General features: G+C 35.5%; 68 protein-coding genes, 1 tRNA gene and 2 other annotated features (2 of these 71 cut by a window edge). Of the genes, 9 read left to right on the top strand and 60 right to left on the bottom strand.

The annotated features are described in order from the left end of the window. From N0K73_RS04720 to N0K73_RS04655, 14 genes are all read right to left on the bottom strand, one after another. Positions 1-76 carry the 5' portion of an arginine repressor gene (locus N0K73_RS04720; protein ID WP_057973436.1) on the bottom strand. The gene continues 380 nt to the left of window position 1, outside the view, so the window shows 76 of its 456 coding nt (coding positions 1-76); it begins with the start codon at positions 74-76; its stop codon lies beyond the left edge, outside the window. Positions 77-162: 86 nt separating this feature from the next. Then, positions 163-987, bottom strand: coding sequence for a TlyA family RNA methyltransferase (locus N0K73_RS04715; protein WP_112249695.1), 825 nt, complete (start codon positions 985-987; stop codon positions 163-165). A gap of 8 nt (positions 988-995) precedes the next feature. After that, a complete protein-coding gene (locus tag N0K73_RS04710) occupies positions 996-1883 on the bottom strand; it encodes a polyprenyl synthetase family protein (RefSeq protein ID WP_112249693.1) in 888 nt (295 codons plus the stop codon). Beyond that, the gene (locus N0K73_RS04705; RefSeq protein ID WP_057973433.1) at positions 1876-2109 is read right to left on the bottom strand and encodes an exodeoxyribonuclease VII small subunit; all 234 of its coding nucleotides are present in this window, start codon (positions 2107-2109) and stop codon (positions 1876-1878) included. Before N0K73_RS04705 ends, N0K73_RS04710 begins: the two co-directional genes overlap by 8 nt. Then, a complete protein-coding gene (gene xseA / locus N0K73_RS04700; RefSeq protein ID WP_112249691.1) occupies positions 2110-3453 on the bottom strand; it encodes an exodeoxyribonuclease VII large subunit in 1344 nt (447 codons plus the stop codon). Continuing rightward, positions 3446-4297: a bifunctional methylenetetrahydrofolate dehydrogenase/methenyltetrahydrofolate cyclohydrolase FolD gene (folD, locus tag N0K73_RS04695; protein ID WP_112249689.1), complete on the bottom strand. Its 852-nt coding sequence runs from the start codon at positions 4295-4297 to the stop codon at positions 3446-3448. Before folD ends, xseA begins: the two co-directional genes overlap by 8 nt. A gap of 104 nt (positions 4298-4401) precedes the next feature. Further along, positions 4402-4848 (bottom strand): transcription antitermination factor NusB, encoded by a 447-nt coding sequence (gene nusB / locus N0K73_RS04690; protein WP_112249687.1) that lies wholly within the window; start codon positions 4846-4848, stop codon positions 4402-4404. Beyond that, positions 4848-5279 (bottom strand): Asp23/Gls24 family envelope stress response protein, encoded by a 432-nt coding sequence (locus N0K73_RS04685; protein ID WP_112249685.1) that lies wholly within the window; start codon positions 5277-5279, stop codon positions 4848-4850. The genes nusB and N0K73_RS04685 overlap by 1 nt, the downstream gene beginning before the upstream one ends. A 20-nt stretch (positions 5280-5299) precedes the next feature. After that, positions 5300-5860 (bottom strand): elongation factor P, encoded by a 561-nt coding sequence (efp, locus tag N0K73_RS04680; protein ID WP_057973428.1) that lies wholly within the window; start codon positions 5858-5860, stop codon positions 5300-5302. 80 nt (positions 5861-5940) lie between these two features. Continuing rightward, entirely contained in the window at positions 5941-7002 is a 1062-nt protein-coding gene (locus N0K73_RS04675) for a M24 family metallopeptidase (RefSeq protein WP_057973427.1), read from the bottom strand. A 72-nt stretch (positions 7003-7074) separates the two neighbouring features. Beyond that, positions 7075-7362 (bottom strand): 50S ribosomal protein L27, encoded by a 288-nt coding sequence (gene rpmA, locus N0K73_RS04670; RefSeq protein WP_083478911.1) that lies wholly within the window; start codon positions 7360-7362, stop codon positions 7075-7077. A gap of 22 nt (positions 7363-7384) precedes the next feature. Further along, complete coding sequence (locus N0K73_RS04665) at positions 7385-7714, bottom strand: ribosomal-processing cysteine protease Prp (protein WP_057973425.1); 330 nt, start codon at positions 7712-7714, stop codon at positions 7385-7387. Between the two features lie 21 nt (positions 7715-7735). Continuing rightward, the gene (rplU, locus tag N0K73_RS04660; RefSeq protein WP_057973424.1) at positions 7736-8044 is read right to left on the bottom strand and encodes a 50S ribosomal protein L21; all 309 of its coding nucleotides are present in this window, start codon (positions 8042-8044) and stop codon (positions 7736-7738) included. 18 nt (positions 8045-8062) lie between these two features. Next, positions 8063-8148, bottom strand: a sequence feature (ribosomal protein L21 leader region). Positions 8149-8201: 53 nt separating this feature from the next. Beyond that, positions 8202-8834, bottom strand: coding sequence for a TetR/AcrR family transcriptional regulator (locus tag N0K73_RS04655; protein WP_112249683.1), 633 nt, complete (start codon positions 8832-8834; stop codon positions 8202-8204). Positions 8835-9007: 173 nt separating this feature from the next. Here N0K73_RS04655 and N0K73_RS04650 point away from each other — a divergent pair. Then, positions 9008-9081: transfer RNA gene (locus N0K73_RS04650), tRNA-Arg, on the top strand. Between the two features lie 214 nt (positions 9082-9295). Here the strand turns inward: N0K73_RS04650 and N0K73_RS04645 are convergent. From N0K73_RS04645 to N0K73_RS04635, 3 genes are all read right to left on the bottom strand, one after another. Further along, positions 9296-10981, bottom strand: a complete 1686-nt coding sequence (locus N0K73_RS04645) for a glycoside hydrolase family 13 protein (protein WP_112249681.1) — start codon at positions 10979-10981, stop codon at positions 9296-9298. 25 nt (positions 10982-11006) lie between these two features. Next, positions 11007-12398 carry an SLC45 family MFS transporter gene (locus N0K73_RS04640; RefSeq protein WP_112249679.1) on the bottom strand — a complete coding sequence of 464 codons (1392 nt, stop codon included), beginning with the start codon at positions 12396-12398 and terminating at the stop codon, positions 11007-11009. Positions 12399-12557: 159 nt separating this feature from the next. Then, entirely contained in the window at positions 12558-13526 is a 969-nt protein-coding gene (locus N0K73_RS04635; RefSeq protein WP_112249677.1) for a LacI family DNA-binding transcriptional regulator, read from the bottom strand. 371 nt (positions 13527-13897) lie between these two features. Here N0K73_RS04635 and N0K73_RS04630 point away from each other — a divergent pair, with 371 nt between their 5' ends. From N0K73_RS04630 to N0K73_RS08310, 3 genes are read left to right on the top strand one after another with little or no spacing between them, the layout of a single operon-like run. Beyond that, positions 13898-14263 (top strand): transposase family protein, encoded by a 366-nt coding sequence (locus tag N0K73_RS04630; protein ID WP_112249675.1) that lies wholly within the window; start codon positions 13898-13900, stop codon positions 14261-14263. 53 nt (positions 14264-14316) lie between these two features. Further along, positions 14317-14910 carry a transposase gene (locus tag N0K73_RS04625; protein ID WP_415527612.1) on the top strand — a complete coding sequence of 198 codons (594 nt, stop codon included), beginning with the start codon at positions 14317-14319 and terminating at the stop codon, positions 14908-14910. A 37-nt stretch (positions 14911-14947) separates the two neighbouring features. Beyond that, positions 14948-15160: a transposase gene (locus N0K73_RS08310; protein ID WP_181647324.1), complete on the top strand. Its 213-nt coding sequence runs from the start codon at positions 14948-14950 to the stop codon at positions 15158-15160. A gap of 50 nt (positions 15161-15210) precedes the next feature. Here N0K73_RS08310 and N0K73_RS04620 read toward each other — a convergent pair whose 3' ends face one another. The 10 genes from N0K73_RS04620 to N0K73_RS04575 form a co-directional block, all read right to left on the bottom strand. Further along, a complete protein-coding gene (locus tag N0K73_RS04620; protein WP_057973422.1) occupies positions 15211-15420 on the bottom strand; it encodes a CsbD family protein in 210 nt (69 codons plus the stop codon). A 32-nt stretch (positions 15421-15452) separates the two neighbouring features. Further along, positions 15453-15650, bottom strand: a complete 198-nt coding sequence (locus N0K73_RS04615; RefSeq protein ID WP_057973421.1) for a DUF378 domain-containing protein — start codon at positions 15648-15650, stop codon at positions 15453-15455. Between the two features lie 254 nt (positions 15651-15904). Beyond that, the gene (locus N0K73_RS04610; protein ID WP_112249663.1) at positions 15905-16447 is read right to left on the bottom strand and encodes a dUTP diphosphatase; all 543 of its coding nucleotides are present in this window, start codon (positions 16445-16447) and stop codon (positions 15905-15907) included. A gap of 49 nt (positions 16448-16496) precedes the next feature. Then, positions 16497-17429, bottom strand: a complete 933-nt coding sequence (locus N0K73_RS04605; protein WP_112249661.1) for a hypothetical protein — start codon at positions 17427-17429, stop codon at positions 16497-16499. Next, positions 17429-18313, bottom strand: coding sequence for a hypothetical protein (locus tag N0K73_RS04600; RefSeq protein ID WP_057973418.1), 885 nt, complete (start codon positions 18311-18313; stop codon positions 17429-17431). Before N0K73_RS04600 ends, N0K73_RS04605 begins: the two co-directional genes overlap by 1 nt. Before the next feature lie 152 nt (positions 18314-18465). Then, positions 18466-19809 (bottom strand): type I glutamate--ammonia ligase, encoded by a 1344-nt coding sequence (gene glnA / locus N0K73_RS04595; RefSeq protein ID WP_057973417.1) that lies wholly within the window; start codon positions 19807-19809, stop codon positions 18466-18468. A 25-nt stretch (positions 19810-19834) separates the two neighbouring features. Then, positions 19835-20224 (bottom strand): MerR family transcriptional regulator, encoded by a 390-nt coding sequence (locus N0K73_RS04590; protein ID WP_057973416.1) that lies wholly within the window; start codon positions 20222-20224, stop codon positions 19835-19837. 100 nt (positions 20225-20324) lie between these two features. Continuing rightward, positions 20325-21578, bottom strand: coding sequence for a methionine gamma-lyase family protein (locus N0K73_RS04585; protein WP_112249659.1), 1254 nt, complete (start codon positions 21576-21578; stop codon positions 20325-20327). Positions 21579-21599: 21 nt separating this feature from the next. Beyond that, on the bottom strand, positions 21600-22523 hold the full coding sequence (gene miaA, locus N0K73_RS04580) for a tRNA (adenosine(37)-N6)-dimethylallyltransferase MiaA (protein ID WP_112249657.1): 924 nt from the start codon (positions 22521-22523) through the stop codon (positions 21600-21602). A gap of 2 nt (positions 22524-22525) precedes the next feature. Continuing rightward, entirely contained in the window at positions 22526-23263 is a 738-nt protein-coding gene (locus N0K73_RS04575; RefSeq protein ID WP_057973413.1) for a glycerophosphodiester phosphodiesterase, read from the bottom strand. A gap of 126 nt (positions 23264-23389) precedes the next feature. Here N0K73_RS04575 and N0K73_RS04570 point away from each other — a divergent pair, with 126 nt between their 5' ends. After that, positions 23390-23566, top strand: a complete 177-nt coding sequence (locus N0K73_RS04570; protein WP_083478910.1) for a DUF3042 family protein — start codon at positions 23390-23392, stop codon at positions 23564-23566. Positions 23567-23614: 48 nt separating this feature from the next. On the opposite strand, the gene N0K73_RS04565 is transcribed toward N0K73_RS04570, so the two are convergent. From N0K73_RS04565 to N0K73_RS04540, 6 genes are all read right to left on the bottom strand, one after another. After that, complete coding sequence (locus tag N0K73_RS04565) at positions 23615-24022, bottom strand: rhodanese-like domain-containing protein (protein WP_057973412.1); 408 nt, start codon at positions 24020-24022, stop codon at positions 23615-23617. A 20-nt stretch (positions 24023-24042) separates the two neighbouring features. Further along, a complete protein-coding gene (locus N0K73_RS04560) occupies positions 24043-25008 on the bottom strand; it encodes an ROK family glucokinase (RefSeq protein WP_057973643.1) in 966 nt (321 codons plus the stop codon). A 30-nt stretch (positions 25009-25038) separates the two neighbouring features. Further along, complete coding sequence (locus N0K73_RS04555) at positions 25039-25239, bottom strand: YqgQ family protein (protein WP_057973411.1); 201 nt, start codon at positions 25237-25239, stop codon at positions 25039-25041. A gap of 20 nt (positions 25240-25259) precedes the next feature. Next, the gene (locus N0K73_RS04550; RefSeq protein WP_112249652.1) at positions 25260-25934 is read right to left on the bottom strand and encodes a rhomboid family intramembrane serine protease; all 675 of its coding nucleotides are present in this window, start codon (positions 25932-25934) and stop codon (positions 25260-25262) included. Positions 25935-26044: 110 nt separating this feature from the next. Continuing rightward, positions 26045-26194 carry a 50S ribosomal protein L33 gene (gene rpmG / locus N0K73_RS04545; protein WP_057973409.1) on the bottom strand — a complete coding sequence of 50 codons (150 nt, stop codon included), beginning with the start codon at positions 26192-26194 and terminating at the stop codon, positions 26045-26047. Between the two features lie 154 nt (positions 26195-26348). Continuing rightward, a complete protein-coding gene (locus tag N0K73_RS04540; RefSeq protein WP_112249650.1) occupies positions 26349-28427 on the bottom strand; it encodes a peptidoglycan D,D-transpeptidase FtsI family protein in 2079 nt (692 codons plus the stop codon). A gap of 235 nt (positions 28428-28662) precedes the next feature. Between N0K73_RS04540 and N0K73_RS04535 the strand changes: the two genes are divergently transcribed. Next, the gene (locus N0K73_RS04535) at positions 28663-31299 is read left to right on the top strand and encodes a YfhO family protein (protein WP_284063893.1); all 2637 of its coding nucleotides are present in this window, start codon (positions 28663-28665) and stop codon (positions 31297-31299) included. A 49-nt stretch (positions 31300-31348) separates the two neighbouring features. Here the strand turns inward: N0K73_RS04535 and N0K73_RS04530 are convergent, their stop codons facing one another. The 8 genes from N0K73_RS04530 to N0K73_RS04495 all read right to left on the bottom strand — a co-directional run bounded on the left by N0K73_RS04530 (position 31349) and on the right by N0K73_RS04495 (position 39518). Continuing rightward, the gene (locus tag N0K73_RS04530) at positions 31349-32017 is read right to left on the bottom strand and encodes a potassium channel family protein (protein WP_112249648.1); all 669 of its coding nucleotides are present in this window, start codon (positions 32015-32017) and stop codon (positions 31349-31351) included. Positions 32018-32096: 79 nt separating this feature from the next. Further along, positions 32097-32579 (bottom strand): transcription elongation factor GreA, encoded by a 483-nt coding sequence (gene greA / locus N0K73_RS04525; RefSeq protein ID WP_057973405.1) that lies wholly within the window; start codon positions 32577-32579, stop codon positions 32097-32099. Positions 32580-32662: 83 nt separating this feature from the next. Beyond that, positions 32663-33799: an endolytic transglycosylase MltG gene (gene mltG / locus N0K73_RS04520; protein ID WP_112249646.1), complete on the bottom strand. Its 1137-nt coding sequence runs from the start codon at positions 33797-33799 to the stop codon at positions 32663-32665. 53 nt (positions 33800-33852) lie between these two features. Next, positions 33853-36273 (bottom strand): phenylalanine--tRNA ligase subunit beta, encoded by a 2421-nt coding sequence (gene pheT / locus N0K73_RS04515; RefSeq protein ID WP_112249644.1) that lies wholly within the window; start codon positions 36271-36273, stop codon positions 33853-33855. Positions 36274-36279: 6 nt separating this feature from the next. Continuing rightward, complete coding sequence (gene pheS / locus N0K73_RS04510; RefSeq protein WP_112249642.1) at positions 36280-37326, bottom strand: phenylalanine--tRNA ligase subunit alpha; 1047 nt, start codon at positions 37324-37326, stop codon at positions 36280-36282. A gap of 66 nt (positions 37327-37392) precedes the next feature. Next, positions 37393-37626: a binding site (T-box leader), on the bottom strand. A gap of 44 nt (positions 37627-37670) precedes the next feature. Next, entirely contained in the window at positions 37671-38015 is a 345-nt protein-coding gene (locus N0K73_RS04505; RefSeq protein ID WP_057973401.1) for a winged helix-turn-helix transcriptional regulator, read from the bottom strand. A gap of 118 nt (positions 38016-38133) precedes the next feature. Continuing rightward, on the bottom strand, positions 38134-38634 hold the full coding sequence (locus N0K73_RS04500; protein ID WP_057973400.1) for an HD domain-containing protein: 501 nt from the start codon (positions 38632-38634) through the stop codon (positions 38134-38136). A 119-nt stretch (positions 38635-38753) separates the two neighbouring features. Beyond that, positions 38754-39518 carry a TrmH family RNA methyltransferase gene (locus N0K73_RS04495; protein ID WP_112249640.1) on the bottom strand — a complete coding sequence of 255 codons (765 nt, stop codon included), beginning with the start codon at positions 39516-39518 and terminating at the stop codon, positions 38754-38756. Positions 39519-39651: 133 nt separating this feature from the next. Here N0K73_RS04495 and N0K73_RS04490 point away from each other — a divergent pair, with 133 nt between their 5' ends. Both N0K73_RS04490 and yidC read left to right on the top strand, forming a co-directional pair. Continuing rightward, positions 39652-39927, top strand: coding sequence for an acylphosphatase (locus N0K73_RS04490; protein ID WP_112249639.1), 276 nt, complete (start codon positions 39652-39654; stop codon positions 39925-39927). An 86-nt stretch (positions 39928-40013) separates the two neighbouring features. After that, positions 40014-40946 (top strand): membrane protein insertase YidC, encoded by a 933-nt coding sequence (yidC, locus tag N0K73_RS04485; protein WP_057973397.1) that lies wholly within the window; start codon positions 40014-40016, stop codon positions 40944-40946. A 29-nt stretch (positions 40947-40975) separates the two neighbouring features. On the opposite strand, the gene N0K73_RS04480 is transcribed toward yidC, so the two are convergent. The 3 genes from N0K73_RS04480 to gndA form a co-directional block, all read right to left on the bottom strand. Next, positions 40976-42445, bottom strand: coding sequence for a HAMP domain-containing sensor histidine kinase (locus tag N0K73_RS04480; RefSeq protein ID WP_225416469.1), 1470 nt, complete (start codon positions 42443-42445; stop codon positions 40976-40978). 38 nt (positions 42446-42483) lie between these two features. Continuing rightward, positions 42484-43170 carry a response regulator transcription factor gene (locus tag N0K73_RS04475; protein WP_057973395.1) on the bottom strand — a complete coding sequence of 229 codons (687 nt, stop codon included), beginning with the start codon at positions 43168-43170 and terminating at the stop codon, positions 42484-42486. Positions 43171-43486: 316 nt separating this feature from the next. Beyond that, positions 43487-44908: an NADP-dependent phosphogluconate dehydrogenase gene (gndA, locus tag N0K73_RS04470; protein WP_057973394.1), complete on the bottom strand. Its 1422-nt coding sequence runs from the start codon at positions 44906-44908 to the stop codon at positions 43487-43489. Between the two features lie 185 nt (positions 44909-45093). Between gndA and N0K73_RS04465 the strand changes: the two genes are divergently transcribed. Next, positions 45094-45597 (top strand): hypothetical protein, encoded by a 504-nt coding sequence (locus N0K73_RS04465; RefSeq protein ID WP_057973393.1) that lies wholly within the window; start codon positions 45094-45096, stop codon positions 45595-45597. Between the two features lie 82 nt (positions 45598-45679). On the opposite strand, the gene rpmF is transcribed toward N0K73_RS04465, so the two are convergent. The 16 genes from rpmF to dnaI all read right to left on the bottom strand — a co-directional run. After that, positions 45680-45859 (bottom strand): 50S ribosomal protein L32, encoded by a 180-nt coding sequence (gene rpmF / locus N0K73_RS04460; protein WP_057973392.1) that lies wholly within the window; start codon positions 45857-45859, stop codon positions 45680-45682. A gap of 55 nt (positions 45860-45914) precedes the next feature. Further along, positions 45915-46463: a YceD family protein gene (locus tag N0K73_RS04455; protein ID WP_112249635.1), complete on the bottom strand. Its 549-nt coding sequence runs from the start codon at positions 46461-46463 to the stop codon at positions 45915-45917. A gap of 80 nt (positions 46464-46543) precedes the next feature. After that, positions 46544-47686 (bottom strand): nucleotidyltransferase, encoded by a 1143-nt coding sequence (locus tag N0K73_RS04450; RefSeq protein ID WP_181647322.1) that lies wholly within the window; start codon positions 47684-47686, stop codon positions 46544-46546. Between the two features lie 11 nt (positions 47687-47697). Next, positions 47698-48438 (bottom strand): class I SAM-dependent methyltransferase, encoded by a 741-nt coding sequence (locus N0K73_RS04445; RefSeq protein WP_112249631.1) that lies wholly within the window; start codon positions 48436-48438, stop codon positions 47698-47700. Then, positions 48438-48794: a ribosome silencing factor gene (gene rsfS / locus N0K73_RS04440; protein WP_057973388.1), complete on the bottom strand. Its 357-nt coding sequence runs from the start codon at positions 48792-48794 to the stop codon at positions 48438-48440. Before rsfS ends, N0K73_RS04445 begins: the two co-directional genes overlap by 1 nt. Before the next feature lie 10 nt (positions 48795-48804). Then, positions 48805-49398, bottom strand: a complete 594-nt coding sequence (gene yqeK, locus N0K73_RS04435) for a bis(5'-nucleosyl)-tetraphosphatase (symmetrical) YqeK (RefSeq protein WP_112249629.1) — start codon at positions 49396-49398, stop codon at positions 48805-48807. Next, positions 49391-50038: a nicotinate-nucleotide adenylyltransferase gene (locus N0K73_RS04430; RefSeq protein WP_404825121.1), complete on the bottom strand. Its 648-nt coding sequence runs from the start codon at positions 50036-50038 to the stop codon at positions 49391-49393. The genes yqeK and N0K73_RS04430 overlap by 8 nt, the downstream gene beginning before the upstream one ends. A gap of 26 nt (positions 50039-50064) precedes the next feature. Then, positions 50065-50379, bottom strand: coding sequence for a ribosome assembly RNA-binding protein YhbY (gene yhbY / locus N0K73_RS04425; RefSeq protein WP_057973385.1), 315 nt, complete (start codon positions 50377-50379; stop codon positions 50065-50067). 17 nt (positions 50380-50396) lie between these two features. Next, the gene (yqeH, locus tag N0K73_RS04420; RefSeq protein WP_112249627.1) at positions 50397-51533 is read right to left on the bottom strand and encodes a ribosome biogenesis GTPase YqeH; all 1137 of its coding nucleotides are present in this window, start codon (positions 51531-51533) and stop codon (positions 50397-50399) included. Then, positions 51526-52059: a YqeG family HAD IIIA-type phosphatase gene (locus N0K73_RS04415; RefSeq protein ID WP_057973383.1), complete on the bottom strand. Its 534-nt coding sequence runs from the start codon at positions 52057-52059 to the stop codon at positions 51526-51528. The genes yqeH and N0K73_RS04415 overlap by 8 nt, the downstream gene beginning before the upstream one ends. 154 nt (positions 52060-52213) lie before the next feature. Then, positions 52214-52873: a thiaminase II gene (tenA, locus tag N0K73_RS04410; RefSeq protein WP_112249625.1), complete on the bottom strand. Its 660-nt coding sequence runs from the start codon at positions 52871-52873 to the stop codon at positions 52214-52216. A gap of 73 nt (positions 52874-52946) precedes the next feature. Next, positions 52947-53306, bottom strand: coding sequence for a 50S ribosomal protein L20 (rplT, locus tag N0K73_RS04405; protein WP_057973381.1), 360 nt, complete (start codon positions 53304-53306; stop codon positions 52947-52949). A gap of 57 nt (positions 53307-53363) precedes the next feature. Further along, on the bottom strand, positions 53364-53564 hold the full coding sequence (gene rpmI / locus N0K73_RS04400; RefSeq protein WP_057973380.1) for a 50S ribosomal protein L35: 201 nt from the start codon (positions 53562-53564) through the stop codon (positions 53364-53366). 26 nt (positions 53565-53590) lie between these two features. Further along, positions 53591-54091: a translation initiation factor IF-3 gene (gene infC / locus N0K73_RS04395; RefSeq protein WP_057973379.1), complete on the bottom strand. Its 501-nt coding sequence runs from the start codon at positions 54089-54091 to the stop codon at positions 53591-53593. Positions 54092-54346: 255 nt separating this feature from the next. Beyond that, a complete protein-coding gene (thrS, locus tag N0K73_RS04390; protein WP_112249623.1) occupies positions 54347-56293 on the bottom strand; it encodes a threonine--tRNA ligase in 1947 nt (648 codons plus the stop codon). A 328-nt stretch (positions 56294-56621) separates the two neighbouring features. After that, positions 56622-57482 carry the 3' portion of a primosomal protein DnaI gene (dnaI, locus tag N0K73_RS04385; RefSeq protein ID WP_112249621.1) on the bottom strand. 78 nt of this gene lie beyond the right edge of the window, so 861 of the gene's 939 nt are visible here — the last part of the coding sequence; its start codon lies beyond the right edge, outside the window; the stop codon is at positions 56622-56624.

The raw sequence follows: 57482 nt of genomic DNA, 5'->3' as shown, positions 1-57482 counted from the left end.
CAAAATCTTCTTGTTTATCAATATTATTTGCCTTCAATAATTCCCGGATATAACGTTGTCGTTCTTGCTTTTTCATTAAAGTCCCCCCAGCCCTTGACCCATTACTCATGCAGTAAGTATAACGTAATATTGATGATTATTAAAGAAATTCACTTCAAATCCTCATTTAACGGCATTCAAATTATCATATGCGTCAGCTAAGGTTGCATCAATACTAACCTTATTCATAATGACACCTTGTTCATTTGTCGCCGATTTTAAATGGATTAAAAATTCGATGTTACCTTCGCCACCCTTGATAGGCGAGTAACTTAGGTCCGCAACGTCAAACCCTGTTGTAACAGAGAATTGAACGATGTCTTCAAGAACTTTACGATGAATTTTTTCATCTCGTACAATCCCACGTTTTCCGACATTTTCTTTTCCGGCTTCAAATTGAGGTTTAATTAGTGCTACAACGTCCCCATTTTCAGTAATAATTTTCTTTAGAGCAGGTAAAATAAGATGTAATGAGATAAATGACACATCAATTGTCGCAAAATTAGGTTGTCCGGATTCAAAATCTTCTTTTTTACTATATCTAAAGTTGGTATTTTCCATAACGACAACCCTTGGATCTTGTCGTAATTTCCAAACAAGTTGGTTTGTACCAACGTCTAATGCATAACTTAATTTTGCCCTATTTTGTAAGGCGACATCAGTAAATCCACCAGTTGATGACCCAATGTCTAAGACAGTTTTATCTTGAACCGTCGCGTCAAAAACTTTAAGTGCCTTTTCTAATTTCAATCCACCACGACTCACATAAGGTAGTCTTTTACCTTTAAAATGAAGTTCCGTTTCTACAGAAATTTTAACACCTGGTTTATCCAAACGCTCTTCATTTTCACCCAATATTTCGCCGGCCATAACCGCGCGTTTAGCTTGTTCACGAGTTTCGAACAAGCCTTGTTGAACTAATAAAACATCAATACGTTCTTTTTTCATAAAGACTCCTAGTTTTTTAATTTAAAGTAGTGTAATAATTCTTCTAAGTACCCGGTTTCCAGGCCAGTTTTTTTGAGATTTTGAATGGCTACCTTGGCTTGATCAATTACATTTCTCAACGTGTCATAAGATTGATCTAATCCGATTAGTCCGGGGTAAGTATTTTTATTTTCCTGATCATCTTTATGCACGGCCTTCCCCATTTCTTCAGAAGTCCCAACAACATCCATAATATCGTCATAAATTTGGAATGCTAATCCAAATTGGCGACCATATTGAATGAGCTCCGCCTGTTGTTCAGTAGTTGCATTCCCAAGTATACCACCCGCGTAAACCGCAAACTCAATTAAATCGCCCGTTTTACGTTTATGAACTCGTTTCAATTGTGCCAGTGATAAGACTTGGTGCTCACCTTCAATATCGGCTACTTGACCACCAACCATACCTTCTGGTCCGGCCAACTGAGCCAATCGGGACATAAGGGCCACTTTTTGTGCGTTGCCCACATCAGAACGACCAATCCACTCAAACGCTAACGTATTTAAGGCGTCTCCAGCCAAAATGGCCATACTCTCACCATAAACAATATGATTTGTTGGCTTTCCACGTCTCAAATCATCATTATCCATCGCGGGTAAGTCGTCATGAATTAATGAATACGTATGAATTAACTCTAACGCACCGGCCACCGAATAAACCCCGTTATCAATTTCATGATTAAACATCTGACAAATCACAAAAATTAATAACGGCCTCATCCTTTTTCCACCGGCCTCAACTGAATAAATCATTGATTCTTTTAAAGCTTTTTCAGTATCTAAATCCTGCAGGCGGCCAACTAATTCATGATTAAATTTTGGTAAAATCTCATCAGAAAAAGTGGTTAAACTAATCATTTTTTGCATCCTGCTCAAATGGAATTTCTTCGCCAGAATCATTCATTACGCTTGTTAATGTCTTTTCTGCATTTTCTAGCGTTTTTTGTAATTTTGAACTCAGTTTAACCCCATCTTGAAATTGCGTTAATGCTTTTTCCAAAGGGACATCTCCCTGTTCTAATTCCGTAACAATTTTTTCAAGTTCCACTAAGTTATCTTCAAATGTTGCTTTTTTTTCAGCCATCTAATGAGTCTCCTTTTCAATTTTTTCAATTTTCGCTTGCGCTTGCCCATCAGCAAGATGTAAGACAACTTTATCATCGACCTTCACCGATTCAACACTTTTAATAATGTTTTCATCCATGGAAACATAACTATACCCTCGGCCCATAATTTTCAATGGACTTAATAGGTCCAATGCACTTATTTTTTCTCCAACTTGTTGTTTCTTTGTTTCAAGTAGATAAGTCATTACTTGACGAAGCTGCTTGTCTTGTTGCTGAACTTGGTCCTGTAATCGTTCCACTAGTTGTTGTGGATTTTGGTAACTCAACTGATTACGGACTTGTTCAAATTGTTGTTTTTTAACCATAATTGTTTGTTTAGTTATTTGCGTCAAACGCTGCGTTAGATTATCTAAATTTTGCAGGTAACCTTCGTATAAACGATTAGGCTGCTGAAAAACGTAAGACTGTCTAATTTTATTTAATTGTTGTCTTCTTAAGTTCAATAAATTTTGCGTTACTTGTAACAATCTAACTTTCAATTGATTAATTTTGATTAATTCATCGGCGTAAACAGGAACAGCCAATTCTGCTGCAGCTGTTGGCGTCGCTGCTCGAACATCAGCAACTAAATCGGCAATTGTTGTATCCGTTTCATGTCCAACCGAAGATATAATTGGAATCTGACTGTCAAATATTGCGCGTGCGACTAGTTCTTCATTGAAGGGCCATAAATCTTCTATTGATCCCCCGCCTCGTCCAATGATAATTGTATCAAAATTGCCCAATTTATTAATTTGTTCCAAGCGTTTTATTAAATCGCCGGCTGCTTTATCACCTTGCACAATAGCGGGAAATAAAACTAACTGAGCAATAGGGTAACGTCTGTTAACCGTTGTCATGATATCCTTGATGACTGCTCCCGATGGACTCGTTATAACCGCAATTCGTTTTGGGTACTTAACCAATGGTTGTTTTGGCGCCGAAAAAAGTCCCTCAGCTTGTAACTTATTTTTTAACTGTTCATAAGCCTGATATAAGGCCCCAACACCATCTGGCTCCATTCGATCAATATAAATCTGGTAGTTGCCAGTCGCTTCATATAAAGATATACGACCCACAACTAACACTTTCATCCCGTCCTCAGGTTGAAATTTTATTTTATCAAAAGCTGAACGAAACATGATTGCACTAATCTTAGCATGATCATCTTTTAAGCTAAAATACTGGTGCGCATTAGGTCGAGGGCGTAAGTTTGAAATTTCACCAGTTAAATAAACGGTCCCGAGATAAGGATCGGCATCAAATTTTTTCTTCAGATATGTGGTTAACGATGTAACTGATAAATAATTTTCTTTATCCAATTCCAACACTCCGTTTTGTTAATTCAATTGTTTGTTCCATCAACATTGCAATCGTCATAGGTCCAACACCTTTTGGTACCGGTGTTAAATATCCAGCAACATCAGAAACATCTTTATCAACGTCCCCCGCCAATTTGCCACTATCCAGACGGTTCATGCCAACGTCTATTACAACGGCTCCCTGTTTTACATCCGCTTTTTTTACGAAGTTCGCTTGACCAATTGCAACGACTAGTATATCGGCCTGTTTAGTTATCTCCGACAAATTTTGCGTATGACTATGCGTAACGGTTACCGTAGCATTAGCATTCAAAAGCAGTGCTGCCATTGGTTTACCAACAATATTACTACGACCCACAACAACCGCATTTTTACCTTCTACGTCAATATCATATGCCGTAAACATTCTCATAATTCCCATTGGCGTACAAGGAATTGCTAATGGATCATTCATAACTAACCGACCAATATTAACCGGATGAAAGCCATCTACATCCTTTTCCGGTCTAATAGATTCAGTTATTTTCTTTTCATTTATTTGTTTTGGTAATGGTAATTGCACTAATATACCATGAACGTCGGGATTTTCATTATACTCACTAATGAGTGCTAATAAGTCCGATTCAGATGTTGAACTTGGTAATTTTGTGATGATTGATTTGATACCAATTGATTCAGCAACTCGATGTTTATTTTTAACGTAAATTTGACTTGCCTGGTCTTCTCCAACTACGATAACGACCAACGCAGGGATGACCCCTTTTTTCTTTAAATTTTCAATTTCGAATTTCAAGTTATCAGTAGTTGTTTGCGCTAATTCTTTACCATCAATTATTTTAACCATATTAGTACCTCTATTTCGTTTTTTACTTCTTATATTTTATCATATTTAAGACATTTATTTCTAAAAAAAAAGCGTTGCAAAAATGCAACACTTCTCAATTATTATTATTCATTTGTTTCTTCAGTTTCGGCTGGCATTTTTTCAACGACAGGATCTAACACACCGTTAATGAATTTTCTTGATTCATCATCGCTGAATTCTTTAGCAATCTCTAAAGCTTCATTCAAAGCAACCTTAGCTGGTACATCATCAATATAATTCATTTCATAGATGGCAAGTCTTAAAATGATTAAATCCGTATTATTCAAACGTGATAATTTCCAACGTGATGTTAGATTAGCCTCAATCACAGCATCTATCTCCGTTTGTTTGTCACTAACGCCTGATACTAATACTTCTAAATATGGTGGAATAACTGCCGATTCTTCATCAGGAACTTCTAACAACTCACGATAAATAGCTTCTCTCTCAGCATCTGGGTTAGATTTTAACGCAAAAAGCGCTTGAAATGCTTTCTCACGAATTGCATGTCTAGTTAATATTACACTCACTAATTTTCACCATCTTTTTCTGAAAATAAATCGTCCGTATTCAGTTTGTCGACTTCCTTTTCAGGAATAACCCCTTCAACATGAACATTCACTTCAATAATTTCTAAACCTGTCATAAACAATAATTGTTGTTTGATCTTTTCCTGCATCATTAAGGCTACTTTAGGCACAGATACTCCATAGTCAAGGTAAACAAAGACATCAATATTTAATTGATCATCTGCCAAGTCTAATTTAACGCCCTTACCGAGTGATTTTTTACGACCAAATAGTTCAGTTAAATTTTTAGCAATTGTTCCTCGCATTGAGTAGACGCCATCAATTTGATTAGCGGCTATTCCAACAATAATTTCAATCACTTCAGGTGCAATCTTAATGTCACCTAAAGAAGGTTCAGTACTTTTTAAAACAATATTTGTTTCTTCAGCCATAGGTTTTTACCTCCATCGATTTATTGTGCTCTGGAAATGTATGTCCCATCTTGTGTATTAATAATTAACATTTCATCTTCATTAACAAAGAATGGCACTTGAACGACTAATCCTGTCTCAAGAACTGCTGGTTTAGTACCACCCGACTGTGTATTACCTTTAATACCAGCTTCGGTTGATGCCACTTTTAATTCAACCGTGTTAGGAACATCGACACCAATTGTTTCTGTTCCAAACATAATAACGTTAACCATCAAGTTCTCTTTTAAATAGTTCAACTGTTCGTGTACACGTTGTTCAGGTAATTCCAATTGTTCATATGTGTCCATATCCATAAACACGTAGTTACTACCATCCGCATAAAGATATTGCATTTTTTTGTTATCAATTTGTGCCTTTTGAACTTTTTCACCGGCACGGAATGTCTTTTCTTGTGCTGCGCCTGTACGGAGATTCTTTAATTTTGAACGGACAAAGGCTGAACCTTTACCTGGCTTAACATGTTGAAATTCAACAACACGCCATAAATCACCATCAACCTCGATTGTAACACCATTTTTAAATTCATTAACGGACATCATAAAGCAAATTCCTCCTAGTATCTCGTGTATCTCATAGTTCTAATAATAGCAATAATGAACATATAAAAGCAAGTTAAAGTCTATATTATCATTAATTTTTTATAAGAATCCGTTAACAATTGATGGCCATTTTCAACAACCAAAATATCGTCCTCAATTCGTACACCACCAAGTTTCGGTACATAAATACCTGGTTCAATTGTGATAACATCTCCGACCATTAAAACACCATTTTGGTCATTGATCCTGATATTAGGTAATTCGTGAATTGATAAGCCAATCCCGTGACCGATACCATGATTAAAGTAGTCACCATATCCGGCCTCCGCAATCATTTCATTCGCGACCCTTGCTAACTCACTCAATCTACATCCCGGTTTAATTAGCGAAATAACATGTTCCTGTGTCATTAATACGGTATCGTATATTTTTTTTAATTCATCAGATATCGATCCGATAGCAACGGTTCTGGTTACATCAGACGTGTACCCCTGATAATAATAACCAAAATCAATCGTAATTAAATCTTGCTTTTGAATTTTCCGATTTGAAACTGTCGCGTGTGGCCACGTTGAATGAATACCACTTGCCACAATTGTTTCAAATGATTCGTTTGACGCACCTAAACTCTTCAAGTAACTGTCTAATCGATTAGCGATTTCAATTTCTGTTTGCCCGATTTTTATTGTTCCAACAATGTAATCAAATGCTTCATCGGCCAGTTGTCCTGCCTTAACTAATTTTTCTTGTTCAAATTTGTCTTTAATACGTCGTAACTCCTCAACGATGTTAGTAAGTGATACTAAATCGCTAGTCAACTCTTCATCCAATTGCTCGTATTCTAAAAACGATATTGAAGACTCAAATCCCATGACGGTGAGTCCATTTTTTTCAATGATATCGGCTGCAACGCCCAGATAGTTCCGAGTAAATTCAATTTCAAATCTATTGTCGTAATCTTCTAACGCCAATTCGTATCTAAGATCAGTGATTATAAATTGTTGTTTGTCCGTAATTAATAATACACCGTCGCCTTCAAATCCACTCAGATAGTTTATATTTACGATATCAGTTACCAAAAATGAATCAATCGAGAGATTTTCAAACGTTGATCTTAATTGTTCAATTCTATTGATATTCATTTAAGTTCTCCTTTTTATGTACAAAAAAAGGAAATCTCTGTCATAAATGAAGAGATTTCCTTTAAATTATTATTATTCAGCTACAGGGTATACAGAGACTTGTTTCTTATCGCGGCCTTTACGTTCGAAACGAACGATACCATCGACTTTAGCAAACAAAGTATCATCTCCACCTTTACCAACGTTAACACCAGGATAAATACGTGTTCCACGTTGACGATAAAGAATTGAACCACCTGTTACTTCTTGTCCGTCAGCTCTCTTAGAACCTAAACGTCTACCGACAGAGTCACGACCATTAGAAGTAGAACCCCCACCTTTTTTATGTGAGAAAAATTGTAAATTCATTAACATAATCAATGCACCTCCTTGTTATAGTTTATTATTTAAGTGTTAATTCAATGTAATCTTGATAGTTTTGCTCAATTGACTGTAGTCCTAAGACTAAACTTTCTAAAAGCAATTGTCCGTTGGGATTGGTTAGCTCTGAATTCGGTAACTTAACTTTCATTAAGCCACCGTTTTCTTTGTCCATCTCAACCTCAGGGTCGATTTTAGCAATTTCGGTTAAACTGTTAACCGTATTAATGGTCAACACTGAAACCGCAGCACACACAATATCTTGACCATATTCACCAGAATCAGCATGCCCTGTTATTTCAAACGCATCGATGATTTTGGCATCTCTCCGGGAAACAACTGCACGTATCATACTAGTAACCTACTTTCAAAATTATGCGTTAATGGCATCAATAACAACCTTAGTATATGGTTGACGATGACCTTGTTTTGTATGAGAATGTTTCTTAGCCTTGTATTTGAAAGTAACAACTTTCTTTTCGCGGCCCTGCTTTTCAACAGTACCAGTTACTGTAGCACCTTTAACAAAAGGAGCACCAATAACGGTTTTTTCGCCACCAACTAAAACAATTTCATCAAATGTAACTTTTTCACCAGCTTCTGCTGATAATTTTTCAATGTAAATAGCTTCTCCGGCTTCAACTCTAAGTTGCTTGCCACCTGTTTTAATAATTGCGTACATGTGTATTACACCTCCTTATAGATTACTTAGACTCGCCGTAATTTAGTGGTCGGATTGTAATAATCCAACGCTTAAAAACTTAAAACGTGCGGTTGCAGTTGTGGTGTTCACAAATACAACGTTATTATAGTATCAAATGTGAGTTATTAAGTCAACGCTATCCTTCATTTTCAACAAAGAAATGTGTCAGATTAACGCCATTACTTGTGTCAACACCCGTTATTTCTTTTAGTACTTTGGCAACGTAATGCGGTGTATAAATCATATCATCCCGCAACCAGCGCTTAATGAACCCTAGGTGGGCCGAAGCCACATATGATACTTGTAGCTCATTAGGTATCTTAGATACTTCAAAATCGTCAGCCAATTGCTCCCTGAAGTTATTCAAATAAATAACTAATCGATCATATACTTTATCAGAAAAAGCGACATCTTCTTGACTATTCAAAAGAACGCCAAACATCATTGACTCATCCTGTAAGTAATTAAACACTCTGTCCAGACAACAAACTTCCACTGGATTTGAATAGACATATTTTTTGTCCGGCGTCTGCTTTGACATAATCATAATATTATCAAAAAAATCATCCAAAATTTCATCCATTGCTCGATCAATAAAATCCTGTTTATCATGATAATGTAAATAAAATGTTCCTCGAGTTACATTGGCTTCTTGAGTAATTTTTTGAACGCTAATATTTTCAACTTTATAATGCTGCATAAGGACCACTAATGATTTTTTTAAATTTTGTTTTGTTCTTTTTACTCTTGGATCATTAGAATCAACCATTTCCAACCTCTTCATTCATTTTAATTAGACTTAATTTCTATTTGTGTATATTACTCTACTAGTATAATACATTTCATTAAAAATTTCATTTACATTTAAAATTGTTAAAAGAGTTTCCCTAATTTTGATTGACAAACACCGGTATTTTATCATATACTATTGGATGTTGTTATGACTTGGTAGCTCAGCTGGATAGAGCATCCGCCTTCTAAGCGGACGGTCGTGAGTTCGAATCTCACCCAAGTCATTAATAGTCACATTAGAACGATTTAAAAAAACAGGAATGCCTTTAAATAGGCGTTCCTGTTTTTTGTTTCACCTGAGAAAGCACTAAAAAGCATAGGATGGTGAAAACATTTTGCGCTTTTTTTGTGCCTCAAACTTAAATATCTATTAGAATATTTACATCCAATTCTGACAAGTACCATTAAAATAATCAAAAATATGGTACTTGGATTTATTTATTCATTAATAACAATTGCCTGGAATGGCTTTAAAATATACATCCCTCCGACATTGTTATCATCAACGGAAATGTTAGAACATACTATTAGTCCTGGATTCATTAATTTAATTTCTTGCTCTTCATTTGATAAATTCACCAGAATCGTGAGCGTTTGACTATCGGTTTCACGTTTATACCCAACTACATCCTCGGGTACGTCTACAATTTCAAACAAATTACCGGATATAATTGTTTCATGAAATTGTATATCATTACGTAAAACCGCAAGATTTCTATAAAATGTTAATACTGATTCGTCGTTATTTTTTTCATCAGCAACGTCAATTCCTTTACGATCTGTTCCCATTGACAACCATGGTTTGACGCCTGAAAATCCAGCATATTTACTAGAATCCCATTGCATTGGAGTCCGTGCATTGTCTCGAGATTTATAATTAACAAGTTCTAGAGCATCATCCTCAGAGTATCCTTCACGTAACGCCATCTGATAGTTATTAATGGTCGAAACATCATTAAATTCACTGATAGTTTTTCGTTGCATATTCTTCATCCCGATTTCCTGTCCTTGATATATAAACGGCACACCGGGTAAAAAATAGTACATTGTTGCCAGTGCTTTGGCGGCAGTTGGTGTTTGATGTTCTTTCTTAACAATTAACTTAGATAGTGTTCTGGGTTGATCATGATTTTCTAGCACATTGGCACTAATACCATGAGCATTTTCGATTGACTTTTGGCTATCAAAAATAGTCTTTTTCAAATCATAAATAGTCCAATTTGATCGACCTTGATACCATTCATCAACATTTTTAACTTCAATATTTAAATATGAAAAATCAAATATCATTGAAAAGTAACCATCCTCACCGATATATTTAGGTAAGTCTTCATCAGATACCCCGTATGCCTCGCCAATTGTGACTGCATCATATTTATCAAAAGTTTCCCGTTTAAGCTCTTCTAAAAAAAAGTCAATTCCTGGACGATTTTGGCCTTTTTTTATAACGGCAACTAGTCCATCATTGCCATCTGGTTCCAAACTTGCCCAATCCAAGTCTTTCTTCAAATGAGTAATTGCATCACAACGATAACCTGAAACACCTTTGTCTAGCCACCAATTAATCATATCGTAGATTTCATGACGTAATACTGAATTTTCCCAATTTAAATCTGGTTGTTGTCTAGCAAACGTATGAAAATAATACGTACCAGGTTCACCGGGCACTTCAGTCCAAGTTGAACCACCAAAAATTGAACGCCAATTATTGGGGACCTTACCATTAGTTGTTTTTTTAAAGATATAATAATTACGGTACTTACTATTTTTATCTGCTAGTGCTTTTTTAAACCAATCGTGTTGATCAGATGTGTGATTAATTACTAAATCCATTACAATTTTTATACCACGTTTGTCACACTCTGCCGATAATCTATCAAAATCAGCCATTGTACCAAATTGTGGATCAATGGCTTGATAATCAGCAATATCATAGCCCATATCAACCATCGGTGATTTATAAATTGGTGAAATCCATAATATATTAATTCCCAATGATTTTAAATAATCGAGCCTTTCGATAATTCCGCCGATATCCCCAATCCCATCATTATTTGTATCTTGAAATGAACGTGGGTACACTTGGTATGCGATACTATTTTGCCACCACTTTGTTTTAGCCATATTAAATACCTCTTTCATTTTATAATTACTTACTTTCTTCAGCGATTTCTTTTTCGGCTTCTTCAGCTTCAGCAGAAGTTTCCTTAATAACCATCACTGATACAGCTCCAAATAGTAACATTATTGCGGAAACCATTAACATTTTAGGCATACTTGAACCTAACAATGGAAATAATGAGAAACTAGCAATAGATGCTACGATTTGAGGTAGACAAATTGATCCATTAAATAATCCAAGGTATGTCCCCATATGGCTGCCAGAGAGTGCATTTGTCAGCATAATAAATGGAAACGCCATCATTCCAGCCCACGCGATACCAATTAATGTGAACGAGACAATTAACGCCATTTGACCGTGTATAAAAAATATCGTTCCAAATCCAATTGCGCCCAAAAATAAACTTAAACTATATGCTAATTTATGTTTATCATTGTGAACCTTGGATAAAACAAGCGACCAAATAACCGCTGCAACCGACTGGACAGCCGATAAAATACCAAACCAATTACCGGCCGATTGAAATCCGGCTGATGCTGCATCCGTAGTATGCCAAACATTAAACGCAACGGCCCCAGTTCCATATGTCCAGAGATACTGAAATCCCATCCAACAAAAAAACTGTACAAGCGTAATTGTCCAGAATACCTTTGGCGCTTTTTTCAAAAGCGTAATCATGCTAACTTTTTCAGTATTCGCTTCTTCAGTAATCCCATGATAGATAGCATATTGTTCTGGCGTATATTCTTTAACTTTGAATACTGTAAATAGAGAACAGATTATCAAAATAATTGCACCAACATAAAACGAGACGACAACTGATTGTGGAATTACACCATTAGGCGCCACATTCGAGACACCAATAATCGTTAAAACGAATGGAAATATACTAGCCAACACTGCCCCAGTATTAGATAAGAAACTTTGAATTGAATAAGCAAAGCCCTTTTGATCTTCATTAACCATATCGCCAACCATCATTTTAAATGGTTGCATCGCGACATTAGAAGACACGTCCATAAACATAATTGCAATTGCCCCAAACATTAAAGCTGTTACTGACCCCGCTCCAAAACCAAAACTTCCTGAATTAGGTAGTAGGCACATTACAATAACGGCTACAACAGCGCCAACTAAAAGGTATGGTATACGACGACCGAGTTTAGGCATCCACGTACGATCAGAATAATAACCAACGATTGGTTGTACTACCATTCCGGCTAGAGGAGGTAATATAAAGAAAAATCCTAACTTTGTTGGATCAGCTCCCAACGTTTGAAAAATTCTCCCCATATTCGAACTTTGAAGCGCAAATGCCATTTGAACACCTAAAAACCCAAAACTCATCATCCAGATTGTACTAATTGGCAATTTAGGCAGCGTAGCAGTTTTAACTACCGTATTTTTTTCATTATCCATTATAAACTCTCCTTACTTAAATTTAATAAAATCCATCGAACGTCTTCGATACATTTCATTATGCAACCGTTTGCATTAAATTGCAAGCGGTTGCATTAAAAAATAAAAAAAAGTGAAATCCTTTTCACTTTTCTAATTATAAATATTAAATTTAATCTTCTAACGCACTTTATGTGGAACAACAACATATCCTCTAGTGTCATCCGAAAATACTAACTTAGCTGCTTCCTGCCCTAATTTATCTGGATATAAATCAACACAATGGAAATTATTATTGCCCATTCGACTAAATAATTGATTATTATTAAAAACAATTACCGGTATATCTTTATTAAATGTTTTTTTCCAAAAATTAAAAAAAGTAAACCCAATCATATCATCGGCAGCCACAACGCCATCTACATTCGCATGTGCCTTAATATATGCAATTAATCTATCACTATTATCATTTCCGTGACGCAATCCTAGGTTACTACTTTTATGTTTTATTTTTAGTTCATCAATAGCATGATTAAATCCATGTTCGCGCTGTATTTCGAAGTTCCAATTCTTATTTGATTTAATGAACAATATATGTTTACTATTATATGTTCTTTCTAAAAATTTAGTTGCATCAAAGCCCGCTAAAACATTATCATTATTTACATAAAATTGAGTTCCAGAATCAACTGGCTCACCAATAACTACATATCTCACATCATTCTGTGTCGATAAAAACTGAGTCACCATATCATTCTTTTTTGAATATAATAAAATAAAACGATGTATTTGTGCTTCAAGAACCATTGCCTGCACGTTAGATAACAATTCCGTATCTGTTTGTCCCATCGCAACAGACATAACATACTTTCGGGGAGCTAGTTCTTTATTCACCCCTCGCATCATATCAATATGAAATGTATTTTCTTGGTTACCCACCTTAGTCACCGGGAAAATCACCCCAACCACATTCGACTCGCCAAGGCTCAGATTTTTTGCATTTGAGTTAACCCGATATCCCATATCCTTAGCAATCAATTGAATACGGTCTCGACTTTTTTGACTAATTCGAGGATTATTATTTAATGCCCTTGAAGCTGTTGATACTGCTACATCTGCCGCTGTTGCTACATCACGAATGGTTACCATTTATTTTTTCCTCAAAATTTTATTTATCATCTTTAAATTTTTAAAACTAACTTAAATAATTCGTATTACATATTTAAGCATACTAGTTTTCACACTCTGGTGTCAATTAAGTACACGATAAGCCATAATAAATATAGGAAAATATACTATTAAAATTCCTCCCCACAATTGACACAGAAAAAAAGCATATTACTTGGGGTCTACAATATCTGTTGTTGGTAATAGAAAATTAATTCTATTACTAATGACAGATTTTTTGTATAATGACAAAAAAAGACCCAAAAGCCATAAGACTTTTGGGTACGGGTTCATCCAAATCCATTATCGTTCAACCACCACAGATGAATTAATAAGAAAGAAGGAATCTCCGTATGTCTAATCATACTAAAGTTTGGCTCGGAATAGAAGACAATAATCTAACGATTATTGATTATTATACCTCAAACGATCATGTCACCCGATTTAACGGTATTCTTGACTATCAACCGAAAGCTTGTCCCAACTGCGGAATTAAGAACGAAGGTCAGATAATCAAATACGGCTGGCGTCAAACGACTATTCGATACCCTAAGGTATCGGGAGAAGACGTTATTCTCTTACTCAAACGAAGATATTTTAACTGCCACGAGTGCCAATCCTACTTTTTGGCTCAAACAAGTGCGGTCCCTAAGAACTGTACAATATCTAATCTATCTAGAAAACTTTGTTTGACTAAGCTGGCAGAACCGTTTCTTTAACCCATATTACCGATGAGCTTTCAACTTCTGATTCCTTTGTAGGCCGCATTTTAATGACTTCCGAACGAGATTTCAAACCAAATTACACGTTTTTACCCAAGGTCCTCCTACTTGACGAAGTCAAGAGTACAAAATCCGCTACAGATGCCATGAGTTTTGAATTTATGGATGCTAGTAATCATGAATTAATTGATCTTTTATCTTTTCGACGGCTCTATCAAATACAACGTTATTTTTACCGTTATTCTGCCGTGGCTAGAAAAAATGTGAAAATTATTGTAACTGATATGAATTATGCGTATCCTAAACTGGTTAAAGAAGTCTTTCCCAATGCAATTGTTGTCATTGATAGCTTTCATATAATTAATTCGGTGAATCGTGGATTTACCAAAACAAGAATCAGACTCATGAAAGAACTACCAACATCGTCAAAAGATTATAGAGCACTGAAAAGATACTGGAAACTTCTGTTAAAACCTTCTGAAAATCTTGATTACAAGAATTTTAAAAAATGGACTTATTTTCCGTATTTAATGACGGAGATTGATGTCCTTGACCATTTACTCGCACTGAATCCAGAACTGAAAAGAACATATGAATTGATGAATCAAATCAGCCCTTCACTTAAGGGACTGGGCGACTTATGATTTAGCCGTTACGAACACCGAAGGGTGTTCTGAAGAGATGACCAAAAGTATTGAAACGTTGCGACTCCATCATTCTGAAATTAAAAGTACTTTCGCTCATCATTATTCTAACGGTCCTTTAGAAGGTACAAATAATAAAATAAAGGTCGTTAAACGCGTTAGTTTTGGCTTCAGAAACTTCCACAGATTTCGAACAAGACTAATTTACACGCTCAAAATACATACTAAAAAAGTCCTAATCACAAAGTGATCAGAACTTTATCAATTTAGTCACCAACAACAGTTGACGAAGAACCTTAATTATTTCTTCTTACTTTTATCCATAACTTCAATTATTTTTTCCGAGACATCATCTTTAACATCTTCTAGTTTCTCTTTAGCTTTGCCAAGCAAGCCTTCTGCCCTGCCCTTAACTTCTTCTTGTTTATCATGGGTTATCTTACCCTTAGTTTCCGTGATTTTACCCTTAACTTGATCCATCTTCGCATCAAATCTATCTTCTTTTGTCATTGTACTTCCTCCTTTTATTTATCGTAACCAACTCAATCGTTGGTTTTCTTAAAAAGACTTAATGAACAGATAACAATTACACCTACGAGAATATATATAACACCGTAACTAGTGGGGATGGCACCTTCAAATAGAAAGGCAATCAGATCAAATCTAAAAATACCTACTAATAACCAATTTAAGCCACCAACAATTAATAGACTAAACAAAATATTATTAAGCATTCTCATCCCTGTCTCCCCCTCTACTATTTGGGTACACCTTAAGTATATCATCCCAACATTAAAAATCAATTAATATGATTATAATAACCATAATTAAAAATGAATGTATATCAAAATGAATAATTACGGATGCTAATACCCTTTCTTAAATAAAAAGTATATAAATAGCCCTTCAATATCAGATTTGCGTCTGACATCGGAGGGCACTTCATTGAATGAATTTTATAATAAACATATATTATTTATTGTAAAACATTAAATTAATAGTTATTTTCTTGTCTTTCAACATTTTCAATATTTTTTTTAACAAATTCTTCTTCAATATCATCCCAAGATAATTTAAGATCAACCAATCCAAATTTTATAAAAAGATGCCAAGCATGTTTAAAATCTTCCAATTTATGACTAAACAAACTTTTAGAAATCATTAATTTTAGCGATAAAAAAACTTTATTTAGAGATATCGTCATTGGTTTTTTTGCAAAATTAGCCATTTCGTCATCACTGATTAATAGCAGGTAAGTCCATTTATTTTGGTTCGCAATATTAAAGAAAAAACTCATCGCATCAACATATTCTGAAAGTACCGTTTCTTCATGCGTCTTACCTGCTTCAGTTTTTTGTCCCCGATTATCTTTCCAAACCTTGAACCATTCAACTGTGTTTGCCAATTCTGATAACTCAACATCTAAACTTACATAAGCGTTAAATAATCTTTCTTCTGGACTCCATCTGATTTTTTTATCCTGGATAACATCTCGGTCAAATTTTCGTTCCATTTGGATCATATCTGTTAAATTCACTTATTTTCCTCCAAAAAAATCTGTCCATTAAAGGACAGATTTTATCTTATTATTTAAATATTAAGGGATCTGATTTAATACTTAACTCACTAATATTATTTAAATACCAGTTCCTAATGAAAGGTTCATTTAATAAAATATCAAACCATGATATTTCCTGAGTTGTATCCATAACTGCGATAACCCATTTTTCATTGTCATTTTCGCCCATTTGTTTCTGATCATAAATTGTTATTTCTGAGTTTGCTAGTTTTAGGACAGCACTATTATTAACGCCCGCCTCAACCATTAACTCATTCTCTGAAGCAAGCACGAATAACTCATCGATAACGTCTCTCTTAAGCATATCTTCAGATAATTCATACCTTGCCGGGTTACCTGAATCCAAGAGGTTAAGATCAACACTGAATCCGTAATCCTCTTTTAAATACGTTGCAAAATCAATCAACATCATTTCAAGGTGCTTAATTGCTTTTGCATCTAACTTCTCTAAGTAACTAACGATTAAGACATTCGTAATGGCTGAACTATTAATCCGAATCATTCTCTTACGTAAATTCAGATAAAAAAGCGAAGCGCCTGACTCTTGTGCAACATAATAAGCGCCTTCGCTATCATCAATTTTGAATGAAAAACTATCAACAGCATTAATTCCAGGAATTTCATGAACAAGTGCTTTTCTAGGTTCCGAAAAATGTAAAATAGCTGTTTCATTATCATGTAAGTCCATTAATCGATTAAAGAAGAGTAAACAATAATCTGCAGCACTATATTTTTGTGGGAAAGTTAAATAGCTTGTATCTAATTGATAACCCATTAGGCTCATTGCGGCATCAATTAATTCAACTTTATCTTGTGTGTTCATCAAAATGTCTAATGTTTCAGTAAATTTAATACCGTTATTTAAACTCAATTTAATTTGTTCATTAAATTCTACTAAACGAGATTTTGTTGAAATTAATTTCTTTTCATTTTCTGCCATTATTCAGTCACCTGTCCTTTTTGACTAATTAGGTGAGATAAATAATTGCTATATAATTCATTATTATGTTTAGTGAATTTTTCAAAGTCACCAAATACACCTATAACACTCTGTCTTTCATAACCAATTAATGTATCTTCCTTAGCTAAACTTAAAACATCAGTCTCGCTTGATTTAATATCTTGATAGGCGCTATTAGCTTCTTCGTCCATTTCAGTTAATTTCGTCAGACGTTCTTTCAGAACACGTCGTTCTTCACGAATACGTCCAGCATCCCAAGGACGACCTTTTTCTTGCGAGTTACGTTTCATTTCTTCACGAATTTTATCTTTCTCAGCATCACGTTCATCTTGAGAATCAACCAATTCTTGACGTTCTTTATTTTGAGTTGAAATTTGATTAATCTTATCCGTATTAACACGTTTATTCGTTGATTCTAGTTCAAATGATTTAGCCAACTTAGCTAGCTCTTCTTCATCGAATTTAAATTCAACATTTAAAACGTCTAAATATCCAAATTCTTTACGATCCCACCAGTTACCAAAATGAATTTTAAATTTTCCAACTGTCATTTCTTCAAAATAGAAGAATGGATAAGCATCACGTAAATATGAAATAAGTTTCAAGCTTAAATATTGTTGAATTTGCGGATAATCTTTAACGACCAATTCTTCTTGAACGGCCATTTCTGAAACGCTTCTCTTTTTTAATAAAAGTTGCGCATAACGTGATTGGTTAATTAATTGATAAACTAAGCGATCATCTTGTTGTTTAATGGCCTCTCTTAGTTGATTTAAATATTCAACTTTTTTAGAGAGTGCGAATTCTATATTATTGGTAGCTTCATCATGATCTGATAAACTAAATTGGTTGTCTTTCATCATGTTTTACCCCTTTATTTCATATTTAATTGTTGCTTTTTTTACTATGTATTTTATTATTCTTTGCATAATCAAAAAAACTAAAACAATTTTACTTGCTCTAGTTTCATTATCAATCATTTAGTTAGTCATTTCAAATCTTTATTACACTTTTTTTAATAAAGTTCTAAATATTGATCTCTTTCCCATTCAGAAACTTCTTGACGATAAGCGGACCATTCCAATTGTTTAGCTTCGATAAAGCTTGGATACAAATGAGGACCCATCGCTTTTTCCATAACATCATCTTTCTCTAGCGCTTTAATGGCATTATGCAACGTCGATGGTAAATCACCAATTTGGTTATCTTGACGTTCCTGACGATTCATCACGTAGATGTTTCTATCAACAGATGCTGGTGGAACAACCTTATTTCTAAGTCCATCAAGTCCTGCTTCTAAAATAGCAGCAATAACAAGGTAAGGATTGGCTGTCGCATCAACACTTCTTAACTCTAAACGAGTTGATAATCCACGTGCGATTGGAACGCGCACTAATGGTGAACGATTACGGCCAGACCAGGCAACGTAAACAGGCGCTTCAAATCCGGGAACAAGGCGTTTATATGAATTAACCGTAGGATTTGTTACCGCCGTGTATCCACGCGCATGTTGTAATAATCCGCCGAGGAATTGATAAGCCGATTCAGATAATTGCATCTCGTCTTTTTCATCAAAAAAGGCATTACCATCTTTATGGAATAGTGACATATTAATATGCATTCCTGAACCATTTATCCCGTTCAATGGTTTAGGCATAAATGTTGCGTGTAAGCCATGTTTTCTGGCAACCGTCTTAACGACTAATTTAAATGTTTGAATATTATCGCAGGCTTGTAATGCATCCGCGTATTTAAAATCAATTTCATGCTGACCGGGTGCGACCTCATGATGAGAGGCTTCAACGTCAAAGCCCATGTTTTCTAGTTCTAAAACAATATCTCGACGACAGTTTTCACCCAAATCAACTGGTGCTAAATCAAAATAGCTTCCTTTATCATTTAACTGTGTTGTTGGTTTCCCCGTAATGGGATCTAATTTAAATAAGAAAAATTCTGGTTCAGGTCCAATATTAAATTCCGTAAAGCCTAAATCGTTCATTTCTTTTAAAACACGGATTAAATTATTTCTTGGATCGCCTTGGAACGGTGTTCTGTCGGCGTTATATACTTCACAAATAATACGCGCAATTTTACCATGTTCATGTTCCCACGGAAAAATCATCCAAGTCGATAAATCTGGGTATAGGTACATATCACTCTCTTCGATTCGAACGAATCCGTCGATTGAAGAACCATCAAACATTAATTTGTTTTCCAATAATTTGTCTAGTTGGCTAATCGGAACTTCTACGTTCTTAATAATTCCGAATAAATCTGTAAACATTAGTCTTAAAAACTTAACGTTCTCTTTCTTTGCCAGTGAAACAATATCATCTTTAGTGTATGCAGCTTTTGCCATTTTATCTCTCCTCATTATTTATAATTTATAGAGGCTTGTTTGCGTTAAAAGAAGGTTCATCAGGATTTTTTAGTCCACTAACTGAAAGAAATTCATTTTGAAAAATACGTCTAACATCGTTATCACTTAAAGGTTTCTTTAACAATTCACGTTGTCTTTTAGCGCGCACTTCTTTTTCAATATAAATTTCCTTAATGCCAACCATATTTACGCCTTCATCTAAATAATCTTTAATTTCAAATAATTTGTCAATATCATTCAGTGAATACATTCTACGATTACCATCATTTCTTTGAGGCATAATTAATTCTTGCTCCTCATAATAACGAATCTGACGAGCTGTTAAGTCCGTTAACTTCATTACCGTTCCAATTGGTAGAACCGCCAATGACCTTCTGAGTTCCTTCTCTTTCATAAACAAGCCTCCTCTTTAATTACAGTCTTATAGTAACAAGGAAATAAATCGCTGTCAACGCGCAATGTTAGATTTTATGACATAACTTGTAGCTAACCGTTTAATAAAATGTTTTTTCTACGGCTGCCGTAACTGCCAACTTAACATGCGCATACGTTAATCCGCCCTGAACGTAGAGTGTATAAGGCTCTCTTAGTGGACCATCGGCTGATAATTCAACACTAGCACCTTCAACAAAAGTTCCCGCAGCCATAATAACTTTATCTTCATAACCGGCCATTTCACTTGGTTTAGGTTCAACATAAGCATCTACGGGAGATTCATGTTGGATTGCTTGCGCAAATTTAACCATGGGTTCCGGTTTACCAAAGTTAACCGTCTGAATTAAATCTGTTCGAGGTGCATCCCATTTAGGCGAAACATCTAACCCCATTTTTTCGAGTAAAGCACTTGTATAAATAGCACCTTTAATCGCCTCGCCTGTTACGTGAGGTGATAAAAAGAACCCTTGAATGAAATCTCTCATAACGTTTAAAGTTGCGCCCTCTTCGTTACCTGTACCGGGAGTTGTTAACCGATAACCAGCCTGTTCAATTAAATCTGCTCGACCAACAATATAACCACCCGTTTTAGCTAGCCCACCACCTGCATTCTTAATTAAAGAACCTGCCATAATATCAGCTCCAACTTCTGTTGGTTCAATGGTTTCAGAAAATTCGCCATAACAATTATCAATAAAAATAATAACATCTTTCGAAATGTTCCGTACTTCTTTGATCATGTCTGCAATTTCAGAGACAACAAAGCTATCCCGGGTCGCATACCCTCGAGAACGTTGAATGGCAACAACCTTAACTTTATCAGTCAGTTTTTCTTTTAAGCCTTCAATGTCCATATGATCATCATCCGTCAACGGTACATAATCAAACCCAATGCCGTATTCTTTCATTGAACCAATACCAGTACCGGAAACACCAATAACTTCCTGAATCGTATCGTATGGCATCCCTGTGATGTACAATAAATCATCCCCAGGTCGTAACATACCAAAAAGGGCCGTTGAAATTGAATGCGTGCCAGAAACGATTTGTGGTCTCACCATTGCCGATTCTGTTTTAAAAACATCTGCATAGATACGATCAAGTCCATCACGACCAATATCATCATAACCATAGCCCGTTGATCCGGCAAAATAAGTTTCAGAAACATTATTCTTCTTAAATGCTTCTAAAACTTTTTGTTGATTAAATAGAACTTGTTCATCAATTTCTTTTAACTTCGATTCAATCTGAGTATCAGTTTCTGCCACAATCTCAACCAATTTATCTGGTAAATTATCTGTCCATTTTTTCATGTATTCGTCTCCTGATATCTTTTAATTTCGTAACCAATCGGTCACTTGTTGCTCTATCGTAACCATCTGATCTGGATATTCAATTAGATCAAACCAGTTGACCGTCATCTTATTCCGGAACCAAGTTAGTTGTCTTTTTGCATAGCGCCTTGAGTTTCGTTTAATTAATTCTGTTGCTTCTTCAAGCGATTGGGTGTTTTCAAAATAAGGATATAATTCCTTGTAACCAATTCCTTTTCCGGCCGGGAGATCATCAATTTTCTGGTCAAAGAGCCATCTTGCCTCATCGACAAGTCCTGATTGAATCATTAAATCAACACGTTGGTTAATTCGATCATATAACATGGCTCTATCTGTAGATAAACCGATAATGAACGGATCATACTCATTCGTTTTTTTGTCGTCCTGTGCCGAGAACAATTCGTTTGATTTCTGAATAACCTCTAAAGCCCTAATTACCCGTAGTGTATTATTGATTGGAATCTTTAATGCAGCTTTTGGATCCAAATCGTTTAACTCCCGCCAAATCGCTTCAGGGCCCAGTTGTTCGGCACGTTCTTGAAGCTTTCCTCTAAGGCTTAAATCATCGTCATTATTTGTACCTAACTGAAAATTATCAAGCAGAGCTTGCAAATAAAATCCAGTTCCTCCAACGATTATCGGTAGTTTCCCTCTGGCAGCAATATCGGTAATAGCTGCGCGACTTTCTTCTACAAACTCGGCAACTGAATAGCGCTCATCGTTATTTTTATGATCAATTAAATGATGTGGTATTCCATCCATCTCATCTTCCGTAACTTTAGCGGTTCCAATGTCCAACTTACGATAGACTTGCATAGAGTCACCCGAAATAATTTCACCATTGAATTTTTTCGCCAACTTGATTGATAAATCAGTTTTACCAACTGCAGTTGGTCCAACAATCAACAATACTTTTTGTGTCATTTCTAATCTCCTTGAATGTTCTTTCGTACTTCCAACGCCTTTGCCGGGTAATCCGTAAAAATGGCGTCATACTTCTTTTTAAAACAATAGATCATATTTTTAGTCGAATTAACTGTCCAAGGACGAATTAATAACTTTGGCCAAAATAAACCATGCCGTTCTCTCAACCAAGTGACATCAGGATGTAAGCTAGTAATCAAATGATTCTTAGCCAAAAGACGCGACTCTTTAATTTTAAATTGAAATAAACTTGCAAATTCGGCTTCAGGATTAATTTTCTGCATTCTTCGAATAGAATTTGGATTAAAACTCGAATACAAAAGATGAATATCCGCTGGTAATTGTCTCATTTGTTCGTTCACGAGTTCTTCAATTCCCTGGTACTCAATATGATTTGTTTTCAATTCTAAATTAAATGTCCCCTTAAAGTTATTGCGCTTCAATAATTCAATAACTTCTTCCAAAGTTGGAATTTGTTCTCCCCGATATTCGTCGCTAAATTTAACGCCAGCATCTGCTTTTTTTAATTCAGCTAGAGTTAAATCAGTTACTCTACCTGTTAAATTAGTTGTTCTATCAATTTTTTCATCATGCATAATGATTAGTTTGCCATCTTTGGACAACTGAACATCGGTCTCAATGCCATCGGCACCTGCATCTATTGCGGCCTGAAAACTAATTAATGTATTTTCTGGTCTAGTTCCTTTACTACCACGATGTGCAAAAATTTTCGTCTTCATTCGCAACCCACCCCTAACTTCCAAAAATTATTATATCATTAATCAAAAAATAGCGGTGCTTTTAGTGGCAATTTTAACCGGAATAAGTCATAATGAAGGGGTCAAATGAATAAGGAGGTCTACATAATGAAAAACTTCTCAAAAGGATTCTTTGTTGGAGCAGCTGCAACTGTAGGCGCATTAATTGGTAGTGTTGTTGCCTTTAAAAAAACCGTCGTTGCACCTCTTGAAGAAAAAGAACAAATGATTGAAGATAATCGTAAACGTGCAACACGTAAGAGTCGCTCATCACATCATTCATAAACTAATAAAAGCATCGAAGAATAAAAATTCTTCGATGCTTTTATTTATTTAACGTTTTTTAGTTTTTCCATCCCATTTTGAAAAACCTGTTTTCAAAATAGTAATATCTGTATATCCTTGTTTATGCAACTTAAAAGCAGCGCGGGTACTAATCGATTTACCTTGATCATATAGATAAAGAGGTAAATCTTTTCTTAATCCACCAACTGCCGTTTTAAATTGAGAATACGGAATATTTCTAGCACCCATGATGTGAGAAGCATCAAATTCACTCTTTTCACGTAAATCAACGATTTGCGCTTTGCGCATACCTTCATTAAATTCTTCATTTGTAACTAATTTAGCTGAACGACGGCCCATGTACCAAAGGTAAAATTGATTACCAGCAAGACCTACTAAAATAATAATTAAAATAATATTAATGATTACATTAACTTTCATTGCTCCTAAAATCATGATGGTTCTCCCCTCAATTATTATTTAATAAACTGACGAGCAAGTGAAGCGGCACCGATAACGCCAGCCTCATTTCCCAATTGTGCTAATTTTAATGATGTTGATGAACGAACTGTTGGGAATGAGAATTGTTTAAAGTATTTTGTTACTTGATCCAACAAGAAAGTTCCGGCAGCAGAAACACCACCACCGATAACAATATAGGCAGGGTTCAACATATTACCCAAGTTCCCACAAGCCAAACCTAAGTAATAAGAAACTCTATCTACAACCATTTTACCCAAAGCATCGTTATCTTTAGCCAAATCAAAAACTAATTTTGATGTTATTTCTTGACCATCGTCTAACATTTCTTTTAATTTTGATTGACCAGCAAATTCTTCAGCCATATCGCGAGCAACACGTACGACACCCGTAGCTGATGCGTATTGTTCTAAACAACCTCTTTTGCCACAAGTACACATGTAACCATTTGGTTCAACTGTAATATGTCCAATTTCACCACCGGCACCGGCAACACCATGCACTAATTTACCGTTAGCAATGATTCCGCCACCAACACCAGTTCCAAGTGTGATAAAGGCAACTTCATCATCATCTTCGCCAGCACCCTTCCAACGTTCGCCTAAAGCAGCAACGTTAGCATCGTTATCAATGGCAAATGTAATTTGAGTACCTGCTTCAATTTCTGATTGAACATTTTGCAATGTTTTCCAGTTTAAGTTGTAGGCACCAATGACAGTTCCATTTGCACGATCAACTGTACCTGGTGAGCCCATGCCAATACCACTGAATTGGTCTGCAGTCATATCAAATAATTGGATATGATGATTAATTGAATCAATGATGTCTGGTACGATATGTGACCCTTCATCAAGGACGTTTGTTTCGATACTCCATTTTTGTTGAATTTCGCCTGTTTCTGTTAAAATTGCAAATTTAACCGTTGTACCACCTAAATCAACACCGATTAATTTTTTTTCGATTGCCATTATTCAATTCCTCCACTTATGCTCTCAATTATTTTGTTCTTCGATTCTGTGTTCGTGAGATAGTACGATTTTAGCCCTAGCATAGATTTTATCATCAATCACACCTGACCGATGTAAATTATCTAACTCTAACGCCATCAATTCTATGTCCCACATTCGCTTACCAACATAGACATACACACCGAATTGCTTCAATAGTTGTTGGACATCATATAAATCTTTCATTTGGTAGCCACCACCTTAAGCTAAATACTGTTAGAAACACCAATTCTGATTAGAACTAAATTAATCACGATAAAAATAATAAATGCTGCTACCTGTTTAACACGACTAATCTGTGCCAAATTTGGTGCACCCACAGTAGTTGCAATTAAGAATCCGGATAAAATACCACCAATATGGGCGGCATTATCCGTACTTGATGACATAAATCCAAATACCAAATTTAACATAATAAATAATAGAAACTGCTGTGACATCTGTCTGAAATAAGCACTCTCTCTAAAGTTATCTCCTAGCATTAAAAAAGCACCAAATAACCCAAAAATGGCACCACTAGCGCCAGCCGAGATAGTATCTGGACTGAACGTAAAGCTAGCAATATTTCCGGCAATACCTGCCAGCAAATAAATACCCGTAAAACGCCAATGTCCAAACATTGTCTCAATCTGAATTCCAATAAAGTATAGCGTAAACATATTAAGTACGATATGTTCAAAACCAATATGCAAAAATATGGGATTAAATAATCGCCACCACTCACCATTTATGATAAGTGGATTATATTTCGCACCAAATTCAATTAAGACGTTTGTATCCTGGCTACCACCAGCAATCGTCATCATGACAAAAATAATTGCCGATAGTCCTATGAAGAAGTACGTCATAAATGGTGTGCTTTTATATTTTGCCAAATTCATGAAATAGCTCCTTATTTATCTAATAATTTACAAAATAACGTTTACAAGATTTTGTTTCAAATAGTATAAAAGTTATTTAAAATAAAAAAACAACAGGAAAATCCCTGTTGTTATTTTGTTTCGCGATGTAAAGTAACCTTACGATCACGTGGGCAAAATTTATTAAGCTCAACACGATCTGGATTATTACGTTTGTTTTTACTTGATAGGTATGTCCGTTCATGACATTCCGTACATTCTAATGTAATGTGTACACGCATGGTTGCAACCCTCCATATATTTCTTCATAATTTCATAAGACATATTAGTCTTTAACGTCTTATATAATATCATTATTAATAAGTAAACGCTAGTGTTTTTTTTTATTTGTTAAGGAAATTTACTTTACAGCAACAAAATCACTAACTATGATGCTTATTTACCACTAGATTCTACCATTTTCCAGAACGCTGAGTAAATTTTAACTGCCGCCTGCGAATTAATACCGCTACCCGTATTGTTAGCCATACCAGGGAATACCAACGCCACAACCACTTTAGGTTTATTTGATGGCGCATATGAAGCCAAACTGAGCGCTTCCGTTTCAGCCGTCCCATAGAATGTTTGTGCAGTACCTGTTTTAGCTGAAATTGATGGTGTGGCGTCACTCATCATACCACCAGTCCTCAATGAGTTTGATCCATGAACAACTTTATAGAATCCAGATTGAACAACATCAAATTGAGATTTTGTTGCATTAACCGTGCTTAAAATATTAGGCGTCATTTCCGTTTTAACAGATCCTAATGAACCATCTTCGTTGGTAGAACGAATTGCTTTAACAATTTGTGGTTGTAATCTTGTCCCACCGTTAGCCATCGTTGACATATATTGCGCTAATTGAATTGTCGTATATGAATCATAATTTCCGAAAGATAAATCAAGTGCTTTACCAATATTTTCTTGGTTAGCCACCCCTTCAAATCCAGTTGATTCCCCAGGTAAATCGACACCTGTTTTGATACCTAGTCCAAATTGGTTAAAATAACCACGCATTTTGGGGAAGATAGAATTTGCCATATCAAGTGAAGATCCGCTTGAATACTTAAATCCACCCTCTCGCATTGCCAATTGCATCATGTACGAGTTAGAAGAGACCATTAACGCATCAGATGCTGATAACGTCATATTAGCGGAACCAGAAGTATTAAACCACGATGATTTAGGTGCTGTTCCGGCAAGCCTAATCGGCTCATCAGTTATTGTATTACTTGATGGCGTAATCACACCGTCCATCATGGCTCCCATAACTGTCGCTCCTTTAACAACTGAACCCATTGTAAACACTTGATTTATTGACCCAAGTGCATCATCTGTAACCTTGCCAGTCTTAATATTCCGATTAACTCCAGCCATGGCATAAACTGCACCAGTATTAGGATTCATAACAACGGCGTAAGCACCGGGATTATATGGGTTACTTCCGGCAATTGATTTTACGCTATCATTCATAATTTTTTGTACTTCTGCTTGGAATTCAGCATTAATATTTAAGACAAGATTGTCCCCTTTTTCACCACTGTATTCTTGTGCCTGTTTCACAATTTTACTATTGGCCACTTCAACCTTTGTTTGTGACTTCGTTCCTTTTAAAACATCTTCATACTGTTTCTCTAAGTAACTCTGCCCAACACTATCATTTCTTGAATAACCTTCAGCCATTAATGTTTCGATATTATCACTAGGTAACCCAGTCGATTCGCTAGTAACATTTCCAATGATACTATTCATACTTTTACCATTTGGATAACTTCTTGACCAGTTAGTCCCAATTTTAATGCCATTCATGCCTGATAAATGTTCACCAACTTCGGCCATTTCTGTATCCGATACATCAGTCGTTTTTAAATAAACCGTTGATAATGAGTATGCACCTGTCATTTTGGCAAAAACAACTGCAGCCTCTTTTTCTTTATCATTTAATGAGTCGATATTATTTTGAACAACATAATCAACTGCCATTGCGTTAAAATCGGCACCAGCTAGTTTGTTGACATCAGCATCGGTTAAATTTTTTTCTTTTTTAATTGCAGCGGTAACCGTAGATAGATGTTTTTTATCTGCCAAGTAGTAGTCAGCAGCATTACGATCCGTCAATTTTTTTGTATCAATACTGACATATGTTACTAAGTTATTGGCAATCTTATATAAATCAGGCGACAAAACCCCTGATCCTTTTGTGTACGTGATTGCTCGCGAAGAGTTGTTGCCAACTAATACTTTACCCGTTGAATCATAAACCATCCCTCGTTGAACATTCTTAGTTTCCGTTGTCGTATCCGTGCTATTGACAGTTGCTTCAAATGAAGCCCCGTTTAAAATTTGCAGATAAGCTAATTGTGCCAGTAATGCTGCAAAAAGTAAGAAAACGATAAAGAATAAGAAATTTAATCTGAATGGAATATGCGATTTATTTTGTTTACTTCGACCCTGCTTTGATTTTGGAAGTTTCACGTTTAATTACCTCTCACTGTATCATTATTAGTCTTTTAGTTCGTATAAATATATCACTTATCATATTACCACATTTTGAGACCCATTGTGATCATAAGCGAGAGAACGGATTGTATTGTAATAAAAACTTTAATTATCTTTTAATTTGGTGCTTACATCTATTATTGATTCATGTGATTAACGCCTAAATATGCTATTCTTATTACCATACATTAATAGTCAGAGAGGTTTTAAAATGCTCCCAATAAAAAATTACCTAAAAAAACATCACGTTCTTCTTTTAAGCTTTCTTATTCCGTTCACCATCATGCTTTGTTACTTCATTGGTCGAAAAATGTATCCATTTGGAAACAGTTCTTTATTAACTGTTGATTTAGGTCAGCAATATATTGATTTTTTCTCATACTTTAGAGCGACGCTTCTTCACCATCCTACAAGTTTCTTTTACTCATTTTCACAAGCCATTGGTGGTGACATGTTAGGTGAATGGGCATATTACTTGATGAGTCCTTTTAATCTCATCTTTTTACTTTTTCCGGGTAAATCAATAGTCGCCGGGGTTATGGTGGTTACACTCCTAAAATATGCTTTATCGGGCCTTACTTTTGGATTACTCCTGAAAAAAACAACGAGAATGAACTCATTTTACATTCCACTCTTTGCTACGGCATACGCCTTAATGGGCTGGACGATTGCAAACCAGCTTAATCTGTTGTGGCTAGATGCGGTGATTTTATTACCTCTTGTCATTTTAGGTTTTGAAAAACTACAAAATAATTCTAAGAGTTGGGCATACACTTGGTGGCTTGCATTACTTTTAGTTGTTAATTACTACATGGGCTATATGGTTTGTCTCTTTATGATTTTATACTTCTTGTATACCACAAGTCGTGTAAGCATAACATTTAAACAATTCCTAAAAAAGGCCTGGACCTTTACATATAAATCACTAATCTCTGTAGCAATTTCGGCCGTTATCTTATTTCCAACCCTATTTTCCTTACTTTCGAGCAAGGGCCAATATACTGAAGAATCTATTAAGGCGAAGTTTGAGTATAACCCATTAGCAATGCTGTCAAAATTTGTAATTGGCTCTTTTAATTTTGATCAAATGCCTTCTGGCTTTCCAAATATTTTTGTCGGAAGCTTAGTTTTAATTGGTTTTATTTTATATTTCATGAATAATCGTTTCTCTATTAGAGAACGAGTCGTCGCTTTCTTAATCACAAGTTTCCTCGTTTTATCTATGTGTTTTGAACCTTTAGATTTGCTGTGGCACGGGATGCAATTCCCAGTTTGGTACCCTTATCGCTTTTCGTTCGTATTCTGTTTTTGGATTATTCTATTGGCTGCTCAACAGTTCGAATACTTTAATCCTGTTAAACATTGGAAGATAGGTATCGTAAGCATTTTATTCATTGGCATGTTCACTTACCTATTCTTATCGGGAACAACATACAATTATCTATCAAACGAAACCTTATTTTTATCGATTCTATTTATTTTGTTAATGCTAATATTAATTCAGTTTCAAGACCATTCATCACCTTCATTTAAATGGTTATTATGTATGGGTGTTATTGCCGAAATGTCTTGTAATGCCGTTTATTCGTTAGATAATATTAGTTATTTATCTACGAGTGAGTACGACGTTTCAACATCAGCTTTAGCAACAGAAAGTAAGTCTTTAAAGAAAATAGACAATTCTTTCTATCGTGTTGCTCAAACATATAGTCGTACCAAAAATGATGCAATGTCAGCCGATTTTTTCAGCGGATCTCACTTTAGCTCTGCCTTCTCGAAATCTATTCCAACCTTTTACGGTAAGATTGGGCAACCAGACGGCGATAACTATGTCACCTATTCAAATGGTACTTTACTGACAGATGCTCTGTTAAACATGAAATACGTGTTCACTCCGAAACAAATGAAATCGTCAAAAGCTCTTACAACACAACTAGAAACTCTAACACCACTGACTGAAAAACCTGATACGTCTTACTACAATACTGTTTCAAGTGATTCATTAACTGAGACAGTTAAAAATCCGTATGCCTTATCAATTGGTTACGTGGCAAATGATACTGTTATTTCGAAGAAAAACAAGGCAACTAACCCATTGAGATATCAATCGGACTGGCTAACTTCTCTTACAGGTGCAGACAATAGTACCTTATTCTCACCAATCAATTTTAATACAGTCAACTTTGATAATGTTGGTTCACAAGCCAATTTAACTGACTCTATGTTAACTAAAACTAAATTGAGTAAACCTGGAATTGTAACTTTTACTTATACGCCAACAACAAATGATGCTTACTACTTAACTTTAGGCGCCGGATTAAGCACAGATAATGTCCTATTTAAGTTAAATGGTCATGAATTGAAACAGTATAAAACTTATCGAAATACTGTTGTTGTAAATATTGCATCAAATGATAAAGGTAAAAAGATCACTTTAACGGCAAAATTAAAGAAAAGAACCCTTTTCTTAGAAAACTTTACGCTATATCGAATGGACGTAAGGTCATTTGAAACACAAATTAATCATTTGCAGGCAAATGAATTAAACGTTAAAAAATATAATCAACATTCAATTACTGGCTCAGTAAATGTTAAAAAGACTCATCAGGCTATTTTCACAACTATTCCGTATAGCAAAGGTTGGCATGTAAAAATAGACGGTAAGTCGGTCTCAACAACTAAATCTATGGATACCTTCCTTGCCTTTAGCGTTGCGCCTGGTAAACATACTGTTAAGCTCGTTTATTGGCCACCTTACATGGGTATTGGCTTACTAATTTCGATTCTAGCCGTATTAATCGTTCTTATTGGTCCAATTATTAACACCATCAAAAGACTGATTAAATAGTTTTTGTGTAATACAAAAGGATAAGATTGCGATATGCAATCTTATCCTTTTATTTTGTTTTATTCATTTTTCCATCAAATTCTGTAACAAATCTTGTTTCTCCGATAATTAATAATTGATCATTTGGTAAAATTATCTGGTCCGCCAATGGCGAAATAATCATTTCTTTCCCACGCCTGATACTAATCACATTCAGGTTAAACGTTGATCTAAAGTTTAACTCATCCAATGTTTTATTAACGTATCTTGGGTCCGTCATATCAATCTCAGCCAGTCGATACCCATCATCCAAATCTAGATAGTCTAGCAAGTGATTAGAGCTTAATGCCCTACCAAGTTTTATTCCCATATCTCGTTCAGGATGTACAATATGATCTGCCCCAACTTTTTGGAGTACCCGAGCATGATATTCATTTAAAGCCTTAGCCGTCACAACGGGAACGCCTAACTCTTTAACCATTAATGTAACCAAGATACTTGCTTGAATATCTTCACCAATTGCCACAATGACGTGATCAAAATTACGGATTCCAATTGACTTAAGTGCTTCATCATCTTGTGCATCCGCAACAACAGCATGCGTTGCAATATCCATATAGTCGTTTACCCTTGCTTCATCCTTATCAATAACCAAAACTTCTTGTCCGGATTCAATCAAAGTTTGACAAACACTTGAACCAAATCGGCCCAGTCCAATGATTGCAAAATTCTTTTTCAATTTATTTCACCCCACTTAATTTTAATAAAAAAAGATTAAGAACAAATATATTTGCACCTTAATCTTTTCTATTTAACTTTTATAAATTATCTTTAACATCCGTAATTTTAACATCAAAATTACCATTTGGTGTTTCAATCGTCACTGTTTCATTTAATTTATGACCAAGTAATCCCTTGGCAATTGGTGATTCATTAGAAATCTTACCAGACATTGGATCAGCTTCTGCCGCGCCAACAATCGTATACGTTTCCGCTTCTTCACCGGGTTCCATAAATGAAACTGTTTTTCCAACTGAAACTTCATCGTCGTCTATACCAGCATTATCAATAATTTCTGCATAATGTAGCATATGTTCGATTGTCTTAACACGACCTTCAACAAAGCTTTGTTCATCTTTAGCTGATTCGTATTCTGAATTTTCTGATAAATCACCATAGCTACGCGCAATTTTAATTCGGTTAATAATTTCTGCACGTGTTTTTGTTTTTAATGTTTCAAGTTCTTCTTCAAGTTTAACTTTACCGTCTACGGTCATTGGGTATACTTTATCTTCTGCCATTACTTACTCCTCTTAAAATTGATATGTTCAATATGCCTATCAGATTAACATTTAATGTTGCGATTGTAAACCGGTTACGTAAATTATTGCACGTAACCATTATCCGTTTGAGTCGTAGGAGAAAAGGCTTGATAATATTCGTATGTCTTAGAATACTCTATTTTTTTAGAATTTGAGTTGAAAATGAAATAGATATTATCTTTCTTCCTGTCCAACGGTTTTAATACGGCCTGAATGGAATCCAAGCTGGCATTATTAAACGGACCCGGTCCAAATCCTTTGTAGACATACAAATTATATGGTTTATCCGTATAATAGTCCGCCGATGTTAACTCTCTCTGCGGTGTGTTCAAAGCGTAACTAACTGAAATGTTCGATTGCAAAGGAATCTCTGCATCAATCCGATTAAAATAAACGCCCGCAATTTTCTGTCGATCGGCATGATTTGCCGTCTCCTTTTCAACTAGTGAAGAAAGCGCAATAACATTTTGAACCGTTAACTTTTGTTTTGATATCGTTTCATAATAAGGCGACAATTCATCATTGGCCTTAACAATCATTTGTTCAACAAGATCCTTCAACGTCGTTTTTTTATAAACAGTGTACGTTGCAGGGAACAGATAACCCTCTAAATGATATCTGACATTTTTAGACGCCATAGAGGAATTTAAAAGGTCCGGATATTTTTTGTCCAGATACGTTAAAAAAGTTTTATTTTTCATTAGTTTGATAAAATCGTCATACGAAAAGTTGGTTTTTTTAGCAATAGCTTTACCAATTTCATTGACTGTCGTTCCCTCACTAACTAAAACTTTAGTTAACGTATTTTGAATAGGTTCACTACTACCACCTTGCTGAAGGGTCCATGCAATCTTATCTAAACTCATAGATGCCTTAAGTTGATAATAACCACCTTTAAATTGTGAAACGTTTTTTTGTTTCACATAATAAGTATAAACAGTCCCACTTTTAATAATTTTATTTTTTTCTAAAATGGTTCCAATTTGTTTTGTATTTGATCCAATTGGAATATAAACCTGTTCAATTTTATTATTATTTTTATCTAAAGGGTCTAATGACGCTTTTATATAATTGTAGGTCATAAATAATATTGTCAGCAGTAACACGCACAATAATGTTATCACCCCTACAATTATTCTTTTAGCTTGTTTTTTATTATTCTCTGGTGGCAATTCTGGAGAGATATCCTCATTTTTCATTAATTAACCTCCTCACGCAGTATAACAATGGCACCCTTATACCGCGTTTAAAATTATCGGATGTCTGCCTTGAATGTTTCTTTCAAGGCCTCAATAACACGATTAAAATCTTTTGTCACATCTTCTTCAACCAACGTCTTAGTAGCATCTTGATAAGTTAACGTGTAGGCAAGAGATTTCATACCGGATTCGATATGAGAACCCTGATAGAGGTCAAATAAATGAATGTTAATTAAATGTTTTCCACCCTGTTCTTTAATTAATGTTTCAATATCACTGTTAGCTGATTCATTAGCAACCATTAAAGCTACGTCACGGGTAACTGCTGGGAATTTAGAAATAGGTGCAAATAACCGTTCTTCTTTTTTAGCATCAACTAATTTTTGAAGATCTAATTCAAAGACATATGTTTCCTTTAAATTAAATTCTTTAGCCGCGTTAGGATGAACTTGCCCAACGAACCCGATTAATTCATCTTTTAGATATACATCTGCCGTACGTCCTGGATGCATGTCTTCGTGACTTTCAGATGCTACGTATGTAACATCGTCAGTTAATTGTAGTTGTGTCAAAAGTTGTTCAACCACTCCTTTAATCATGAAGAAATCAACTGGTTGCTTATCACTTTGCCAGTTAGCAAGTTTGAATAAACCTGTCATTGCACCCGCAATATGTTCAATTTCGACGGGTCGATCTTCACCTTCACTACGGAAAAAGACCCTACCTTGTTCATAAAAAGCAATATTATCTGATTTACGTGCTTCATTATAGCTTAAATCGTCTAGTAAACCGCTAATTAAATTCATCCTTACAGTTGTTCGTTCTGAACTCATTGGGAACATTAAATTAGTTGTATACACATCTTTTTCTTCAAAAATAAACTTACCGGCTTTTTCTTCAGTTGTTAGACCATAGCTGATAGCCTCCGACAATCCGGCAGATTCCAAAATATGACGTGCTTGACGAACCAATTTTTGCTTGTAAGTATATTTACCAGGTGTCATCTCACCCGTTGGAAGAGTTGAAGGAATATTGTCATAACCATAAATCCGAGCAATTTCTTCAACTAAATCTGCTTCAATGCTGATATCCCAACGTCTTGCGGGTACTTCAACATTTAAAACTGATCCTCGATTGGTTACGGTAAATCCTAATTGTTGGAATAATTTAGTGATTTGCATTTCCGACAATTCAGTTCCCATCACATTATTTAAATGCGTCGTCGTTGTGTCCACAAAGGTTGATTCAGCTTCTAACCGGCTTGCACTGGCCGTACCGGTAACGACTGTTCCGTCACCAAGTTCAGCAATTAACTCAGCAGCAGCGTCAAGAGATTCTTGAACCGTAGCAACGTTAATCCCACGTTCGAAGCGCATTGATGCTTCACTATGGATGCCTTGAGAACGTGCCGTTTTTCTGACCATCGAATTATTAAATACGGCAGATTCAAGTGCAACCGTGACCGTTTCATTTGTTATCTGAGTTGATTCCCCACCCATTGTTCCAGCAATAGCAATAGCTTTTTCGCCATTTGTAATAACGATATCTGAATCTTTCAATTCGCGTTCTTCAGTATCTAACGTCGTTATTTTTTCACCGGCATTTGCCGTTCTTACTAAAATATCTTTGCTGCCTAATTTATTATAATCAAATGCGTGTAAAGGTTGACCATAATCCATTAAGATATAATTTGTAACATCAACAACATTATTAATTGGTCTAACGCCCGCGTTCCAAAGTCTAATCTGTAACCACATTGGACTTGCTTTAACGGTTAGGTCCTTAATAACACGCATAGAATATGTTGGTGCTAATGTATTATCTGGTAAAGCTAAAGAGACGTAGTCTTCAATTTTTTCATCAGAAGTTTCTTTTAAATCTGGATGTTTAAACGTAGCTGGTACGTCGTAATCTGCAGATAATTCATGAGCCACACCGCGCATGCTTAACATATCAGCACGATTGGGTGTGACATCAACGTCAATGATATCATCGTTCATACCTAAATAATCAAACACTGGTTCACCAGGAACCGCATCTTCTGGCATTACGTAAATTCCCTCAACAAATTCTTTAGGAACAACACTTTCAGAAAATCCAATTTCTTGTAACGCACAAATCATACCTTCTGAGGCTTGTCCACGCATTTTACCACGTTTTATTTTAACGTTGTCCGCAATTCTAGAATTTGGGAGCGCAACGATTACTTTTTGTCCTGCCGCGATATTTGGTGCGCCACAGACAATTTGAATCAATTCTTCTTCACCGACGTCAACTTGGCAGACACTCAGATGATCTGAATCTGGATGTGGCACTAAACTATCCACATATCCAACAACGATTTTTTTAAGTCCTTCAGAGGGACGTTTAACGCTGTCAATTTCAACAGCCGTTCGTGCTATTTTTTCAGCAATAACTTTAGGTTCAATGTCTAATGTTAAATATTCGTTTAACCAATTTTTAGATACTTTCATTATTTTCTAACCCCTCTTCGTAAATTGTGACAAGAAACGATTGTCATTCAAGTAGAAATTACGGATATCATCAATGCTATATTTAAGCATCGCAAAACGATCAGGTCCTAAGCCAAAGGCAAACCCACCGTAAACTTCAGGATCAACACCGGCCATTCTTAAGACGTTTGGATGGACCATTCCGGCACCTAATACTTCTAACCAGCCTGTATACTTACAGATTGAACATCCCTTACCATGACATTTAAAACAAGTGACATCAACTTCAACTGATGGTTCAGTAAATGGGAAATAACTTGGTCGTAAACGGATTTCTTGTTCTTCACCAAATACTGTTTTGGCAATTAATTCAATCGTTCCTTTTAAGTCGGCCATTGTTACATGTTTATCAATTACTAATCCTTCAAATTGATGGAATTGATGTGAGTGAGTCGCATCATCCGTATCACGTCGATAAACTTTACCGGGCGATACCATTTTTAATGGTCCTTTTGAAAAGTCATGGGTTTCCATTGTTCTTGCCTGAACGGGTGACGTTTGCGTTCTCATTAATAATTCCTTCGTAATATAGAACGTATCTTGCATATCGCGTGCAGGATGATCAGCGGGTAAATTTAACATTTCAAAATTATAATGATCTTCTTCAATCTCAGGACCAGAAACAACTTGATATCCCATTCCTAAAAAGAGATCTTCTAATTCTTCAATTACTTGCACAATTACATGTGGTTGTCCCAATTGAATTTGAGCTCCCGGTAAGGTTACATCTATTTTCTCTTTTTCTAATTTCTTAGCCGTCTTCTTAATTTCAAGTTCTTCATTTTTTAATCGAATTGCTTCTGCTAATTCATTTTTAATAGCATTAGAAAAACTACCGATTTTAGGACGTTCTTCGGCAGATAAATCTTTCATTCCTCTTAATACTTCCGTAATAGGACCTTTTTTACCAAGTAAATTAACACGAATATCATTAATTTGTTTTAAATCTTCTGATTCACGAATTTGTTTTAAGCCTTTTTCTTGTAGTTCAAGTAACTTTTCTTTTAAATCCATTAATATCGACTCCTTCGTTTGATTGTTTTTACCAGATTTTTTAGACGCAAAAAGGCCCCATCCCTAAAAAGGGACGAGGCCTCGCGATACCACCCTTGTTTTTGGAGACAAAAAGACCCCAAACACTCAAAATGATAACGGCCATTAACCGGTTAATTATTTTACTTAAATTAAAAATTACGTTAATTAACAGCTCCAGAAGTGAATTCAATATCTTATTTTATTGGTCAGTCTCAGTCTAGCTGCCCATCCCTTTGTTACCGAAGTAAGATACCTACTATTTTCTATCTAAGCCTTTAACACTATATTCATAGTTTAAAGGTATAAAAGCCTAGCGTCAAGTCCTACTCGCAATCTTTAAGCGTATACCATTTTTCTGACCATTCGTGAACACTTGTCATCATATTCTTCATGTCCTCACCTTGTTCAGTAAGTTCATAAGAACTACGACTCGTTTCGCCAATTGCACTTCTCGAAACAAGTCCAACCTCTTCAAGCTCTTTTAAACGTTCGACTAACACACGGTCACTGCATTTATCAACTTTTTGAGCTAATTCTTTAAATCGTTGAGGACCTTCATCCAACAAAACATTAATAATTAAACCGTTCCATTTTTTGCCCAGAATTGAGAAAGTTTTCTCAAACTTAGGACAGACTTCATAATTTGTTTTTTCTTGAATAATTTGCATTTTATCCCTCCTCCATTACTTTACTATTATATTTTATCATTAACTAACAAAAAGTAAACAAATTGGTCTACTTTCTAATAAACTAAAAAAGGGTCCGAAGACCCATTCTTTGTTAATCTTATTTTAAAATTGCAATTAACTGCTGGAAACCACGTTTTGATTTATTCTTCACTGGTGAAGAAACCTCGCTCGTTGCTTCATACTTATCAACCATTGTCACAATGTAACCTTCTGGATACTTAGGTGGTGCAATTGTTGCGCCCCACATGTGTTTAATGATGATATCTTTTTCCAAATCAGATAATGTTGTTAATTTTTCTGCATTTCTAACTGCGATACGAGGATGAATCCAGGCATGTGTACCACGATCAAATTTTGTTGTACGCCAATCGTAGTAAAATAAATCGTGCAGTAATCCGGCTCTTGCCGTTGCCTTAGCATTTAAATGTAATTTTTTTGCAATGCGATAACTATCATAGGAAACTGAAATTGAATGTTCTAATCTAGTAGAGAAATGGTGTTGCGTATATTCACTTAGCCTTTGAACTTCTGGTTTAGCCAAAAGATCGCCAACGTAGCTCATGTACAACTCATCATCAAGATACGAATCTTTTTTCATTTATTAACGCGCCCCCAGAATCATTTTTTCATATCTCCATCATATCTGATTAAGCGGCCAATGCAAGCGTAATCTCTTATCTTTAACAAATCGTAATAATCTTGTTATATCGTTTACAATTAGGCCTTAAGTTGAAACATTAGCACACCGGCGGCAATGGCTACATTCAATGATTCCGCACGACCTTTAATTGGAATATATAAGTTGGCATCTGTTGTATTTAACAAATCATTACGCATCCCATTACCTTCATTACCCATAATTAAGCCAAAATTAGCGGCGGCAGGTATTTCGCGATAACTACGTGCATCTTCGTTTAATTCAGATCCATAAAGAGGAATATGATTTTCTTTAAATAATGTTGCAACTTCCATTAAATCAGCATTCACCAATTGAATATGAAACTGACTTCCCTGCATTGAGCGTAAAACCTTAGGGTGATGACTGTCTGCACTGCCTTCACCAAAAATAACGCCAGTTAAACCAGCAGCATCAGCGGTTCTGACCATTGTTCCAATATTACCAGGATCTTGGACACCATCCAGCATCAGCCAGCCACCGGCGAGGTTATCAATTGACAGTTGACGATTTTCTTCCATCTCCACAACTGCATAGATTCCTTGTGGTGTACTCGTATCAGCAAGGTACAAGCTTACTTCGGACGAGATTTCAACTTGTTCAATCTCTGTATTTATAATGTCATCAAAATATCTGAAATCATTTGTAACAAGTAAATACTCAATTTTAGCATCTACCATTAGCGCTTCTTTAACAAGATGCCAACCTTCTAGTAAATACTTATTTTCTTTTTTTCGACCTTTTTTCGTTTGCAATTTTTTCCAATATTTTATTTTAGCATTCTGCGTTGAATTAATTTTTTCCATAATGTTACCCCTCTTACTATTATAATAATTATATCATAATTAAAATGTCATTAGTTGGTAGTTCTCATCTTTTCAAGTTATACTGAGGTAATAAAAGGGCTTACACTAATCTTATGTTATGGAGGATTATATAATGAATGCAATTCAAATTACTGTTTTTGGCCGTGTTCAAGGTGTCGGATTCAGATATACAACCAAAAGGTTAGCCGACAACTTAGGTATCTATGGGTCAGTGCAAAATAATTTTGATGACAGCGTCACAATTAAAGCAAGCAGTCCAGACAATACTCAGTTAGAAAAATTCATACAAAGAATAAAAAAATCACCCACGCCAGCTGGTAAAGTAACTGAATATACAGAAACCCCCTTAACTAATTATAATCCGACTGAATTTACCGTTCTTTACTAACCAGTATTTGTCTATATTTCATTGAAATCCCTTTATATTTAAAGTATAGTAATCGGTATAGTCATATTAAAAGGGGAAATAAATTAATGAAAAAGCTTAAACGTTTGACAATGCTCCCAATATTTATGGCGATCATCTTGTTTTTATCAGGATGTGTACGCCAAGACAAAAATGGTGATCCTTACGGAATGGTTTACGACTACTTAGCAAAACCTACCCAGGGATTAATTGAATGGTTATCAGCTCATCTAGGTAACAACTATGGTTTTGCAATCATCGTGATCTCATTCGTTATCCGAATGGCCTTGATGCCAATGATGATTAATCAATCAAAAAAGGCAACGGTCCAACAAGAAAAGATGGGTTCCATTCAACCACAATTAAAAGTAATTCAAGAACGTCAAAAAGCTGCGAAATCACCAGAAGATAAAGCGGCAATTAATCAAGAAATGATGGCCCTTTACAAAGATAATAACGTCAGCATGACCGGCGGAATTGGTTGTTTACCATTATTAATCCAAATGCCAATCTTTGCAGCCCTCTACGCGGCTATTCTTTACTCAGCAGAATTAAACGGTGCCGTATTCTTCGGTATCAAATTAGGTTCACCATCGATCATTTTTACCGTTTTATGTTTTATCGTCTACTTAGGTCAAGGATTCATCTCAATAATTGGCTTACCACCAGAACAAAAGAAAACAATGCAAATGATGTTAATTGCAAGTCCCGTTATGATGGTTTTTGTGACATTAAGTGCTCCTGCAGGTATTGGTCTCTACTTCTTCATTGGTGGAATCTTTGCTTGTATCCAAACATTTATTATTATGTTAATGCGTCCAAGAATTCGTCGAGAAATCCAAGCAGAGCTTGCTAAGAACCCACCCATCGTTAGAGAACATACGATCATTGACGATGTCGAAGAAACAGTTGAACGTACACTTGATAATGTTGAAGATAACATTTCAGATACGGCAAAAAAGAATCGTAATCGTAACGCAGGTAAACAAAATAGAAAATAAAAAAACGATTAAAACTTCGATTTGAAGTTTTAATCGTTTTTTGTATCCTCAGTAATTTTTTCTGAAGTCAAAGGTAATGAAATTCTGAAGATTGATCCACGTTTTTCAACACTCTCAACCACTAAAGTTCCTTTGTAACCCATTATCAATTTTTGTGCTATTGATAATCCAAGCCCATTACCACCTTTGTCACGACTTCTCGCCTTATCAACACGGTAGAAGCGATTAAAGACATTTTTTAAATCATCTTTAGAAATTCCCTCACCAAAATCTTGAATCGCAATTTGAACCATTTTCAGGTCTTTCGACGCCGAAATATGAATTTCTTTTCTTGTTTCTGAATATTTAACTGCATTATCCATTAAAATAATTAAAACTTGCTCTAAATGATTACGCGATATCTTTACTAAACTTTCTCCTTTAAAATCTTCATCCAAAATAAAAGTAAAATCTGGATGTATCATTTTAAAATCGTTAAAAATTTGTAAAACTACTAGTCGAACATCGGTTAATTCATTTTTAAATGTCATTTCAACTTGTTCAGCCCGTGATAAATCTAACATTTCTTGAACTAAACTCTTCATTCGATTAATTTCTTGTAGAGACGCTTCGATAGATTCGGCCAAAACTGCCGGATCATCTTTACCCCATCTATTCAATAATTCCATATGTCCCTGAATTATCGCGACGGGTGTCCTTAGTTCATGTGAAACGTCTTCAACAAATTGTTGTTGCTGATCGACATAACGCTCCATCCGATCTAACATACTATTAAATAAATCGGTTAAATCAGATAATTCGTCATTTCGATGCAAGTCGGGTACGCGGACGTGTCCAATTGGCGTATCCCCTTCATTTATGATGTCAATCGTCTCATTTACGACGTCAATCGGCCTTAGTAACCAAGATGCAAGAACATACCCTAACATCGCACTACCAAATGTAGCCGTAACGATTAAAACTATGAAAATTAGAATTAGTTTATTACTTATTTTGTGGTAATTTTCTAACGCATTAGCCACTTGTGCATAACCAATTTTTTTACCCGTCTTAGACGAATAGATGGCTCTTCTAGCGACGTAACCATTCACACCATCAATTTTCTGACTGATAAAAGTCATTTCATTTTTTTTAATAAATGGCACATTCAAATTTCTTGAAGCAAAAACTTCCCTTTGGTTCAAATCATAGATGCCAACCGCAATATTTTCTTTTGATAAATTAACAATCACGGCATTTGAATATAAATTATTTTCATCTTTAGACGGACTAGGGTCTGAATTTATTGGTTTTAGATGTTGTTCAGTACTCGCGACGGTTAACTCTTGGTTTTCGCGGCTTAACTGTTGTGTCACCGTTCTTAATGTATTTTGTACATCTTTTTTTTCTTTATCTAATAAAACGCCGCTAAAGCTCTGAAAAATAAGCGCAGAAAAAACGGCAAATATAAGTAATACTCCTATTGCCGTTCCCAATGCCCATTTCCATTTGAGTGACATGCGTCTTACTTCTTTTGGATGCTGGATTATTTTATTTTTCATGATCTCATTACGTACCCTGTACCTCTAACCGTTTGAATATAACTTTCTTCACCGCTGCGATCAATTTTATTTCGTAAATAACGAATATAAACATCTACAACATTTGTTTCAACTTCTGATTCGTAACCCCAAACTTTAGCTAATAAAACATCTCTCGCTAAAACGACATTGACGCTCTCCATCAAAGCCAACAATAATTCATACTCACGTTTTGTTAGTTCAATTACTTCTTTATCACGACGAACGACACGATTTTCTTTTTCAATTGTTAAATCACGATAGGTAACCGTCGTTTGTTTAGCAACGTTTTGTTCACCCTCGATGTCGATACGACGTAATAATGCACGTAAACGTGCCAATAACTCTTCAATTGCAAATGGTTTAACGATGTAATCGTCTGCACCATGATCTAATCCAGATACGCGATCGATGACTGAATCACGAGCCGTCATCATAATAATAGGTGTGTTTTTAACCTGTCGTACACGACGACAAACTTCAAGTCCGTTTAATTCAGGCAACATTAAATCAAGCAAAATTGAATCCCAATCGCCATTTAGTGCCGCCTCTAAACCTGTTCGTCCATCAAAATGAACCTCAGTTTCAAATCCCTCATGTTGTAATTCTAATTCAACAAAGCGTGCCAAATTTTTTTCATCTTCAATTATTAGAATACGACTCATATTTTCATGATCTCCCGTTAGTTTAATTTTATTTTCTCATTCAAATCCAGATACTTTTTAACCGATATCTTACTTTTCTTATTCTACCATTAAATGATATTCTTGCATACACCTTGGTTTATCCAAATTAGATAGCCGTTTATAAGCTTTTCCACTGAATATAGTTTACTAAAAATAAACATTTACCCGTATACGTTTTTCGTCGAAATACCATTTAATCTATCGAAAAACACCTGGATAATTAAATTTTATAAAAAAACAGGCAGCAACATTTTAAAATGTCGTTACCTGTTTTTAGTAGATTTAATTTAATGATTTATTGTTCAGTATACCATGTGTAATGGAATGAACCTGGTTTGTCAGTACGTTCATACGTATGCGCACCAAAGTAATCACGTTGTGCTTGGATCAAGTTAGCGGGCAATACTTCTGAACGATATTGATCGTAGTAAGTAATTGCTGCACTGAATCCAGGAACTGGAATACCAGCTTTAACGGCGATACCTACGATATCACGAACTGATTCTTGATATTTTTTAACAATATCTTTGAAATAACCATCTAATAAGATGTTATTTAAATCAGCTTTTTCGTCAAATGCATCAGTAATATTTTGTAAGAAACGAGCACGAATAATACATCCAGCACGCCAAATCTTAGCCATATCACCAAAGTTCAAGTCCCATTCGTAATGTTCTGAAGCGACACGCAATTGTTCAAATCCTTGAGCATAGCTCATAATTTTACTAAAGTACAATGCTTCACGAATTTTTTCAACTAATTCTTTTTTATCCAATTCACCTAATTTAACTTCAGGTTTAGGTAATACTTTACTTGCTTCAACACGTTCTTCTTTCATTGCTGAAATGTAACGTGCATAAACTGATTCAGAAATAACTGATTGAGGAACACCTAATTCAAGGGCACTTTGTGATGACCATTTACCCGTACCTTTATTACCGGCACGATCTAAGATAACATCAACAATTGGTTTACCAGTACCTAAATCGTCTTTACGTGTTAAAATATCTGCCGTAATTTCGATAAGGTAGCTGTCTAATTCGCCTTCATTCCAGTCAGAGAAGATGCTAGCAACTTCGTCCACTGAAAGTCCTAATAAGTCTCTCAATAAATGATATGATTCTGAAATTAATTCCATATCACCATATTCGATTCCATTATGAACCATTTTAACGTAATGTCCGGCACCGTTAGGACCGATGTAAGTTACACATGGAGCGCCATCTTTAGCTTTAGCTGACATTTCCTCAAGAATTGGTGCAACGAGGTCATATGCCTCTTTTTGGCCACCTGGCATCATTGATGGGCCTTCAAGGGCACCGATTTCACCACCAGAAACACCCATTCCAATAAAGTTAATCCCAGAATTATCTAATTCTGCATTACGACGCACAGTATCTTCGAAGTAAGTATTTCCACCATCGATTAAAACGTCACCTTTATCCAAGAATGGTAATAATTCTGCGATAACAGCATCAGTTGGTTTCCCAGCTTTAACCATAATGATAATTCTTCTAGGTTTTTCTAATGAATCTGCAAATTCCTTAATTGAGTAGCTAGGTACTAAGTTTTTTTCTGAGTGGTCTTTCATAACTTGCTCAGTTTTAGCCCCTGTTCTATTATAGATTGCTACAGTATGTCCACGGCTCTCAGCATTCAAGGCAAGATTCTTACCCATGACAGCCATTCCAATAACACCAATTTGTGCCTTATCCATCATAATACCCCCTACATTTCTTTAATTTTTTGTGAATCAAAAACCATGTAATCTAAGAAAGTATCAGCTACCGACTTCGTCAATAAACCCATTTTAACTTTCAACGTCAATTATACACCAGACAACAAAAATTCCTATCTATTTTGTCTTTTTTTGTTATACTGATTTCAGGAGGTCATTCAAATATGAAATTAGTTGAAGTTCAAGAGTTATACTACGCTATCGATACTTTTTTATACAGTCGAGCAAAGGCTGAATTTTCTAACCACATTCCCACTTTTGACCTAGTTGTTCAAGTTGACGGAAAATTATTAACGGCCGATTTTTTAGATTTAAAAGACAGTCGTATCCAAATTTATAGTACAACGAGTCAACATACAATTGCTTCTCAGTCAATTCCTTATGAAAACGACAGCAGTAATGCTTTTATCAGTCCAATTAGAAAAGCCATCTTCAAAAATTACCGCTCTGAATTCTCGGGTTGGTCAAATCTTAGTAATAAACCTGAATTACTACTTTTAGATTTAATAGACTTAATTAAATCAATTAATTCATCAACTTTTAAGTCCGTTAAAACACCGGCCAAGAATGTGAATTATATTGAAGGCCAAGCTAAACTACCTTTTCAATTCTTTGACCCAGAGACTGACTTTAAAATCATGAGTTTAACAATTAACGAAAAACGATGACATTCAGTTGAATGTCATCGTTTTTTTTGTACAGAAAAAGCCTTAACACCATGGTTGTTAAGGCTTTTTACTTAGCGTAAATTTAGTTGTTTACTTTTACAACTTCTTTTCCGTCATAAAAACCACAGCTAGGACATACATAATGTGATTTTCTTAATTCGCCACAGTTAGGGCAAGCGCTCATACCTGGGACTGTCAACTTGTAATGCGTACGACGCATTCTCTTACGTGTTTTTGATGTTTTACGTGCTGGTACTGCCATTATCAAACACCTCCTTTAAAATTATCCAAAACTTTTAATAAAAGTATTGTTATGTTTATTCCTCTTCAGAACCGTCGTTATCGAAAAAATTCTGTAACGACGCAAATCGAGGATCAACTTTTTCTTTTCTAACCTGTACGAGTTTATCCTCAGTAAGAACTTCCCAGTCGTCACCGGCGGGTAATTCTTCTGCTTTTTTCTCATCATCAGTCAGTATCTGCATCGGAATCTGTAATAAAACATTATCCTCTATCACAGAATTCAAATTGAGCATATCTTCTTCCAAAATAATTACGACATCATTTTTATCAAATCGTTCAAGTGCTTTATCGCGATAACCCACATAAAATTCATCAACTGAAAAATTCAATGGGACATCGACACTCTCTAGCGAACGTGTTGATGGCATCTTAACTGTCAAACTAACGTTAAAATGGCCGATGACATCTTGATGGTCTGCCGTTAGAATACCCGTAACATGGACTTCTGATACCGACGTAATTATTTTGTTGCGCAACATTAATCCTTCGGAAAGGTTTAACATTTCGTCAACTTGAAGTGGTTCATCACTTTGTTTTTTTAACTCAACTAAGGACCATTTCATGCAAATATGCCTCCTAATGCAACGCTTATGATTATACCTGTGATTAAAAACATTGTCAATGATATTTCCTTGACAGGTTGTTAATTAATTTGCACGGGGTATCTAAAAAGATCAGATTCCTTATGGCTAACTAAGCCATAAATAATCCCTGCTCGATAATCTAAAGAATAAAGACCCTCTTTATCTTTTTTACTAATTTTAGTTAGTATTGGATATGGGACTTCCTTCTTCAAATAATTAAGTAAACTCTGACCTCTTTTTGAGAACCCTAAGACATGATAATAAGGCTGCTTGTATTGTTTGTCAATTTCATTTTTATTTATTTTTAATAAAACGTAAGTTGCGAGCCTTGAAATTTTTGTATACGTTACTCTTTTTGACTTTACTGCATGGACCCAATCATCGAAACTAGCGTCTTCAGGCAATTTCTCGTACTGTTGTAGTAATCGGTACTCGATTCCCTCAGACACACCATAAATCGTCGATAATTGCTCAGGCGTTAGCAGACTCAACTGATATTTAAGATAAGGCCAAAAATCATGCCAATCAATCCATTTTTCATTTTTTGAATCAATTTGTGTCTGCCACGGAACGACATTTTCAATGGATTCTTGATTTCTAACTGCTAATCTAATCGCAGTGGCACTTGCAATCTCTTGTGAATCATTAAATATAGTTTCATGATAGCCTGCACCAATCCGTTGAATAGGACACAATTGAATCTCAGATTTTTCTGATAAACAGGCTTCAGCATATGCCAGACCCAACAAATCATTTGGCTCATCAATATGAATACCTGTTCTGTCAAAAACAGCCTGTTGATACTGACTGGCATAAGTTTCATTATATTGATTAAAATCACCATCTATATTTTGAATTTTAACTGCGATAGACTTGAAGTCTAATTTTGGATGCTCGGCGCCAAACACAAGCCGAGTAACTTTCATCCCCGATAATAACTTAATTGCGCCTTTAGCAAATAAATCGGCCGGTTGGACAGAAAACGCAACGGGTAACTCAATCATTAAATCTACACCAGACTGTAATGCCTGCCTTGTACGGCTTTCTTTATCAAGTGCCGCTGGAATACCCCTCTGCAAAAATTGCCCGCTCATAATGGCAACAATCGTTGTATCAGGATATTGTGCTCTTATTTGATTAATTTGATACAAATGCCCGTTATGAAATGGATTATATTCAACGATAACCCCCGTAGTATCCAAACGTCTCACTCCTATTTATCGCAGACAAAAAACAATCTTGTTGTTTTATCATCGATTTTACTTGTACCAAAATCAGCAGAAACTTGAATATTTTTAAATCCGGCATTTTTTAAGAGTTCAGTGTACGTTTCAACAGAATACGTTCTTTCATGGTGATCTTCAGTGATTTTTTCAAATTGATCATTACTCTCATTTTTAACAAAAAAAGTTAATTCATGAACGACGCTATGTGGTTGTTCATCTTGAAAAGTCGACCATAAAAAAGCCTGGCTATCATCCTGGTAGTTATACATATACCCCGGATAAATATCATCTGTTTGGTGCGTTGATATCACGTCAAAAATAAACCGACCATCCGTTCGTAATAGGCCATGGATTGATTTAAAAACTTTGCCCACAGACTGAGCGTCAGGTAGATAACAAAAAGAATCAGCAAAACAAGTCACCGCATCAAATTGTGGTAACTCCAAATCCTCTAGATCCATCATATCGCCTTGTAGCAACGGTAAAGACACGTTAGCATCTTGTGCATGTTGATCAGCAATTGATAACATCTCTTCAGATAGGTCTAACCCGACAACTGAATAACCCGACTGCGTTAACGCGATAGCTAACTGTCCTGCACCACAAGCTAGTTCAAGTATCTCTGTTTTTTTATTGGGAACTTGTGCCTCGACAAATGTCTGCCAAGAATCATATAAATCAGGATCCATTAATTGATCATATAATTTTGAAAAGGTGGTGTAAATCATTATTCTTCAATCCAAGCTGATAAATCAACAGATGCGCCTTCAGACCAGAATTTTTCAAGATCATAAAATTCACGTGATTCAGTTTTGAATACATGAACAATTAAATCACCAAAGTCTAATAAAACCCAGCTAGTTGAGTTACGTCCTTCAATACGACGAACTTCAACGCCTGCAAGTTCTTCTTGGTCTTGTATTTCTTTGACAATTGCTTTAACTTGGCGAGCTGAATCAGCCTGCGTTACCATGAAATAATCTGCTAATAGGCTAATTTCATGAACATCAATAGCTACCGTTTTTTCGCCACGTTTACTGTCAGCAGCTTTAACTGCAACTTCTAATTTTTCTATACTATTCATTATTACTCCTCTATTCTGCGACCCATTTATTAAAGGTCAAAATTGTTTTAGGATACACTTTTTTATCGGTATCAATTAAATAACTTAGTGTGTGTTTCGTTTCAAACCCAACGGCTGTATCTAAGTTTACAGTCGCAATTTTACGTGCTTCAACAGCTCCGGGGAAAGTCCGACTTTCTTCAATAAAATCGGCCACGTAGACGATTTTATCCAACAAAGTCATATCGACATCCCCCGTTGTGTGCTTCACAATTGAAGTCAATATTTCATTATCTAAAATACCTAATTCGTCATGAATTAACTCAGCACCGACAATACCATGCCAGATGGCATTCCCCCAATTCAATAAATCGGGATCCAAGTGCTTTTGTTTAATTACCGTGATAAATGTTTCATCCGATCGTTCCTTGGCATAATCATGAATTAACCCTGCAATACTGGCTCTCTCTCTATCACCATTATTACGTTCAGCAAGTTCGATTGCTGATTTTTCAACATTTAATACATGTTGAAATCTTTTTTCACTTAAAGTATCTCTTAAAATTTGTACTAATTCTTCTCTAGTTCCACTGAAAAGGTTCTTAGAATAAGCTAAATTACTCACGATATAAGCCTTCTTTCTCAATGTAGTCAGATACAGCTTTAGGGACTAAATAATTAATTGAACGTCCTTCTTTTATCTTATCTCGAATTTGAGTCGAACTAATATCAATTGTTGGGACATCTACCCAGAGTATCGGGTATGGACTCTTTTGTTCAAATCCCGTTCGTTTTACACCAACAAAATTAACTAATTTTACTAACTCATCGATACGGGACCATTTAGGCAAATAAGCAACCATATCGCCACCAATAATAAAATAATAATCATTCTCTGGATGTTCAGCTTTCAAGGCAATCATTGTGTCATACGTAAAACTAACGCCTCCACGTTTCAGCTCAGCATCTTCTATTTTAAAATTAGCATTATCGGCAATACTTTGATTGACCATATCAAGACGATATTTTTCATCAATCGCTTCTTTTTTGTCTACGTGTGGTGGCATAGCATCCGGCATAAATCGAATCTCATCTAATCCCAGTTGTTGACAAACTTGATCAGCAACTATTAAATGTCCCATATGAGGTGGATTAAACGTTCCTCCGAGAATACCAACGCGTTTTTTTTCGCTAGCCAATATGGGGGCTGTTTTAAATTCCGTGACTAAATTAATTTCTTTTAATTTTTGTACTTGAATGGTCAAGTCAAAAACCTCCTCATAATTTTAAATTAAGCGAGTAAATTAACCTTATCAGAGATATCGCGATTTTCAACATCTGTTGCAGCTTGATAAAGAACTAAAGTATGTCCAATTACTTGAACAACTTGAATCGAACTGTTAGATTCGATGAAAACACGGACTTCATTTGTATCAACTGAAGCATTTTGTAACATGTTAATTTTAATTAATTCACGTTTTTCAATTGCTTCGCGGATCTGGTTTAACCAGCTAATCGATACGCCTTCTTTTCCAACTTGGAAAAGTGGACGTAAATGATGTGCTTGACTGCGTAAATATCTTTTTTGTTTGCCTCTTAATGTCATATGTTAGTTAACTCCTCTTATATCATTGCTTTTCGTAAAAGAACTGAAACACCTTTTGGTGCCCAGCCAGCGACTTTTGCACCTTCATTGATGGTTACCCATCCAAGACCAGCAAAAACTAAATCACTTTTTTGTGTTGCTTTGAATTCAAAACGGACTAATTCTGGGAAATCAACCATTTCATCATCTGTTGGTGGGTTTAACAAACCGCCAGCATGTTTTTCATAAAATTCGCTTGCCGATTCTGTTTTTGTTCGATGAATCATTAAATCATTATCAAGATACACGACAACTCCTGGTGTTCCACCAGAAATGTAGTCAAATCTAGCAACAGCCCCAAAGAACAACGTTTGATTATCATTTAACTGATAAACACGTTGTTTAATTTCTTTTTGTGGAGAAACTAATCTTAATGCTTTACCAGATAAATAATGGGCCATTTGATCCTGATGAATAATCCCAGGGGTATCTATTAAAGCACGATCATCATCCAGTGGAATTTCAATCTTATCAAGCGTCGTTCCTGGGAATCTTGACGTTGTTATTAAGTCTTGAATACCCGTTCTTTGTTTGATAATTTGATTGATTAACGTTGATTTACCAACATTAGTTACCCCAACGACGTAAACATCACGACCTTCACGATATTTTTCAATTAATTCCAACAACTCATCAATCGCAAAATTCTTCGTCGCACTTGTTAATGCAACATCAATAGGTCTCAATCCTTGTAAGTTAGCTTGTTGTCTCATCCAATCTTTTAACTTCGAGCGTCTTAATGATTTAGGTAATAAGTCAGCCTTATTTCCAACCATTAACACGGGATTATCACCTACAAAACGGTGTAACCCAGGAATTAAACTACCATTGAAATCAAAAATATCAATAACATTAACGATTAACGCATCAGCGCTACCAATTTGATTCAATAATTTTAAGAAATCATCATCTGTTAACTTAACGTCAGCAATTTCGTTGTAATGTCTTAATCTAAAACATCTTTGGCAATATAATTCATTTGTTTCAAGTCCTTTTTTTACCGCAGACTTAGGTGTATAGCCCAACTCATCAACGTTTTCACTTTGAATTTTCGAGCCGCAACCAATACAAAAAAGATCTTCGTCAACTTCTGGTACTTCGATTATGTCAGTCATCCAATGAATTCCCCCATTTAGTTTTAAAGTCATGTTTTTTAATCAAATGATTTTTAATTCTTTTTTCAATGAAACGATTAGGTTTCGTATTCCAAGCGTCAGATTCAACAAGCGGTTTCACCAAAATACTTTTAATTCCCGCATTATTAGCTGCAGCAATATCGGTCATTAACTGATCACCAATTAAGACTAAATCTTGGTTATCCATCTTAAATTCATCTTTAACTTGGTTTATTCCTTTTGTAAAGGGCTTCAGTGCTCGTGAAACAAATGGCAATCCTATATGTTCCAATGCCTTTTCAACACGCTCATGACTGTTATTTGACACAACAATTACTGGAATTGAAGCCGCAGCAACAATCTCAAGCCAACTCTTTAATTCAGGTGTTCCATTTGGATTATCCCACGCAATTAATGTGTTATCTAAATCAGTCATAACAACTTTAATGCCGTGGTTTTGTAAATCTTCTGGCGTTAAATCATAGATTGATTCAACCATCCAGGTTGGTTTATATCTCTCAAGCATGTTTAGTTACCTCAATTTTAGAATAATAATCTAAGTATAATGTACTTTCACTTAAATTGCATGTTTTCTATGAAAACAATTGAATTTAATTTCACTTTACAATGAAAGAAACGCTCAAAACCTTCGTCAATCCTGGTCGTTTATGAAAATATCTTTACTCCCAAGTCTGATGATCAAGCGCCATTCCCCAAAAATTATATTCTTCAATGCTACTTATTTTAAACGCATTCGCCATTGCTTCAACGGTCTCTTGGCTGGATTCCTTTGCGACTCTATCTAATGAACGTCGTTGATTATCTACGGATTCTTTAAATTCATCAGTTGAATACGTTTCAATCCATCTTTGATACATCGGATTCGGAGAGCCTTTACCAATTAACTTGTAACCAATCTCTAAATAGAGCCAAGCACATGGTAAAAGGCCAGAAAATGCAGCTTCTGGATTAAATTCAGCTAATTGACGATACATATGTGATACGTAATGGTACGCAGTTGGTGCAATTCCGGTTTGCTCAATTTCTTCATCCGTAATATTTAACTCTTTAAAAAAATCATCTCTAATTGCTGACTCACTCTGTGCTAATCCTTCAGCAGATGCAAACATTAATTTTTTAATTTCTGCATCATCTGATTGCTCCCCAACTAATTGGTGAATTTTACTAAAGTGTTTCAGATAATAATGATCTTGAATTAAATAATATCTAAAAGTCTCCGCAGGTAAGGAACCATCAACTAGTTGTTTAATAAATGGATGTTCAAAACTCCGCTCCCACCAATCATTTGATTCTCGTCGTACCTTTTCTGAAAATAACATGCTTAACTCCTTTACAGAAATTTATTAAAAAAAGAGAGCACTTGACGATTGGTCAAGTACCCTCTTGAATTTATTATTTGCTTAGTGCTTTTTTAGCTTCATCTGCAACAGCAGTAAATGCTGCTGAATCTTTAACAGCTAATTCAGCTAACATTTTACGGTTAACTTCAATTTCTGCTAATTTCAAGCCATGCATCATCTTGCTGTAACTTAAACCGTTCATACGTGCTGCAGCGTTAATACGTGCAATCCATAGACGACGGAAGTTACGTTTTGTTTGATGACGATCACGGAATGAATATTGGTACGATTTCATTACTTGTTGTTTAGCTACCTTAAATTGGATATGTTTTGATCCACGGTAACCTTTTGCTAATTTAAGCATTCTTTTGCGACGTTGACGTGTAACAGTTCCACCTTTAACTCGTGGCATGAAAATTCCTCCTTATTGAGCCATTTAAAATGGCATCAATTGTCTAATTTATATTTATTATTTCATTTGTGAAAGCATTTGTTTGATACGCTTGTTATCTGATGCTGACACTGTAGTTGATTTGCTTAATTGACGACGTTGTTTCTTAGTTTTACCATGCATACGATGACTTGTATAAGCTTTAGAACGTTTTAAGCCACCATTTCCTGTACGTTTAAAACGTTTTGCTGATGCACGATGAGTCTTTTGTTTTGGCATAATCCTAATATCCTCCTAATATAGCTTTACTTTTCAGCCTTAGGTGCAAGCATCATGAACATACTACGTCCATCCATCTTCGCTCTTGATTCAACTGTTGCAGCTTCTTTAGCAGCATCAGCGAAGCGATTCAAGACATCACGTCCGATTTCTTTATGCGTAATTGCACGGCCTTTAAATCTAATTGATACTTTAACCTTATCACCTTTTGCAAGGAATTTTGAGGCATTTTTCAATTTTGTATTGAAATCGTTAATATCAATCGTTGGACTAAGTCTAACTTCTTTAACATTAACAATTTTTTGGTTTTTACGGGCTTCTCTTTGTTTCTTTTGTAATTCGAAACGATATTTCCCATAATCCATGATCTTAGCAACAGGTGGTTTCGAGTTAGCAGCAACAACAACAACATCTAAATTGGCAGCTTCTGCCATATCTAATGCTTCTTGTTTGGTTTTAACACCAAGCTGTTCACCATCGTCACCAATTAAACGAAGTTCCGACGCGCGGATACCTTCATTGACCATTTTGTCTACTTTATCAACTGCTATGGCAATGCACCTCCAAATTTTTTTGAGAAAAAGCACAGAAAAACGGGCAGTAATAATAAATTATCACAGCCCGCTTGAAATCCATTTTAATTGGAATTTAATTTCAATAATATTCTGCCCAGAGACTCTTTTGTCCCTTTAGGCGAGAAGCGGGAGCCTCTGCTTTTTTCTTAACTTTTAAATCATAACAAGTTGGTAACATTTTGTCAAGCCAATTGAAACGAATCTTTTTTATGCCTTACGACTGTAGTTCGCAATTTCTTTTGAAATGTTATTAATAAAGTCTTCTTTTGTGAACACATTAGAATCATCTTCACCATGACGACGAACAGAAACGGTATTCTCCGCCACTTCATTATCACCGACAACCAAAATATAAGGAACTTTAGTTACTTGTGCATGACGCATCTTGTAACCCATTTTTTCATTACGTTCATCAACCGTTACACGGACGCCACGAGCAACTAAATTAGCACGTAAATCATGTGCATAGTCGGCGTGGAGATCATTCTTAACGGGAATAATTGTCACTTGCTTAGGAGCTAACCATGTTGGGAATGCACCCTTGTACATTTCTGTTAAGTAAGCAGTGAAACGTTCCATTGTTGAAACAAGTCCACGATGAATCATAACTGGACGATGTTCTTCACCATCGTCACCGATGTATGATAATTCAAATTTTTCAGGCATCATGAAATCTAATTGGATTGTTGACAATGTTTCATCATTACCCAATGCCGTTTTTGTTTGAACATCTAATTTAGGACCGTAAAATGCTGCTTCGCCTTCGGCTTCATAGTAATCAAGACCTAAGTCATCCATAGCACCTTTTAGCATATTTTGTGATTTAGTCCACATTTCATTATCATCAAAGTACTTCTCTGTATTAGCTGGGTCACGATAACTTAAACGGAATGAGTAATCAGCAATCCCAAAATCAGCATAAACTTCCATCATTAAACGAAGTACGCTTTTAAATTCTTCTTGAATTTGATCAGGTGCAACAAATGTATGTCCATCATTCAACGTCATTTCACGTACACGTTGTAATCCTGAAAGTGCACCTGATTTTTCATAACGATGCATCATACCTAATTCAGCAATTCTGATAGGTAAGTCACGGTATGAACGGATATGATGCTTGTACACTTGAATATGTGAAGGACAATTCATTGGACGTAATTCCAATTCTTCGCCATCTCCCATATCCATTGGTGGGAACATATCTTCACGATAATGATCCCAATGGCCTGAAGTTTTGTATAAATCTAAGTTAGCCAAAATAGGTGTGTATACGTGGTCATAACCATTTGAAACTTCCTTATCAACAATGTAGCGTTCAATCGTACGACGAATTGTGGCACCATTAGGCAACCAGTAAGGTAATCCAGCACCAACTTTAGGATCTACAAAGAATAAATCTAAGTCATTACCGATCACACGGTGATCACGCTCACGTGCCTCTTGGCGACGAACTAATTCTGCATCCAAGTCTTTTTGTTTAAAGAACGCTGTTCCGTAAACACGTTGTAACATTGGATTACTTGATTTACCTTGCCAATATGCACCAGCAACTGATAATAGTTGGAAAATTTTAACGTCTGCTGTTGAGCGTAGTTGAGCACCGTCACTTAAATTAATGAATTCGCCTTGTTTGTAAACTTCTACTTGGCCATTTTCATCAGTTGCTTCTACAACTAATTCAGCACGATAAGGATCTCCAGCAAATAGTTCAAGCGCTTCAGCTTTTGAAATTAATTGACGTTCAATTTTTAAGTTTTCTTTAACAATAGCTTTCATTTTGTCTTGGATTTTTTTCAAATCATCAACACTGACCTGTGTTTCTCCATTATCTGTATCAAAATAGAATCCATTTTCAATATCAGAACTCATTCCAAATTTCATACCTGGATATAATTGTTGTAAAGCATTAGCCAAAACTTGAGCGGCAGTATGCCATAAAACAACCAAGCCATCTTCAGAATCTTTAGTGACTATTTCAATAGCACCATCAGCCTCTAATGGACGAAGGTAATCAACCAAAACACCGTTGAATTTACCGGCAATTGATTTCTTAGCTAAACTAGGACTAATTGATTTAGCAACATCTTCTGTTGTAATGCCCGCATCAAATTCTTTGATTGCGCCATCTGGAAAAGTAATATTTATTTTTGACATGTTAACTTCCTCCATTATTTATCTATTTTTTGATACAAAAAAAGTCCCTAATACACAAATAAGCTTGTGTATTAGGGACGTCGATTAACGTGGTTCCACCCAAATTCAAATCTTTGCCGAAACAAAAATTTCTCCATAGATTTTAACGGATTCAATCCGACCCAACAAAAAGTCAGGCAACATTATGGAAGTGGTCATCACTTATTCTCTGCCAAGAAAGCTTTCAGCTATGCTTTCTCTCCCTGCGGACATAAAAAAAGAATGTAATCTTCCGTATCAATTTAATAACTATTTAACCATTTTTAGTTCATTTTAGCAACTACTAATCTTACTTAGGTCGTCTATTCTTACCAACAATTTTAACTTCTTTTGCTAAAAAATGAACGCGTTCCATGATTCTTTTTGCTTTAAGCGGTTCATCTTCGCCCTTTTGACTAATACGCAAATGTTCATCTTCCAATTGTTTCATCGAAAAGTTAGAACTAAAGAAAGTTGGTAATTCCTCCTGCATACGGTACTGCAAAATAACGCCTAAAATGTCATCTCGAACCCAGCTGGACATTGCATCCGCGCCGATATCATCAATCATTAGAATTTCAGATTTTTTAACAGCGTTTAGCATATCGTAGACGCGATTATCACTAATTGCATTTTTTATTTCAACGGCAAAACTGGGAAAATGCATTAAGGTTGTTTGATAGCCACGGTTAGCCAACTCATTGGCCATAGCACCTAAGAGATACGTTTTCCCAACTCCAAAACTACCGTAAAAATACATTGCTTGATGATAGGCGTTAGGATTAGCCACAAATTCAGTTATAAATTTCAGACTTTGGCTGAGGGCATCCCCTCGCCCATCCATATCAAAATCATTCATCGTTGCATTTTTAATATCTTTAGACATACTCATAGATTTAACACGCTTAGCTAACGCCTTACTTTTTTGCGTCTCAATGAGCGCATCCGTTGGTACATAAGACACATCAATCATATGATTATTCAAAACCAACTGAGGTTTGTAACCGGGCGCTATCATCCCTTTACCTAAAATAATTTTATTTTTTTCAGATAAAAATTCATACAATTTAGCGTCGGCCCTTTGAACATTAGACTCCGTTAATTCAGCTTTGTTTTTATCCAAAAAAGCAATCACGTCTGGATCTTCGTAAACTTTCTTCATCAAATCACG

This window comes from Dellaglioa algida (genome assembly GCF_030127605.1).
Classification (GTDB): domain Bacteria; phylum Bacillota; class Bacilli; order Lactobacillales; family Lactobacillaceae; genus Dellaglioa; species Dellaglioa algida.
The sequence above is the reverse complement of the archived record's forward strand: the minus strand, read 5'-3'. Positions and strand labels throughout refer to the sequence as shown.

Excerpts from the sequence above, each read along its gene's own strand:
- N0K73_RS04555 (WP_057973411.1), bottom strand. The coding sequence starts at position 25,239 with ATGAAAGATTTATATGATGTCCAACAACTATTGAAGCAATTCGGTGTG.
- N0K73_RS04630 (WP_112249675.1), top strand. The coding sequence starts at position 13,898 with ATGTCTAATCATACTAAAGTTTGGCTCGGAATAGAAGACAATAATCTA.
- thrS (WP_112249623.1), bottom strand. The coding sequence starts at position 56,293 with ATGTCAAAAATAAATATTACTTTTCCAGATGGCGCAATCAAAGAATTT.
- N0K73_RS04565 (WP_057973412.1), bottom strand. The coding sequence starts at position 24,022 with ATGATTTTAGGAGCAATGAAAGTTAATGTAATCATTAATATTATTTTA.
- N0K73_RS04600 (WP_057973418.1), bottom strand. The coding sequence starts at position 18,313 with ATGATGAAAGACAACCAATTTAGTTTATCAGATCATGATGAAGCTACC.
- rpmI (WP_057973380.1), bottom strand. The coding sequence starts at position 53,564 with ATGCCAAAACAAAAGACTCATCGTGCATCAGCAAAACGTTTTAAACGT.
- N0K73_RS04685 (WP_112249685.1), bottom strand. The coding sequence starts at position 5,279 with ATGGCTGAAGAAACAAATATTGTTTTAAAAAGTACTGAACCTTCTTTA.
- N0K73_RS04535 (WP_284063893.1), top strand. The coding sequence starts at position 28,663 with ATGCTCCCAATAAAAAATTACCTAAAAAAACATCACGTTCTTCTTTTA.
- N0K73_RS04675 (WP_057973427.1), bottom strand. The coding sequence starts at position 7,002 with ATGAATATCAATAGAATTGAACAATTAAGATCAACGTTTGAAAATCTC.
- N0K73_RS04570 (WP_083478910.1), top strand. The coding sequence starts at position 23,390 with ATGAAAAACTTCTCAAAAGGATTCTTTGTTGGAGCAGCTGCAACTGTA.
- N0K73_RS04480 (WP_225416469.1), bottom strand. The coding sequence starts at position 42,445 with ATGTCACTCAAATGGAAATGGGCATTGGGAACGGCAATAGGAGTATTA.
- rsfS (WP_057973388.1), bottom strand. The coding sequence starts at position 48,794 with ATGAATAGTATAGAAAAATTAGAAGTTGCAGTTAAAGCTGCTGACAGT.
- N0K73_RS04705 (WP_057973433.1), bottom strand. The coding sequence starts at position 2,109 with ATGGCTGAAAAAAAAGCAACATTTGAAGATAACTTAGTGGAACTTGAA.
- N0K73_RS08310 (WP_181647324.1), top strand. The coding sequence starts at position 14,948 with ATGACCAAAAGTATTGAAACGTTGCGACTCCATCATTCTGAAATTAAA.
- N0K73_RS04495 (WP_112249640.1), bottom strand. The coding sequence starts at position 39,518 with ATGGAAAAAATTAATTCAACGCAGAATGCTAAAATAAAATATTGGAAA.
- infC (WP_057973379.1), bottom strand. The coding sequence starts at position 54,091 with ATGGTCAATGAAGGTATCCGCGCGTCGGAACTTCGTTTAATTGGTGAC.
- N0K73_RS04505 (WP_057973401.1), bottom strand. The coding sequence starts at position 38,015 with ATGCAAATTATTCAAGAAAAAACAAATTATGAAGTCTGTCCTAAGTTT.
- N0K73_RS04465 (WP_057973393.1), top strand. The coding sequence starts at position 45,094 with ATGAAATTAGTTGAAGTTCAAGAGTTATACTACGCTATCGATACTTTT.
- N0K73_RS04710 (WP_112249693.1), bottom strand. The coding sequence starts at position 1,883 with ATGATTAGTTTAACCACTTTTTCTGATGAGATTTTACCAAAATTTAAT.
- gndA (WP_057973394.1), bottom strand. The coding sequence starts at position 44,908 with ATGGATAAGGCACAAATTGGTGTTATTGGAATGGCTGTCATGGGTAAG.
- glnA (WP_057973417.1), bottom strand. The coding sequence starts at position 19,809 with ATGGCAAAAGCTGCATACACTAAAGATGATATTGTTTCACTGGCAAAG.
- miaA (WP_112249657.1), bottom strand. The coding sequence starts at position 22,523 with ATGACACAAAAAGTATTGTTGATTGTTGGACCAACTGCAGTTGGTAAA.
- N0K73_RS04615 (WP_057973421.1), bottom strand. The coding sequence starts at position 15,650 with ATGAGAATGCTTAATAATATTTTGTTTAGTCTATTAATTGTTGGTGGC.
- folD (WP_112249689.1), bottom strand. The coding sequence starts at position 4,297 with ATGGTTAAAATAATTGATGGTAAAGAATTAGCGCAAACAACTACTGAT.
- N0K73_RS04625 (WP_415527612.1), top strand. The coding sequence starts at position 14,317 with ATGACTTCCGAACGAGATTTCAAACCAAATTACACGTTTTTACCCAAG.
- rpmF (WP_057973392.1), bottom strand. The coding sequence starts at position 45,859 with ATGGCAGTACCAGCACGTAAAACATCAAAAACACGTAAGAGAATGCGT.
- N0K73_RS04605 (WP_112249661.1), bottom strand. The coding sequence starts at position 17,429 with ATGGCAGAAAATGAAAAGAAATTAATTTCAACAAAATCTCGTTTAGTA.
- rplT (WP_057973381.1), bottom strand. The coding sequence starts at position 53,306 with ATGCCACGAGTTAAAGGTGGAACTGTTACACGTCAACGTCGCAAAAGA.
- yqeH (WP_112249627.1), bottom strand. The coding sequence starts at position 51,533 with ATGACTGACATAATCGAAGTACCAGAAGTTGACGAAGATCTTTTTTGT.
- yhbY (WP_057973385.1), bottom strand. The coding sequence starts at position 50,379 with ATGACATTAAGAGGCAAACAAAAAAGATATTTACGCAGTCAAGCACAT.
- N0K73_RS04715 (WP_112249695.1), bottom strand. The coding sequence starts at position 987 with ATGAAAAAAGAACGTATTGATGTTTTATTAGTTCAACAAGGCTTGTTC.
- N0K73_RS04475 (WP_057973395.1), bottom strand. The coding sequence starts at position 43,170 with ATGAGTCGTATTCTAATAATTGAAGATGAAAAAAATTTGGCACGCTTT.
- N0K73_RS04655 (WP_112249683.1), bottom strand. The coding sequence starts at position 8,834 with ATGGTTGATTCTAATGATCCAAGAGTAAAAAGAACAAAACAAAATTTA.
- pheS (WP_112249642.1), bottom strand. The coding sequence starts at position 37,326 with ATGGATTTAAAAGAAAAGTTACTTGAACTACAAGAAAAAGGCTTAAAA.
- N0K73_RS04575 (WP_057973413.1), bottom strand. The coding sequence starts at position 23,263 with ATGAAGACGAAAATTTTTGCACATCGTGGTAGTAAAGGAACTAGACCA.
- N0K73_RS04490 (WP_112249639.1), top strand. The coding sequence starts at position 39,652 with ATGAATGCAATTCAAATTACTGTTTTTGGCCGTGTTCAAGGTGTCGGA.
- N0K73_RS04620 (WP_057973422.1), bottom strand. The coding sequence starts at position 15,420 with ATGACAAAAGAAGATAGATTTGATGCGAAGATGGATCAAGTTAAGGGT.
- N0K73_RS04640 (WP_112249679.1), bottom strand. The coding sequence starts at position 12,398 with ATGGATAATGAAAAAAATACGGTAGTTAAAACTGCTACGCTGCCTAAA.
- N0K73_RS04645 (WP_112249681.1), bottom strand. The coding sequence starts at position 10,981 with ATGGCTAAAACAAAGTGGTGGCAAAATAGTATCGCATACCAAGTGTAC.
- N0K73_RS04415 (WP_057973383.1), bottom strand. The coding sequence starts at position 52,059 with ATGCTTGAGAGATATAAACCAACCTGGATGGTTGAATCAATCTATGAT.
- rpmG (WP_057973409.1), bottom strand. The coding sequence starts at position 26,194 with ATGCGTGTACACATTACATTAGAATGTACGGAATGTCATGAACGGACA.
- greA (WP_057973405.1), bottom strand. The coding sequence starts at position 32,579 with ATGGCAGAAGATAAAGTATACCCAATGACCGTAGACGGTAAAGTTAAA.
- yidC (WP_057973397.1), top strand. The coding sequence starts at position 40,014 with ATGAAAAAGCTTAAACGTTTGACAATGCTCCCAATATTTATGGCGATC.
- N0K73_RS04665 (WP_057973425.1), bottom strand. The coding sequence starts at position 7,714 with ATGATACGTGCAGTTGTTTCCCGGAGAGATGCCAAAATCATCGATGCG.
- mltG (WP_112249646.1), bottom strand. The coding sequence starts at position 33,799 with ATGAAAAATGAGGATATCTCTCCAGAATTGCCACCAGAGAATAATAAA.
- N0K73_RS04590 (WP_057973416.1), bottom strand. The coding sequence starts at position 20,224 with ATGAAAGAGAAGGAACTCAGAAGGTCATTGGCGGTTCTACCAATTGGA.
- tenA (WP_112249625.1), bottom strand. The coding sequence starts at position 52,873 with ATGTTATTTTCAGAAAAGGTACGACGAGAATCAAATGATTGGTGGGAG.
- N0K73_RS04585 (WP_112249659.1), bottom strand. The coding sequence starts at position 21,578 with ATGAAAAAATGGACAGATAATTTACCAGATAAATTGGTTGAGATTGTG.
- rplU (WP_057973424.1), bottom strand. The coding sequence starts at position 8,044 with ATGTACGCAATTATTAAAACAGGTGGCAAGCAACTTAGAGTTGAAGCC.
- N0K73_RS04550 (WP_112249652.1), bottom strand. The coding sequence starts at position 25,934 with ATGAATTTGGCAAAATATAAAAGCACACCATTTATGACGTACTTCTTC.
- pheT (WP_112249644.1), bottom strand. The coding sequence starts at position 36,273 with ATGAAAGTATCTAAAAATTGGTTAAACGAATATTTAACATTAGACATT.
- N0K73_RS04445 (WP_112249631.1), bottom strand. The coding sequence starts at position 48,438 with ATGATTTACACCACCTTTTCAAAATTATATGATCAATTAATGGATCCT.
- N0K73_RS04635 (WP_112249677.1), bottom strand. The coding sequence starts at position 13,526 with ATGGTAACCATTCGTGATGTAGCAACAGCGGCAGATGTAGCAGTATCA.
- N0K73_RS04500 (WP_057973400.1), bottom strand. The coding sequence starts at position 38,634 with ATGAAAAAAGATTCGTATCTTGATGATGAGTTGTACATGAGCTACGTT.
- N0K73_RS04455 (WP_112249635.1), bottom strand. The coding sequence starts at position 46,463 with ATGAAATGGTCCTTAGTTGAGTTAAAAAAACAAAGTGATGAACCACTT.
- efp (WP_057973428.1), bottom strand. The coding sequence starts at position 5,860 with ATGATGTCCGTTAATGAATTTAAAAATGGTGTTACAATCGAGGTTGAT.